The following is a 57,671-nucleotide window of genomic DNA, read 5'->3' as shown; positions in this document are numbered from 1 at the left end:
AGCATCAGATTCCAGCGGACCGCTCTGAACCAGTAGGCCAGAATACCGAAAACGGAAGCAAAGAGCACCCAAAGGTAGTTGGCTTTCGCCAGGGATTTCTGAATCACCTTAAAATCGAGTCCTCTTAAAGCCAGCCATAAAAAAAAGCCTGCAAAAGCAAGCGATATTACTATTGTGAGTATTGATTTTAATGGATTCGCTGATTTCTTCTCCATAGATTACGTCAACAGGTTTGTTTTTTCATCCGGGAAAACGATTTTCGGCTGGAATGTTTTAGCCTCTTCGGGAGTCATCTGTGCATAAGCGATGATAATGATGATGTCATCCTTCTGAACTTTTCTGGCAGCAGGCCCGTTAAGACATACTTCCCCAGATTTTCTCTTTCCTTTGATCACATAGGTATCAAAGCGCTCTCCGTTGTTTACGTTGACAATATAGACCCTTTCTCCCACTACCAGGCCGGCAGCTTCAATAAGATCTTCATCAATCGTTATACTTCCAATATAATTAAGGTCTGAGGCGGTAACTCTCACCCTATGGATCTTAGACTTGAAAACTTCTATTAACATACTGCAAATTTATTAATAAAAATTCATAAATCGGACTTTTGCAATCATTTTAAAAGTCCCACAAACACAGGGGTTTATTTTCAAATTACACAAGCTTTTTGAAAATTACTTATAAAATCATCAAACATATGATGAAAAAAATTAATAGTTTATACAAAATTTAGGATTTAATAAATGCACGAACTAATATTAAATTTTTGCTAAAGTCAATGCACATAAGCATTTGGCATGATTTTAGTAACCTGTAACGTAGATTTTTCGTGAAAAACCAAATTATCATATTTTGACTGTTTTCATCAAAAATTAAAAAAATTTTATAAGTTTTAAGAAAAAAATTGCACAAATAGAAAATAGTATTATATTTGCTATAATTACGAACTAACTTTAATATTAAAAATTATGAACAAGTCTGAATTAATCGACGCAATCGCAAAAGATGCAGGAATCACCAAAGTTGCAGCTAAAGCTGCTTTAGAATCTTTTATTTCTAATGTAACGACTACTCTGAAGAAAAAAGACGGAAAAGTTTCTTTAGTAGGATTCGGAACTTTCTCAGTAGCTGAGAGAGCGGCTAGACAAGGTATCAACCCTGCAACTAAGAAACCGATCAAAATTGCGGCTAAAAAAGTTGCTAAATTCAAAGCTGGAGCTGATCTTTCCAATGCAGTTTCCGGTGCTAAGAAAAAATAATCATTCAGATTACAAAATGTAAAGACCGCTTCCAGGAAGCGGTCTTTTTTTATCGTTTAAACAGAATAAAACACTCTTTATCATTAACAAAGCGCAAATAGCTGGAGAGATTTCCGTATTAACCGCTAAGGTAAACAGGAATGAATAACAGCTGAATGTTTTTAAGACCGGCAAGGCCGCTTCGCTTATCTTTGAAGTACAAGGCTCTATATTACTTTGTTAAAGTTTTATACCTTTAGCTTATACATGTTTATTCCTTCAATCTAAGGTTTCGTGATTAACTAATTTCTATAATTTATTTACGGGGCCAGTCTGGAAATCTTCCAGTCCAGATTTTCCAACTGATAGATGATCCGGTCGTGAAGACGGTTGGGTCTGCCCTGCCAGAATTCAATTTCATAAGGTTTTGCAAGGTATCCTCCCCAGTTTTCGGGCCTCGGAACTTCTCTGTTTTCGTATTCCTTTTCCAGTTGTTTTAATTTTTCTTCAAGGAATTCACGGTCCGGGATCACCTGGCTCTGTGGTGAAACGGCTGCTCCGAGCTGGCTTCCTTTCGGCCTGGAATGAAAATATCCGTCGCTAAGGTTCCCTGCTACTTTTTCAAGATCGGCTTTGATGATGATCTGTCTTTCAAGATTCGGCCAGAAAAAATGCAGGCAGGCTTTATGGGTCTTTTCTATGGCTTTTCCCTTTCTGCTGCTGTAATTGGTATAGAAAATAAATCCTTCATGGGTATAGGCTTTAAGCAACACCATCCTTGTTCTCGGGCAGCCGTCTTCTTCCAGGGTAGAAACGGCCATAGCATTGGCTTCAGAGATCCCGGGACTCTCACTTGCCTCTAAAAACCAGTCTCTGAACTGCTCAATAGGATTTTGTTTTATCTCACTTTCAATAAGTTGGGATTTCTCGTACACTTTTCTTTTATCGTGCAGGTTTTCCATAGATATTTTTTATTAAATTTGAGTATGAATTACTCATACAAAGGTAAAATATTAATCTCCACCCCTGACATTTCCGGCGATATTTTTTCCAGATCGGTGGTTCTTATCATTGAGCATAATGAAAGCGGTGCATTCGGTTTGATCCTGAATAAAAGAAACCGCCAGATGAGTAACAGATTCAACAATTTCTTTGATTTCAAAATAGAGGTATACGACGGCGGGCCGGTAGAGAACGACAAAGTATTTTTCATTGTAAAAGGCAAAAAGGTAACGGAATTCTATTCTGAGATCACTCCTGATTTTTATTTAACGGAAGATATTGAGAACATCATCAGTGCTGTCCTCAGCAAGGAACTGAGTATTGAGGATGTAAAAATCTTTTCCGGATATTCCGGCTGGGCCTCGGAACAGCTTGATCAGGAGGTTCAGAGAAAGATGTGGACCGTTGTGGATGTCTATAACCTGGACTACACGCTTCCCAATGATCAGACCTTATGGAAATCAATCATGCAGAACCTCGGCGGTGAATATCTGCTTTGGGCAAATTCCCCCGAAGACATTTCTCTTAACTAGCTGAAAACCTATTCAATAGGCTTTAAAAACATTAACAAATTTTAAGATTCCGTTAACCAATTTTAAAGAAAGAATTCCCGTTATTTGAAAAACCTAAAATCACTGAAAATGAGAGGAATCAAACTACTGGCTTTATCAGCATTTTCTACGGCATTTTTATCTTTCACACCTGTGAGTAAAAAGGTTATTGTTATTGATGCCGGTCATGGCGGAAATGATAACGGGGTTGTTCACGGAAACATTGCTGAGAAAGATATTACGATCAATATCGCGAAAGAAATCAAAAAGTTTAATGACAATCAGGGTCAGTATGAGGTAATTCTTACCAGGGATTCTGATACGTATCCTAGTCTTTCCGACAGAACAGCAATGATCAATAAGCTGAATCCGGAAATCGTCATTTCTCTGCACGTTAACGGAAGTCCTCAAAAGGAGTCTCCCAATCAGGGAACCGAGGTTTTTGTTCAAAGTACAGAAACTTCGAAACAGCTGGCTCAAAAAATATCTCAAAAGTTTGACGTCCGTAAAGTTGAAGAGCGTAATCTTCATATATTAAGGGAAACAAAAGCTCCCACCGTACTGGTAGAACTTGGCTTTATTAATAATACCAAAGACAGGGAATATATCACCAGCGAAAAAGGACAAAAAGAGATTGCTCAGAAATTCACTGAAATCATCAGCGAATACTAGATAAAATACAATTTCTGATTTATTCAGAATAAAACCCGGTAAAGGACTGTGGAACTTTTGTTGTTTACCGGGTTTGTCAATTTTTATAAACTTCCTTTCCAGCTTTCCACCATCTCCAGGAAACGGCTGCTTTCAAAAGTTTTATTTCTTATTTTTCCAATAGAGAATATTCCCTTTTCGTCTGAAATCATTAAAATTTCTTCTGCTTTCTGGGATTCAAAAGCAATAATCTCATGCTCCTGAATATCTGCGAGATTATTTTTGTGCAGGAAGGTTACAAAATTCTCCATCAAAGGAGAGATGTAGGCTCCTTCTGTCTGCTTTGGCACTTTAATGACACTACCTTCTAAAAACAACAGATTTCCGGAAGTGGTACGGGCAATTCTTTTATTGGGATTGAGCAGAATCACGTCATCAAGATCATTTTCCTGAGCATAAATTCCACCGTAGATATTTTCAGGGCAGTGTACTCTGATATTACTTAAGAGATTATTGTTTACATTGATTTCTTTAATCAGATCCAATTCCAGTGGTCTCTGCTGAACAGCAAGGACATCGGCCATTTCTGTCACTTCATAGAAATAAGAAACTGAAGATTTTGCCAGAGTGATTTCATCATTGTTCCTGAACACCTGAAAACTGATAATTCCGTTCTGTACTCCCTTTCCGGTAATAATATCTTTATGAAAAAGGGTCTGAAAAAATTCCAGGGTATACGTGAGAGGAATATTCATTCTCATCTTTCTCATGGAAGCCATCAGGAAAAAATAGCATTCTTCATCCATGATAAGTTCTCCGTTTCTCACAAAGAAAGCAACCTTTACCGCGTCTCCCATCAGGAACGCTCTGTTCTTTATCTTTAATTCGTCTGATGTAAAATATTGATTTTCCAATTTTTGATGTGATTTATTTACAAAAAAATAATGAACGATAAATCGTTCATCAGTTTTACCATTTACCAGCATCCGGCTTATGCCGCGCCCAGTTTTATTCTAAGGTTTTCTATCAGGTTTTCCCAGTACATTGCGTTTTCCTCTTCATCTCCTTCTTCGCAGAAATCGGTGATATTTAAAGAAAGATCTTCTGTAATATCATCTATCACGATAGTCATTTCAAAAAAGTTCTTTGTTCCTTCGTCTTCTTCCCATCTGAAACGGACGAAACCTTCAGGCTTATATCTGATCAAAGTGGCCTTTTCGGCAGGTCCTCCGCCCCAGCTGAAAAAGAAGTCATCGCCTTTCTCTGTTACTTCATCCGCAAACCATTCAGACAACCCCTCTGCAGTTGCCAGATATTCATACAAAATCTCTGATAAACAATGCATTGGAAATTCGTAATGGACTTTATGTTTCGCCATATAATCTTTGTTTTTATCGTCCCGCAATATATAAATTAATTTTTTTATTACACAAAAAAGCAATTACTTTTTTACATAATCTGTATGATATTTATCAGAGATCAGAAATCCGTATCAGCCTTCATTTTCAGGGGAAAAAATTACCATGTGAAGCATAAAAAAATCTCTCCGCATGGAGAGATAATCAGCATTTAATCTTCATTTAAAATATCGAGGATAATCCGGCAGCCTTCTCTGATCTCGTCTGCTGAAATGGTAAGCGGAGGTGAGATTCTGAGGTATTCGTTTCTGTAAAGCTGCCAGAAGACAATAAGTCCTTTTTCCATACATTTTTTAGCCACTTCAAGGGTGTATTCCGGGCTTCCCAGATTCACAGCCAGCATCAGGCCTTTTCCGTTGATATTTTTGATCTTCGGATGAACCAGAAGTTCTCTGAAGAGTTTTTCTTTTCCGTCTGTTTCTTCCATCAGGCCGCTTTCCAGAACCTCTTTTAAAGTAGCATGACTGGCTGCTGCAATCAGCGGATTGCCTCCGAAAGTGGTAATATGCCCCAGCTTTGGAGAGTGTGAAAGGGATCTCATAATTTTTTCAGAACTCATGAAAGCTCCTACGGGAACCCCTCCCCCCATTCCTTTTCCCATAACAAGGATATCCGGAACGATTCCAAAATGTTCAAAAGAGAAAAGTTTCCCGGTTCTTCCGAAGCCAGGCTGAATTTCATCTAAAATAAGAAGGGCCCCTACTTCTTCACATCTTTTCTTCAGTCTGACAAGATAATCATCTGCCGGAACCAGAAATCCTGCTGCCCCCTGGATGGTTTCCATAATTACACAGGCGGTTTTTTCTGTGATCTTATCAAATTCATTTTCATTATTGAATTCTATGAAGCTGATCATCGGCAGCAAAGGGCGGAACTCTCTTTTATGATACTCATTGCCGGATACGCTCAGTGCTCCATGTGTATTTCCATGATAGGAATTTTTAAAGGAAATTATTTCTTCTCTTCCCGTATATCTTTTGGCAAGTTTCAGGCTTCCGTCGATTGCTTCTGCACCGCTGTTAACCAGATAGGTAACTTCCAGCGGATCCGGTGTTGCTTCGGCAAGCAGTTTGCAAAGTTCCACAGGCTTTTCCTGAGCATATTCTCCATATACCATTACATGAAGGTATTTATCTGCCTGTTCTTTAATGGCATTTACTACTTTAGGATGTGAATGTCCCAGGGTATTGGCGGAAACTCCGGCTACAAAGTCCAGGTATCTTCTTCCGTCTGTTCCGTAGATGTAGCTTCCTTCTGCTTTTTCAACTTCAAAACCTGCTGCAAACTGAGTGGTTTGTGCCTGATATATAAAAAAATCTTTTTGCATTTCCATTGTCTCAAAAAATTTCAGCAAAGCTATAAAACATTCATCAGATGTTAAAATTAATGGGGTAAAAAGATCAGTGATCCTGATTTTTCCGACAAAAAGTTTTCATTTGGCCGGGTAATTTTGATGGGAGAATGGAAGAGGGATATTTTCAGTATCTCTAACTAAAAGCAACTTCCACCCTACTTCTATCTTTCAGCCTTTTTTATATTCAGCTCCTTAACCTGGATTCAGATTATTTATTTTAATTTCCGACAGATTCCGGAGATTTCACAGGATTTAATGTATAAGTTTTGGCTAAAGCCAGTGGATTTTTTTATTATTCAGGCGGACTAAATTCAGCTCTATTGATAAATTCTATCTATCATAAAAATGCTTATCCGTTTTCCTGCTTCGCTGATCGGACAGATTTTATGAATGTTTTCTTCAATACAAACGATCGGTTTAAAGGTAATGTTAGCTTTTAAAAATACTGAAAGTAAAATTAACGGGGATTGATTTGATGAAGCGGGCGCATAAAAAAGACCGGTCATACGCCGGTCCTTGTGTTATTTTCTGGTTCTTTTCGGTTTCTTGGCTTCTTCTTTTGCCCTTTCTTTTTCTATGGCTTCCTGAGCCTGGCTGTAAGGATCGTTTTCCGTAGTGTATTTTATTTCCTCATAGTTCGGGGAATCGACGAGGATGTCCTGCCATTTCCTGATCCGGTCTCTGGTATTCCAGTTGAAATCCGGGAATTTTCTTTTTTCAGGTTCTATCATACTCATCGGATAGGTATCTGAATTGGCCCCGATACTGCACGATATAATCTGCAGTCCTGTTTCCTCAAACAGGGCTCCGATAATTCCACACGTAGAAAGGGTGATCCCGATTCTCCGGGGCTTCTGGGTTTCCGGATCAACATCATCCGCATATGCAATGGCCTGGGCATTTCCCACTACACGGGCTTCTTTGATATCGTTATGTTCATAGTAAACGGTCATAAATTTCCCTTTTACCTGGTTGAATTCATCTTTCAGCGTCAGGGAATCGACTTTGCTGATGGCGAAAGCATTTCCTATTACTTTAAGAGAATCCAGATCTTCTGTTTTTGTATTGAAATACGCTTCGATCTTATCTCCGGTTACCTGCTTTTCACCACTCCAAAGAATAGGTTTGGTGTACATATGCAGGATTCCGTCTGTTTCATTAAAGGCGATAGAATCTGCCCTTCCCTGGGCATTGGATTTATAGATCCGTCCCTTTTTATAGGCTCTCAAGAAATTTTTCTTCACTTTTATATCCAGGGAATCCGGTCTCTGATAGGAGATGATTTTTTCAGCGGCAAAATAAATGGAGTCTTTTTCCATCACTTTTACAGCATAAGGACCTTTGGTCATCATGGCTGAATCTTTCTTTTCGAAAACCTCACCATAACCGCCTTTCATATACCTTTTTTCCAGAGGATCATCTAAGGTTACATTCCCTGTTGCCTTTCCGAACCCTGTAATCTGGTTATAATACATATCGTCCCCGGTAAGGATTTTATCATTATAAAAGATTCTGGAATTTTTATTAAGGAATGCTTCTTTGGTTTCCATTTTATAGGTTCCCCTTTCGGTGTAAATCCTGTTTTTGGGATTGGCACGGTTGGTAATGGTAGTAGGGCCGAAGAACTCTGCTACTTTTGTATTCTGGTTCTGTTTGATGTTCGCTCCTTCTATGACATACTGCGGGGTATCTATCTTTACATTCCCGGTAAGGTCTACCAGTTTTGTATTGAGAAAATAGGTAGCCGATTTGGTGTAGGTTACGTTTTTCCCGTCGGAAATGGTTCCGCCGGTATTGAAATAAGCCTGATTGGAAATCCTGTCGTAATAGAGAATTTCTGTTTTTATAGTCTGCTTGGGATCGGTAAGAACAACGTTTTTCCGGGCAACTCCTTTCTGGGTATTCCCGTCATATTCCATTTCTCCTGCCGTGATCACAGATCCGTCGGTATTCTGGAGCTTGGTATTTCCTATTGCTTTTACAAAATTTTCTTTCTCATAAATGACCAGTTCATCAGCCGTAAGAATGGACCCCTGATGCTCGATCTGTACATTGCCTATGAAATACTGATTTCCGTCGTATTTTTCGGGATTTTTTTTGATCTCATCTGCATTGATGATCTTTATTTTATCTTCCGGCTTCTGTGGCTGCTGGCGTTGCGCCCCGGCAGCAGGCTGAAGATAGGGATCTCTCTTCACAGGTTTTGTGTCCTGTGCGGAAGCGAGCGCAGAAATAAAAATAAACAGGAAAAGGAATATTCTCATTGATTAATCATTCTTAGTGCCATAGAAGTACAGCGAATGCGAATCAATTTTTACGCCAAATGCATCTTCAATTGCTTCTTTGATTCCCTGGATTCTCGGGTCGCAGAATTCTATAATTTCTTCAATTTCTTTATCGGAGTCTTTTTTGTAGATCACCAGGTGGTCATGCTGTTTATCAAAATAAGACTTCTCATAAGATGAAGAGGTCAAAGTCTTTTCTCCGAACTGATGCTTACGGATCAATCCTGCATCAAGGAAAATCTCAATAGTGTTGTAAATGGTTGCTTTGGAAACATGATATTTTTTCTGCATCATCAGGAGATAGAGATCATCCACATTGAAGTGATGATCCATATTATAAATCTCTTCCAATATCGTATATCGTTCAGGTGTGTTTCTAAACCCCTTTTCCAATAAGTAGTTTCTTAAAACATCCTTGATCAAAGCAATATTTTTTTCTTTTTGTACTGTATCCATCAAAAAAATTATCTACAAATTTATTGATTTTTATTTAAATAGACCGTATGGTTTGATATCTACGGATTAAGAGTTGTGACGGAAGAATCCCGACTGCTCGATTTTATTATCATAAACCGTAAGCTCTGTGATGGGAGCAGATTCCACTTCAACGTTGTGGGAAGATACTCCCCAGGCCTTAAAGTCGTCACTTCCGATGTACTTCACAAAGTTGTAAATATTCAGGGTAATCTTCTGCTTAACTGTTAAAAGGATATCGTTGATATATGTATTATCTATAATGACATATTTCAGATCCGGCGGAACATTATGCGCCCTGAGTGACGGATGGCTGCTTCTTGAAGGAATGGTACCATCGGCCATCAGATCTTTAAGGACCATATTAAAGTAATCATTGATTCTCCGGTCTACTTTGAACCCTAAAAGGAAATTTACTTTATACACTGTTCCCGGAAGAATTTCATCCACCGTATATTTGAAAGTATACGGATCTTCCTGGTTAACAATACTTAAAATAAAATAATGATCTGCTCTTTTCGGCTGTTTTTTGATGATGGAATAGATAATTTTTGATTCTACTTCGTCATTTCTTTTGGCTCTGCTCAGATACGCAAGGTTGGTGGCATATTTCGGAATGGATTCATCGAGTTTCATATCTTTCAGAATCGATACGTATTTATCAATCTTCACATACTGAATGAAGTTGGCCTTGATCAACCGACCGTTGTACCACGCATACATACAGACTGCAATGAATCCGCCCAGTACCATCGTCAGCCATCCTCCGTCTATAAATTTAATAACATTGGCGTAGAAGAACCCTGATTCAAGGAACAGGTATACAATGGCAAATCCAAAAATGAAAATCTTGCTGACTCTTGTACGGCTCAGCCAGAACAGAAGCAGGATGGTTGTCATCAACATGGTAATGGTGATCGTAAGACCGTAAGCCGCTTCCATACGTTCTGATTTCTGAAAGAAAATTACGACTACAAAACAGAAAGCCATCAGCCCCCAGTTGATTCGGGGAATATACATCTGCCCTTTAATCCCTGAAGGGTATTCAATATGCTGGTTGGGCCAGAAGGAAATAGACATTGCTTCCGAGAACATGGTAAATGAACCTGTGATTACGGCCTGGCTGGCAATAATTGCTGCTGCCGTTGCCAATATAACACTTGGAAGAACCGCCCATTCAGGCATGATTCCGAAGAATGGATTCACTCCGTTATGTACCTGATGGTAATTATCTAGCAGCCATGAGCCCTGTCCCAGATAGTTCAGGATAAGCATTAATTTAACAAAGATCCAGCTTATTCTGATGTTCTTTGCCCCGCAGTGTCCTAAATCTGAATATAAAGCTTCTGCTCCTGTTGTACAAAGAAAAACGGCACCCATAATTACAATCGCACTGGATGAGTGGGTAATCAGGTTATAGGCATACATCGGATTGAAAGCTCTTAAAATCTCGATATGATCGAAAATGTGAAGGGATCCGGAGATTCCCAGAACCAGGAACCAGGTCACCATGACCGGTCCGAAGAATTTTCCAATAGACGCTGTCCCGAACTGCTGTACGACAAAGACAATAAAAAGGATGACAAGCGTGATGAGCACTACCGGGGTTTCCGGGTTGTATATTTTAAGACCTTCAATGGCCGACATTACGGTAAGTGACGGTGTGATCACACTGTCTGCCACCAGTGTGGAGGCTCCGATAATGGCGACGACATAGAGCCATTTCTTTTTCAGTTTTTTGACTAATGAGTACAGGGCCAGAATTCCACCCTCTCCTTTATTGTCTGCCCTCAGAGCAATGATAACATATTTCAGGGTGGTCTGCAGGGTAAGGGTCCAGATGATACAGGACAGCGCTCCTTCAATATACTCATCGAACGGCATAGCGGCACCGTCTTTTCTTGCATTAACGATCGCCTTCATTACGTAAAGCGGCGAGGTACCAATATCTCCGAAAACAATCCCCAGAGAGACTATAACACCTACAAATGAGAGCTTTTTAAGGTCAAAATGATGACCACCCTCTGTAACTTCTGCCATATCAGCCAATTTTAATTTTTAAAAGCGCAAATTTATACTAATTTTATGACGCCAAGAATTTTTCTTCATGAATATAATAAATGAAAAAACTTCCTTTCGGAAGTTTTTCTCTATTATCTTTATTTTACGTACATCGCTTTTTTGATTTCCTCTTTTACTTTTTCAAGTTTAGGGAACCATTCTGCAAATAATGCTGCGGAATATGGTGCAGGAGCATCAGGTGTGGTGATTCTCTTCACAGGAGCATCTAAGTAGTCAAATGCTTTCTGCTGTACCATATAAGTAATTTCAGAGGATACAGAACCAAACGGCCATGCTTCTTCCAGGATCACCAATCTATTGGTTTTCTTTACAGATTCTAAAATGGTATCGAAGTCTAAAGGACGAACGGTTCTAAGGTCGATAACCTCTACTGAGATTCCTTCTTTAGCCATATCTTCAGCAGCCTGGATAGCAAGCTTCATAATCTTTCCGAAAGAAACCAATGTAACATCGGTACCTTCTCTCTTGATATCTGCTTTACCAATCGGCAGGTAATATTCTTCTTCAGGAATTTCCATTTTATCGCCATACATCTGCTCAGATTCCATGAAGATCACAGGGTCGTTATCCTGGATTGCTGTTTTCAGTAGTCCTTTCGCATCATAAGGGTTGGAAGGTACCACTACTTTCAGTCCCGGGCAGTTGGCATACCAGCTTTCGAAAGCCTGAGAGTGTGTTGCTCCAAGCTGTCCTGCCGAAGCAGTAGGGCCACGGAAAACGATCGGGCAGTTCCATTGTCCTCCACTCATCTGGCGGATTTTTGCCGCGTTGTTGATAATCTGATCAATTCCTACCAAAGAGAAATTGAATGTCATAAATTCTACGATTGGCCTGTTACCGTTCATTGCAGCTCCCACAGAAATTCCTGCAAAACCAAGCTCAGCAATTGGTGTATCGATTACTCTTTTAGGACCAAATTCATCCAGCATTCCTTTTGAAGCCTTGTATGCACCGTTGTATTCTGCAACTTCCTCTCCCATCAGGTAGATAGATTCGTCTTTACGCATTTCCTCGCTCATTGCCTGTGCAATTACCTCACGAAAAGTATATTCTGCCATATTTTCTTGAAAAATTTAGACTACAAAAATAGTGTTTTTTTATTATACACATAACAAAAAAGGCATCTCATTGGACAAGAGTATCCAATATGTATCATTCAAATCGGTTTTCTTCCTGCCGGCTAAGTTCTCCGTAGTTCTTCTTAAGGTCTGCGAGAATCTTTCCATACGTACTTTTGTAAATGAGAAACAATATATAGACAACAATAATCAGTACGACTCCGAAAGCGATATAGTTTCCTGTACTGGGAATCAGGGTTTCGGGACGGGATGGGATAAAATCCGGCGATCGTTCAGCCCTGCCGTTATTCCAGCCGGAGATCAGGTCCTTTGTGTAAAGATCATAATGAATGATATTATCCGAAACGATCATGAAAAAGGAAATAAAGGCATATCCGAAAACAATTTTCCTGAGATTCAGAATATTTTTCATCAGTGACAGGGAATTTCCGCCGGTTTTTATATTGCGGAACAGCATAATTACCGGGATAAGGAAAACGAAGAATAAGACCATTCTCATTACAGGAAACGCTGCATCAATATACCCGATCACTGACCATAAAACAATTTCTACCCCTACAATAATCAATAAAGTTTTGGTAACGGATACCGATTTCTGCCGGATCATGCCATAGATTTCCTTTTCCGAGTAATCTTTAAACTCACCTGTTTTATTCCAGTCGTTTTTTAAAAGTTCCAGTTCTTCCATAATTATATTGTGTTTATTTTGATTTTCAGATTATTTTTTGCCCTGTTCATTTTTACTCTTGCGTTTCCTTCCGTTATTCCCAGGATTTCTCCGATCTCCCTGTAAGATTTGTCTTCCAGGTACATCATGATCAGCGCTTTTTCCACATCAGACAGGGTATGGATGGCCTGATACATTTTTTTAAGTTTATATCCATCGTCTTCATATGTTTCATATTCTATTTTCAGGGAAGAAAGATCAGTTTCTGTGTGCTGCAATTCTTTTTTCTGAGGCTTCCTGAATAGGGTCATCGCGGTGTTGAGGGCCACCCTGTACATCCAGGTAGAAAATTTCGCTTCTCCTTTAAATCCCGGAAACGATTTCCAGAGCTGGATGGTAATTTCCTGGAAAAGATCTTCGTGGTCTTCCGTATTATCGGTATATATCCTGCATATTTTATGGATAAGCCTCTGATTGGGCTTAAAAAAATCTACAAAGTTTTTCTCCAGTTCTGTGCTCATACTCTATGAGTGGGAAGTTTTTATTTTCGTTACAGTTTTTTCAAAAAAAACGGCACTTCATTGCTGAAATGCCGTTTTAAAATTCTATTTAAACCTGATTAGTTTGCTTTTTCCCAGGTCTGGGTTCTTCCTAACAGGGATAATCCTATATATCCTCTTACATTAAGTTTATCGCCGCTTTTTGTAATGGTACATTTGTACGTTTTTCCTGTTTTGGGATCTGTGATTGTACCTCCTGTGAATTCATCACCGTCTTTTTTAAGTCCTCTGATAATTTCCAGTCCAAGTATTGGTTTTCCTTTTCTGTCGTCCTTACAGGCTGTACAGTTGGGATCCGCAGGTTTTATAAGCAGTTGGGAAACTTTTCCATAGTACTTTCCGTCCGATTTTTTAAAAATTTCCACAATAGATTTCGCCTGTTTGGTTTCATCATCTATCGTCTTCCATTTACCTTCTATCTGCGCAAAAGACATTACGCTGAATAAGGAAAGTACGAATGTTGCTAATAATTTTTTCATATTTCTATAGTTTTAATTCTGATATATTTGTTTTATTGCCTATCTACTGATAAAAATATAAATTAATTTCCAACCTGCAAAAAATTTTATTATACAGAGCATATTAAGGAAAGATGAACTGAAAAAGGATCATCTGTCTGATCTAGTTGAGCTTTCTGTTGATCACCCTGTCCATATAATCCTGATACCATGCCATTGCGGTCTTTTTCCCGGTTTCTATTTCCGGGCTGTTTATTTTTCCCATCAGGTTTTTCTCAAATCCCAGGTCTGCTTTGCCGTACACTCCTATAATTTCTTTTCCGTTGAAACGGTACATATAGTTCCCGATGATGAACTGTTCTGTGCTTCCGTCTGAGTTTACCACAAGTGAAGGATACTGTTTATCGCTCACCAGGCTTCTTCCCCAGCTTCTGATCCGTTTGTTGTATCCGATAAGATCGGCCAGCGTAGGATAAATATCAATTTGCTGTGCGGTTTCCATATTCACTCCTTTAAGATTGTATTTCGGATTGGGAGAATAGAAGATCAGCGGAACGGCGAAACGGTTCATGGCTTTTTCATATTCACCATAAGCAATCTGATTGGTATGGTCTCCTGTGAAAACAAAAATGGTATTCCGGAACCACGGCTGTTTTTTGGCGGTTTCAAAGTATTCTTTGATGGCATAATCCGTGTACTGTATCGGCTCATGCATTTCTATGGTTCCTTTTCTGAATTTCCCCTGGTATTTTTCAGGAATTTTGAACGGATGGTGTGATGAAGCGGTGAACACCGTACTCATGAAAGGCTGTTTTTTTCCTACATTTTTAGCAAAATACTGAAGGAACGGCTCATCCCAGATTGCCCACATTCCGTCGAAATCTTCATCATGGTTATATTCATTCTTTCCGAAATAGTGCTTAAATCCTAAGATATTTCCAAATCCGAGGAATCCCATAGAACCGTTCGGGGCACCGTGATAAAAAGAAGTGTCGTACCCAAGATCGTTACACACCGAAACAATAGACTGAATTTTCTGATTGGAATACGGTGAACTGGTAAAAGCATCGGTAAGGCTCGGAATTCCGGCCAGCACACTGCTCATCCCGTGGATAGACTGTCTTCCGTTGGCAAAAGTATTGGGGAAAATAAGGCTTTGCCCGGCCAGACTGTCAATAAACGGAGTATAAGAAACATAGCCGTTTATGTTTTTATCTTTATTGAAAGCTCCGGAATATTCCCTTCCAAAGGATTCTACTATAAAAATGACAATATTGGGGCGGCTTTCCACTTCCCTGCTGTATTCTTTATAAGGCTGAACATGGTCATCAATATATTTCGCGTCTACAAAATGAACTTCTTTGAAATTATTGGTTCCTAATGTCCTGAAAAACGAGAAAGTACTGTTCAGAACAATATTTCCCTGCAGCGGATTGACTACAAACCGGTTCGCGTCTACCAGGTTAATAGGTCTTGTACTGTGTTTGAAGTCTCCACGGATTCCGCCAACCACCAGAACAGCTGTTCCGCAGAGAACAAGAACGGACCAGATAAAGTAAGGAACGAGCTTTAAAGGCTTGTGTTCTGTAATCTTCACTTTTTTATAAAGGAACACCCAAAGTGCCATCAGTACGATAAACCATAGGAGAACAAACGGATGCTGTCCGATGGAAACCATAAATATTTTAAAGATATTGGATTCATGCTGGGCGACGTTCAGTGCGGTGGAAGTTAATCTTGCCTGCGAGAATTTATAGTAGACAAAGTCGCCGAAATTCATGGCATAGGCAATTCCGTTGGTGATGAAGTACAGCCAGAACAGAACAGCCTGATAGGCTTTCCTGGTATTGATCACTACCGGGAAAAGGCTCAGCAGGATGAACAGTGCATTCACGTACAAAATCGCTGTGGTATCAAAGGCGGTTCCGTGGAAGGCCAGGTTGAAATAATCTGAAACGGAATCCACTTTTATAAGTTCTTTATTGAAATACCAGAACAAAAGTCTGGCAATCTGATAAAAAACATATGCCAGGAAAATCCGGTACAGAAGGACCAGAATTTCCTGTTTTCTAAATTCTTTAAAAAATTTCATGCGGCAAATTTACATCAAAATCACATGAATGTATTTTTTCCCTGATAATATTTCAGGATAAAATTTGGAAAAACTGTATTTTTGCTGATATGAATTTCATAAAAAACAACCTTGCCAATTTACTGACCCTTGCCAATCTGATGGCCGGCTGTGTAGGGGCGATCCATCTTATTCTGGGAGATTATCAGACGACTGCCATCTGCCTGATCCTTTCCTCTATCTTTGATTTCTTTGATGGATTTGTAGCCAGAGCTGTAAAATCGAACTCCAATCTGGGTCTTCAGCTGGACTCTCTTGCAGATATGGTGAGCTTCGGTTTGATTCCCGGGCTTACTATGTATAAAATATTGGAACCTTATGGAAGTATTTTCTTAGGAATTCATTTACCTTTTGAAATAAAATATTTCGGTTTATTGATTACCCTTTTCTCTTGTTTAAGATTGGCAATCTTTAATCTCGATGAGGATCAGAAATATTATTTCAAAGGATTGAATACTCCTTCCAATACAGTATTGATATTTGGATTGTATTACAGTATGAATTTATTGAGAGAAGGAACCGAAAATCCTTTGGGAAGTCTTTCAATAAAAGTTAATTTAGGTCCTGAAATATGGGTTCTTTTCACCATATTATCAAGCTGGCTTCTAATTAGTCCAATAAAGATGATTGCTATGAAGTTTAAATCTAAGGCATTAAAAGACAACTATCCAAAAGTAGTATTACTGGTAGGTGGAATTGCTATTCTTGCTATCTTCCAGATCGTGGGAATTCCGATGCTGGTTATCTATTATATATTGGTATCCCTCATTTTCCAAAGACAATTAAAATAGAAAACAGAAGGTAAAATACTTTTGATTTCACATAAATATATTTCCAACTATTATTGATTAACATGAACTTAAAACTCCATAAACCGCTTTGTATTTTTGATCTTGAAACAACAGGAACCAACATCGGAAAGGACAGAATCGTGGAAATCTGCATCTTAAAAGTAAATCCTGATGCTTCCAGGGAAAGCAAAACCTGGCGTGTAAATCCGGAAATGCCTATTCCCAGAGAATCCAGCGAGATTCACGGAATTTATGATGAAGATGTAAAGGATGCCCCTACCTTCAGAGAAATCGCTCCTAAAATTATGGAGATGCTTTCAGGAACTGATTTAGGTGGCTTTAACTCCAACCGTTTTGATGTTCCTCTGCTGGCAGAAGAGCTTTTAAGGGTAGGCATCGACTTTGATCTGAGTAAATTCAGACTGGTAGACGCGCAAACCATTTTCCATAAAAAAGAACCGAGAAACCTGGGAGCTGCCTACCAGTTTTACTGTGGCAAGACGCTTGAAAACGCCCACTCGGCAGAAGCTGATGTGATGGCAACTTTTGAGGTACTGGATGCCCAGGTGGGAAAATATGATGATATTCCGAATGAAATTGCTCCGTTAAGTGAGTTTACATTCCATAATAAGAATGCGGACCTGGCAGGATTTATCGGGTACAATGAGAAAATGGTGGAGGTTTTCAATTTCGGAAAATATAAAGGACAGGGCGTGAAGGCGGTGTTCCAGAAGGACCTCGGATATTTCGGGTGGCTTCAGAACGCGGATTTCCCTCTGTATACCAAAAAGGTTTTTACCAAGATTCAGTTATCCGGTAAGTTTTAAAAGCCGGAAAGTATTATTTAAACCGTTAAGATCAGTTCAGTTGTTCAAAAATCAAAGATTTTATCAACTGAATGTTTTAAACTGAAGTATAAAATTTAAATAAGTTCATCCAATGTCAGATCTCGTCCGTTTTAAATTCTATGAAACCGCTCTGGAAGCCAACAGGGATCAACAGATCCTTGCTGAAAACGGGGTAAACAGCTTTATAGCCAATGAGCAGCTTATTCAGTCGGACTGGCTGTTATCCCAGGCTGTAGGAGGTATCCAGCTTCAGGTATTTGAAGAAGATCTTGAAAAAGCAGCGCAAATTCTGCAGGATTATAAAGATAACGAAGCATTTGCACTGGAAGCGGAACATACGATTGCTCACCCTGAGTTTGATTTTGTATGCCCCCAATGCGGTTCCAATCATATTTACAGGGACGACAGGGCAACCAGCTTCTTCGGCATCTCTATCCTGAAAAGCCAGAAGTTTGTCTGCTACCATTGCGGTAATGAGTTTATGCACTGATGAAGAGCTGAAAAAATTGTATGTGACCATTAAAATAAAAAATTATGAAAATTATCTGTATAGGAAGAAATTACAGCGAACATGCAAAGGAACTGGGAAATGAAATTCCTGAAAAACCGGTTATTTTCATGAAACCCGATACTGCTGTCCTGAAGGGAAATGATTTTTATATTCCCGAATTTTCAGAAGACGTTCATTATGAACTGGAGGTGGTCCTGAAAGTATCAAAAGGCGGCAAATATATCCAGAAAGAAACGGCTCATAAACATTATGAAGAGATCAGCCTCGGAATAGATTTTACGGCAAGAGATCTTCAGACCGAGCTCAAATCCAAAGGACTTCCGTGGGAACTGGCCAAAGGTTTTGACGGATCTGCCGTGGTGGGAAATTTTTTCAAAAAGGAAAATTTTGATCTCAACAACCTTGAATTTTCTTTATTACAGAACAAAAATAAAGTTCAGGACGGCAATACCAGAGACATGATGTTCGGTTTTGACGATATTATTGCTTTTGTATCACAGTATTTTACCTTAAGAGTGGGCGACCTTATCTTTACCGGAACCCCAAAAGGAGTTGGAAAAGTAAATGAAAATGATATTCTGGAAGCCTATCTGAAAGATGATAAAATTCTTGATATCCGAATATTATAAGTTATTTAACATAAATTCCGGCAATTTTTCCCTATCTTTAGGTAACAAAATGAAAGGTCATGATAAATATTGTATTACCCGTAGATTTTGGGGATAAAACAGAACAGCTTGTAGATGGTGCCGTAAAATTTGCAAAACAGCTGAACGGCAGAATTTTCCTTATTCACGTAGCACCTTCCGATATTGGTTTTGCCATTGGTGATATGGGCTATCAGTATTTTCCTGAGGTGGAACAGAACGAGATCCGGGAAGAGCTTGTACAGCTGAACAAAATAGAACAGCGCATCATTGCCCATGATATAGACTGCGAACATCTGCTGAAACAGGGGCTTGCCAAAGAAACCATTCTGGAATACGCAAAAGCAAAAAATGCAGATTATATTGTGATGGGATCACATGGCAGAAGCGGAATCTATGATGTATTTGTGGGAAGCCTTACCAAAGGACTTACTAAAGACTCTCCCGTTCCGGTACTGGTACTTCCTATCCATGACTAAAAAGAATCAATTTTAACCGTTAATAAAAAAACCGATCAGAACCATGTTCCAATCGGTTTTTTACTATATAACCAATTAATTAACCTTCTTTTTTGTAGATATTCGGATCGTAGTAAGGATGCTTACCTTCCGTTGGAGAATAGTAGTCTTTATCTTTATCGCCGCCCAGTTTTGCAACCAGAACATAGCACCAATAAGTGAACAGTACACAGCAAACGATAAATAGAATCCAGTTCAGAACATTTCCAAATGTATCATAAAAACCGAAAGACCATTTGAAAACTTTACTTAAGAATAACCAGAAAGACGTCATTATTTTCCTTTTTTAAATTAACTTTGTACAAATTTATAAAAAATGTTTAAATTACTTTCAAAAGAAAGCAATATTTTTTCAATTCCCGTTTATATTGGTTGTCTTCTTTTAGTAGTCTTAATATTTAACATACTGAATTTCAACACTTACGAAGCAATTATTGCCGGAATTACTTTTCTGGGAATTGCTTTAGGATATTTCTGTTTTCACAGTATTGCCCTGAATTACCAGACCCATCTGCCTTTGTTTTTATATACTTTTTTTATTTTCGGGCTGTATCCCGGGAATCTGGATATCGGTATTGCCGTTTCACTGCTTACCAACTCCTTTCTTCTTCTCCTTCTCACCAGTACAGATGAAGACATCAGAAAGAAATCCTATGTTCTGGTAGGAGCTATTGTAGCGCTGAATTTTATATTCCTTCCGACGACCTGGCCAATGGCTGTTTTTGTGATCATCCACGTGATTGCCACCTCCCAGAGAATTGCACTGAACCTTTTCAGGTTTCTCCTGGGAATTGTCCTGATCGCATTCAGCTATTTTTCCATCATGTTCTTCTTCCGCTTTACTTCATGGAATATTGATTATTTCCCGTTCGGGAAAATGAAACCCATGACCGATTATACCAAGCTGTTTCCGCTGATCCCTGTTGCTCTGATGCTGGTATATGCCGTATATGACCATTTTAACAACTATAACAAAAAAAGCCCGATAAGCCGGTACAAATATACTTTCCTGCTGGTTTTTTCCGTGGCACAGCTGGTCACTATTATTCTGTATATGAATAAAAGCTATGAATATCTTCTGCTGCTGGCATTCCCGTCCAGCATCATCCTGAGCAGAATGATGAGATTTTTACCTAAGTACTGGATGCAGGAAGTGAGCCTGTGGCTGATTATCATCAGTCTCATTACTTTCAAAGCAGGTACGTATTTTGATTTATTTTAAAGATTATGATTCAGATAGACGATAAATTGATTTCCGAGGATATTTTTTCCGAAGAATTTGTTTGCAACCTTACGAAATGTAAAGGTGCATGCTGTGTGGAAGGAGATGTAGGAGCTCCGCTGGACAAAGATGAGCTTGAAATTTTAGACAGCATCTTTGACAAGATCAAGCCTTATCTTACCCGGGAAGGCATCAAAGCCCTTGAAGAACAGGGCACATGGACTACTGATCCTATGGATGGAATGTATGTTACCCCAATGGTGGAAGACCGCGAATGTGCTTATGTAACTTTTGATGAAAAAGGAATCACGAAATGCGGGATTGAAAAAGCGTATGAAGACGGAGCCGTAGACTGGCAGAAGCCTATTTCCTGCCACCTCTACCCGATCCGCATCACAGAATATTCCACTTTTACGGCACTCAACTACCACGAATGGAATGTATGCAGCGATGCCTGTACGCTTGGAAAAGAACTTCAGGTTCCGGTTTATAAATTTCTGAAAACTCCGCTTACCCGGAAGTATGGTGAAGCGTTTTATGAAGTTTTAAGCGAAGCCGCCGATGAATGGAAAAAAGAATATGGCTCATAAAGCAAAAAACCGCAGACTGATCTGCGGTTTTTTTATGGTTTATAAAAGCTGTTAATTAGCAGCTCCTGCTTTTACAGTTGCTGTTTCCACTTTTTTAGCTTCTTCTTTTTTAGCATTTTCCCATCCGTCTTCCGGCATCAGGGTTGCTGTAATTCTTCCTTTGGTAAGATATTTTTTAGCTACATCCTGAAGGTCTTTTACGGTAAGGGCTTTTACTTTGTCCTGATAATTCAGGATATCATATCTGTCGCTTCCATCCAGCTGATTTCTGGACAGGGAATTCAGCCAGTACGAATTATCCTTCAGCTCGGTTTTGTTATCGTTATACTCTCCTTCTTTGTATTTGTCGAGATCTTTTTGCTCAGGGCCTTTGTCTATCAGTTTCTGAAGTTCTGCAATGGCACTTTTCGTTAGCTTTTCGGCATTTTCAGGTCCGCAAGGGAAGTTGATGCTGAAATTATAAGTACCGTATGGAATCTTATTCATTCCTCCTCTGGCACCTCCGCCGTAGATACCGCTTTCATCTTCTCTTAGTTTCTCGATCACTTTGATGGTTGCCACTTCTCCAAGAGCAGACAGTGCCAGAGCTTCTTTTTCATTATAAGGCGCTTCTCCACTGTAAGAGATGGTTACCATACTCTTAGGATCTTTTCCTTTTTTGTATACTTTGGTAAAATCCCCGGTCATCTGTCTGTAACCTGTATCTTTGAACGACACTGTTTTTCCGGTAGACGGAAGGCTTGCAATATACTGAAGGACTTCATTTTTGAATTTAGCTTCATCAATATTTCCTACGAAATAGAACTGGAAATTTCCGGCATTGGCAAATTTTTCCTTGTAGATATCGTATGCTTTTTTATAGTCTGTATTGGCCCAGTCTTTTTCCATCGGAACCACTCCTATGAATCTAGGGTTTTTCTGGTTCATGAATTTAGCATGCTCGCTGGAGAAATAGAATTGTGGATTAGACAGAAGGTTATTCAGCATAGCAGACTGTTTTTCCTTATAGGCGTTGAATGCAGCCGGATTGAAATTCAGATCTGTAAAATACGCATACATCAGCTCCATTGCTGTTCCCAGATCTTTTTGTGAAGATCTTCCTGAGATTCCTTCAAAAAGAGGAGTGATCATAGGGTTTACGCTGGCCTGTTTTCCTGCAAGATAATTGGTAAGATCTGCTTTGGAAAGCCCTCCTACTCCCGCTTCGGATAATGCTGAGAAAGCAAACTGCGTCTTATTGAAATCGGCATCAGGGATCAAAGAACTTCCTCCTAAACTTCTTGCAGAGAATACAATTTCATCATCCTTGAAGTCTGTTTTCTTGAAGGTCACTTTAGCCCCGTTGCTTAACGTCCAGGTAGTTGTTCCCAGTTTTGCATCGGTTTCCGTTTTAGCGATCTTCCCTTCAGATTTGAATGGTTTTACCAGGTTTTTGATCGCTGCTTTTTCTTCGTAAGGCTTCAGATCAGCCATCTTTACGGCTTCAAAAGTATTCAGGACCATAGCTTCGGTAGGCATGGTTACATTATCTTTTTTAGGACCTGTCATTACGATTACCCTGCTGTCGTCCTTTACCATTTTCTTGATCACGTCGTTGGTTTGCGCAAGAGTAACTGAAGGAAGGAATGATTTGGTATCTTCATATTCCCAGGCAATTCCCGGCATAGGCTCCTGCTCCAGGAAGTTTCTTACATATTCGTCTACCAGCATATCGCTTTCCGTTTTGTCACGGTTGTTGTAAGATCTTTCAAGATTGGATAAAACCTGTGCTTTGGCACGGTCAAGCTCTGTTTGTGTAAACCCGAACCTTTTTGCTCTTTCCACTTCTTCCAGCAATACTTTCAGTGCGTTAAGCTGGTTTCCTTCTTTCACCATAGCGAATCCCTGGAAAGCTTCTTTAGTTCTCGCATAAGTTCCTCCATGATATACGGAACCGAATGTGAACGGCGGGTTATTGGAGTTGATAAGCTCTCTTAACCTGTTGTTCAGCATGGTAGTGGAAAGATTTTCTATGATGCTTTGGTTGTATTGCTGAATGGTAACATCCGGCTTATAGGCTTCAGCATCTTTCATGATGAACTGTACCATAGAGCTGGTTGCATCAGGATCTGTTTCAATGGCTACCAGAGTTTCTTTGTGGTTAGGAAGGTCAAATACCTTTCTTTCTCTCGGTTTGGAAGGATTTTTATATTTGCTAAAATTCTCTTTTACTTTCTTTTCCACCTCATCTACATTGATGTCTCCCACTACTACAATCGCCATAAGATCCGGTCTGTACCAATCCTGGTGGAATTTTCTGATCACGTCCGGTTTAAAGTTCTCCAGGACTTCTTTTTTACCGATCGGCAGCCGGTCTGCATACTGGGATTTGTATAAAAGCTTGGGAAGGTATTTGTCTGACATTCTTTTGTCAGCACCTAATCCCAATCTCAGTTCTTCCAATACCACTCCTCTTTCTTTGTTGATCTGCTCATCGGAAAGTGTGGCATTAAATGCCCAGTCTTCCATTACTTTCAGACCTGCATCCAGATTTCCGGGTTTATCCAAAGGAACAGGAAGCATGTATACGGTTTCGTCAAAACTGGTGTAAGCATTAAGGTGCTGCCCGAATTTCACCCCGATAGACTGCAGAAAGTCTACCAGTTTATTATCCGGAAAATTTTTGGTTCCGTTGAAGTTCATGTGCTCCATAAAGTGAGCCAGACCTCTCTGATTTTCATCTTCCAGAATAGATCCTGCATTGATGGCCAGACGGAAATCTACTTTCTTTTCAGGTAATGTGTTTTTTTTGATGTAGTACTTCATTCCGTTGGAAAGGGTACCGATTCTTACAGAAGGATCCACAGGGATATTCTGTGCGAAAACATTTGAGGACATCAGAACGACTACCGCAAATGACGATAAAATTCTCTTCATATAATTTGATTTTATTTTCGCACTAAAAGTATCAATTATTCACCACGTGAAGAAACGTTAAAATCAGGATTATAGTTAAATTTGAGTTAAAATTAAAAATACAGCAAAAAAGCCGGAAAACATCCGGCTTTATCGTTATAAAAATTCATTTTTTATTTGAATTCGCTATCACTGATTACTGGATTAATCGTGATTTTAGTCGTTTTAATGGTTACTTTCTGCCCGTTTCCTTCAAACTCTACATCGGAAGGGAATTTCATTCCTTCAACAGTCATATAGTTTTTCACAGTCATGCCTGCCTGCTCGGACCCTGCTTTATACAGAAGCCCCGTAGCCGCATCAAAATAAGATTTTCCTTTATCGGAAGTCAGAACGTTATAATCTTTCCCATCCAGTTTTTCTGTTGAAGCAGATTTAAAATCGGCTTCTTCAAATGCCAGTGCTTCAACAGGAACCTGTTTTTTTAAATCGGCAATCTGATCGGCAGGGATATCTATTTTCTGTCCCATCTGATCCATATAGCCTTTCTCACCGTCGAAAACCTGGGTAATGGTCTGACCCATTACAGACTGTACAGACTTGAATTTATTTCCGGATTTCTGAGTGGTCATCGTAATATCCATTCCCTGGGTATTCATTGTATTTTCGACGATCATAGATTTTACGGATTCCAGTTTATTTTTTCCGCCTAAAGCGTTGAAATATTTATCCAGAACGTCTTTAGTGGTTAACTGTGATTTGGCAGCTTCTTTCTTGGCTGGAGCTGCACCTTTCTTCTGAGCCGCTGCCGGAACCGAAAAAAGGACGGCACAGAAAAACGGAATGATAATTTTTTTCATAATAATGATAATAAGTTTAAAGTGTAAATATATGAATATTGGGGAAAATAAAATCAAGAAAAGAAATTGCCGGAAAAGCTGAATATTAGTACATTCTTTATGGATCGGAGTTGGTGGAGGTTATGATGCTGTATAAGTATCTTAATAAATATGGAATTTGATTAACTGACTTTAACAGAGATTTACCTTATTCAAATAAAAAAACCGCCATAAAGGCGGTTTTGAAATATTTATATCAGGAAATATTATTTCTTAAGTTCTTCAAGAAATTCATCGTGAGAGATTACAGTTTCTTTTTTACCTGCTTTCTCAAGGATAACGTCTTTCAGTTTAGCCATAGCTACTTCAGAAGAAAGCTGTCTTACCTGCTCCTGGTCTTTCAGCATTTCAACAGCGTATTTCTGGATCTCTTCATCACCTAAGTGATGGATTCCGTAGATCGCCAACTGGTTTTTCACCATCTGCTCAGCCTGTGCCAATACATCAGCATATTCTAACTGGATCTCGTTATCAGTCATCAGTTTACCTTCAATGATCTGATATTTCAACTGGTTTTTCTCTGCTTCAAGAATTTCTTTCGCCTGCTCTTCAGACTGGATGTTCTGGTTAGAGAACTGTAACCATTTTACAAGGAAAGTTTCAGGAAGTTTCACTTCTTCTTTCTCTGTAACCTGCTCCAATACTTTGTTCACAAAATGAACATCTGCATTCTGCTGGAAGTATTCATCCAATTCAGATTTTACTTTTTCTTTAAGTTCTTCTTCAGACTTGATGTTTCCTTCTCCGTATACTTTATCGAAAAGATCCTGGTTAAGTTCAGCAAGGTTCAATGAATAGAAATCTTTTACCGTTACTTCCACTTCAGCGTGGTGTAAGTGTTCTACCTCTTCTTTGCTGAATCCTAATTCTTTAGCTAATTCTTCGTCACCTGCAAGCGTTTCTTTCGTTACTTTTACAGATCCGTCCATTTTCAATCCTTTTACCAGTTTGAAAGCTTCTTTGTTTTCAGCAGTAATGGTAACGTTTTTCGGATGGTGGTGGTGCTCTCCTTCAGCATCTTCCTCCACTACCTGAGCAACTTCTAAAGCAATATAAGAATCTTTAGTGATCTTATCCTGAGGAACCTGCTCTGCAAAACGCTTCTGCATGTTCTCGATGCTCTTGTTGATTTCTTTTTCAGAAGCCTCTACTTTGTAGTGAGGAGCTTCGTATGACGCTAAATCTATAGTGAATTCAGGCTCATATCCAACTTCAAAAGCAACTTCCAGCTGATCAGCATTGTAATCGAATTCGTTTACTGGCTGAGGAACAGGCTGGCCAACTAGTCTCAATTTATTTTCGTTAACGTAGTTGTTCAAAGCATCAGAAACCTGTTTGTTGATTTCTTCAAATGCAACACCTGCTTCATATTGTTTTCTAACCATACTTAAAGGCACTTTCCCTTTTCTGAAACCAGGAACTTGCGCATTTTTAGCATAATTAATCAATTGCTTTTCTACTCTTTCTTTGTAGTCAGATTTTTCCAATGTTACGGTAAGTAAAGCACTTACGTCATCATGGTTTTGTGCGGTAACCTTCATTATTGATTAAAATTTTAGGTTGCAAAAATATGAAATTTTTATGAAAATAACTCATTAATAATAAATTCTTAACGGTCAAATATTTATAAATAAAAAACCGCTGAAAAATTCAGCGGTAATCACTTTGATATGAAGTTGTTTATATTAATGAATATCAATTAAGGCATCAACATCACTTTCCCCTCCTACCACGCTTCCGAGCTGGTTATCGGATGAAGGGGAGTTTTCGTTCACAGAAGTAGGGGCATGGATGAGCTTGATGTTGGCTTTTCCGTTTGTTGTAGTACTTACCACTGTCCATTCGGTCTTAAGGCCCAATCTCTTGCCATCGGTTCTTACGATATCGTCTGCTGCTCTTTTCACTCTAACGTCGGCTCCTGCAAAATTAAAAATGATAAAATGCTCGTCTTTTTCTTCCAGGATCTCGTCGTTGGCACTGTGATAATGATCGTCATGTTTCACCTGGAAATCAAGCTCCACCGTATATACATCTCCAGCATGGGCATGAATATGGGCATCTGCCACTCCTCCGATATAATTGATGGTCTGGATATCTGCGGCATCATTTTTATTCGTCAGTTTTACCACCAGTTTTTCGATCTCTTCATGTTCATGGATATCCTCCGGAATATTGTCATTATCATCATTTCTACATGAAAACAGAAGAACTGCGGCGAAAAGTATAAGTGTTATATTGAATATTTTTTTCATTTTGATTTAAATTTTAAGTATTAATACATTTAGAAATTGTATTTCAGAGTAACCACGAAGTTTCTTCCGGGTTCATACATTACTAATCTTAACCTGTTAAGATATTCTTTGTAAAGTGCATTCGTAATGTTGTTTATTCTGAAATTCAGGTTAAAGTTTTTGAAAATATCTGCCCCTACCGATGCATTGAATGCAACATATCCCGGAGGTGGAGTACTCATATCGATGGTCTTTGTTATCAGTTCTCCGTTTTCTATAAAGGTGATATCAGGATTTCTTACCGGAAAACGTTTCTGACGGGCTACGATATCATTTTCCAGGGTGATATAAAAGTTGGAAGGTTTGCTGAGTTTAAACGCTACACTGTTCCTTACTTTAGTCGGCATCATCAGGATAAGAGGCTCATCATTCGTCAGATCATTACCTCTTAATGTGCTGAATGCGGATTTCAGGCTCAGATTATCAAGAATACCAAGTTCCGCTTCTGCATCCAGACCGTACATTCTGGCTTTAATCTGCTGATACGTCCATATCGGGAAAACCCCTCTGTTGGTAGACTGTATCCCGGTAGGTACCTGATTGATGAAACTGTCGGAATACATAAAATAAGGGCTGGCCTCAATATGCAGGCCTTTCAGTACATCGAACCGGGCAGCCAGAGAAAGATTCACGTTATAAGCTGTTTCTTTTTTTATAGACAGATCTCCTTTTTCCATTACCGCTGCAGAGTGATGAAGCCCGTCTGCAAATAATTCCGCAGGGTTTGGCGTTCTTTCTGCTCTGGAAGCATTCAGTTTCACTTCAACATTATGGACCGGGGTATAGTTTAATCCGATATTGGCTGAAAAATTATGATAATCCAGGATTGGGCGGGTCAGAATTCTGCTGTCATTTTTCTGCACAAAAAACTGTGGAAAAAGAGCTGCATATTTGCTTTCCCATTCGGAAGCATCATAATATTTATAGGCATCATATCTGCTGAAATCATAGCGTACAGCAGCTTCTGCATTCAGTTTCCCGTTGAATCTGTATTTGAATACGGAAAAAGCTCCTGCATCATAGCGGTAATAGTCAGGAATCAGACGTCTCGCTTTGGTAGCCGGATTTGGATAATTATCCTGGTAACCGGCAGAAATTCCGCTTTCCAGGCTCCATGCGGAACGTTCAAGAAGGTGGGTTAAAGCCGCCGTATGGGTAATCAGCCTCAGATCCATTGAAGGAAGAGCATTCAGCTCCCCTCTCCTGATATCAAATTCCTTCCTTCTGTTCAGCTGAAAACTGTACTGGAAAGTCAGTTTCCCGAAATCTGCAAAACGTTTGTAGGCCATTACTTTTCCTATATGATGCTCAACTTCCTGTTTCGGGCTGTTGATATCATAGCTGAAATCATTATAAAAATAGGACTGCCCCAGGTTTACAGCATTATAATAATCAATAGGGCCTCCAAGGTGGGCACCTTTATAAATTCCGAATTCCTGGTTGATTCCGCTGTAAGCGACTTCAAATCCCTGCATGAAACTCTGCTTTCCGAAAGAGAAGTTAAAAGAATTAATTTCCATTCCGGTATTCTGCAGGGTATGATGCGGAATATACTGATCACCCAGCTTTTTGTAGCTTCCTCCGGTTTTTACAAACCAGTCGTTTTTCCATGATTTCAATGCATTTACGGCCAGTTCTCCGCCTCTTCCGTTGGAAATTCCCGACAGTTTTATATTTCCCATCAGAGTATCTTTCTTCGGCAGCGGTGCGGGTTCCAGAATGATGGTTCCCCCGATTCCTTCGCTTCCGTATTTCAGAGCCGATGCTCCTTTAACGACATCGATGTGCTCAAAATCATTGACATCTACATTGGGAGCATGCTCCACGCCCCACTCCTGTTCCGCCATTTTCACCCCACCGTTCAGGATAGAAATACGGCTTCCGTAAAGTCCGCGGATCACAGGTTTTGAAATATTGTTTCCTGTTTTCAATGCGGTAACCCCTGACAGCCTTGAAAGTAAATTCCCTAAGTTTTCGGTTGAATTTCTTTCAATTTCAGTTTTATCCAACGTTTTCATAATCACAGAGGCCTTCTTTTTATGGCTTCCGTGCAGGGTGATGGTTTCGATATCACCGGAATGGTGTTCTAAAGTAACCGTCAGGCTAAGATCCCGGTCAACTCCTATATTTTCAGTATAATCATTGCAATCGGGATGTTTAGCAATGAGTGTATACTTTCCCGCAGGAATCTTATGGAGAATAAACTTACCTTCCGCATTGGTTTTCGCTGTGAATTCCCCGATTTTCACCACGGCATTTTCCAGCATGGTTTTATCGTGAAAATCCTGAACGGTTCCTTCTACGGTGTAAGTTTTTTGTGCACTTGTAAGCGCCAGTCCGCAAAAGACCAGCAGCAGGCTATATATCAATTTCATTGTAATAGACAGATTGCGTACCTTTTCAGGTACATTTTTTCGTAAAAATTAAATGAATGGGTTTATTTGCCGGGATGTATAGTGTACAATGCATAATGCACCCTGAAAATCTAAGATAAAACACAGAATAACAAACTATTATATTGTTTTGAGACAACAGAATAGGTTTCACTCCAATCCAAAAATTTACCTCTTACATGTCAGATTATGAACATTAAGCACTGAACGTTAAAACATGACGTTTTAAACCCAAAAAAGAATCTATGAATTATGAAATTGCGGGAGGACCCCGAAGCTGAAAAGTGAACTTGGTCTGGGACCATATTTTTTCCTGAACATCAATTATCAGCTCTACCTGCTGTGTATAGTGCTCAAAGGTAAAACTGAATTCTTCAGGAACCAAAGTATGCCCTGTTGCCAGGAAATGACAGGCAAGACAGTCGCCTGCCTTTTCTTTTTCAGAAGATTTCGCCATCGTATTTTCCGTTTTTTTAAGATTGAACCCCTTAAAATAGTCTACGGAATCATGATGGTGAAAACTTTGGGACAACAGCGCAATGAAGTATATCCCAAACAATAGCTTGGCGATAAAACTTTTCATATTTCTGCTTTCCTTAAAAACCATCCGTCAAAATTATAAAAATAATTTAATTTTTAAATTAAACTTGCATTAAAAATAGATTAAACTGCTCTTATCAATCAGTATAGAAAATATATTTTTTGTTACACCATAGCAGGATTAAATAATTCATCCCGGGTTAATACACTGATTGAAAAGCCTTTGAAAAGGTAAAGATTTTATTTATCACCATAAGGCATGGAGAATAAGATAAGCAAAGGCATATACAAAAGATAAATGAGAGCGTAAACTCAGCAAAGTCATACAGGTTCTGTAAAACTCTGATGCGTGTACACCCTCATTTTTTATTTTGAAAAGTTTTCCGGCTCTTCCTGATTATAAAATCAATCCAGCTGAGAACCCAAATATTCCCATTCCTGTAAAGCCAGTTCCAGCTCTTCTTTTGTTTTATTATATTTTTCCAGTGTTTCGTCCGAAGGATTTTCCTGGGCAAAAGAAGCTTCCATTTTTTCAATTTCGGTTTCCAGTTCTGAAATTTTTTCTTCTACTTTTTTCAGCTTGTTCTGGATATTCTTCTGCTCTTTGCTTACGATAACTGCTGACTGACTGTTGGAAACAACCGGTTTTTCTTCTGCTTTTTTAGCTTCCGGCTTTACTTCTTCACTGTGAAGTTTTGCCTTCTCTGCAGAAATCTCCCTGATGCTCTCCTTCTGTCTGTATTCAAGGTATTCGTCGATATTTCCTAAGAATTCTTTCATTTTCCCGTCACGGAATTCGAAGATCTTGTCACACAGCCCCTGCAGGAATTCCCTGTCGTGCGAGATCACGATCAGTGTTCCTTCAAATTTCTGAAGTGCCAGTTTAATGATCTCTTTAGACTGAATATCAAGGTGGTTGGTAGGTTCGTCCATAATCAAGGTATTGAAAGGACGTAAAAGCAGTTTACAAAGGGCCAGACGGTTTCTTTCCCCTCCGGAAAGCACTTTGGTCTTTTTCGTTACGGCTTCTCCCTGGAAAAGGAAAGATCCTAAAAGGTCTCTTACTCTCGGTCTGGTCTCTTCTGTTGCCGCATCTTCCGCCTCTTCTAAAACGGTTTTATTCGGGGTAAGAACTTCTTCCTGATTCTGCGCAAAGTAACCGATGTTTACATTATGTCCTAAATTCCAGGTTCCTGAATAATCTTTGATATCTCCGGCCAGAATTTTGGCCAGGGTTGTTTTTCCCTGTCCGTTCTGTCCCAAAAGAGCGATTCTGTCTCCTCTCTGCACGAAAAAGTCTACATCATCAAAAACAGTTTTGTTTCCGTAGGATTTTCCGAGATTTTCGGCTTCGAATATAACTTTCCCCGGAACTACCGACTGTACGAAACGGATATTGAATTTGGAAACGTCTTCATTATCCACTTCAATACGCTCTATTTTGTCCAGCTTTTTGATAAGGGACTGGGCAAATGATGCTTTGGTAGCACTTGCGCGGAACTTGTTGATGTTATCTTCCATCTGCTTGATCTCCGCATCCTGGTTCTTTTTAGCCTGAATCAGTTTTTCGCGGCGTTCTTCACGCATCACAAGATATTTGGAATAGTTGGCTTTATAATCGTCAACTTTTTTATTATTGATATCGAATGTCCTGTTGCACACGGCAGTCATAAACTGTTTATCGTGGCTAACGAGAACGATTGCTCCCGGATAGTCTTTCAGGAAGTTCTCCAGCCAGATGATGGATTCCATATCCAGGTGGTTGGTAGGCTCATCGAGAAGCATGATGTCATTTTTCTGAAGCAGCAGTTTGGCCAGTTCAATTCTCATTCTCCACCCTCCTGAAAACTCATCGGTAATTTTCTGAAAATCATCTGCTTTGAATCCTAAACCGAACAATACTTTTTCCATATCTCCTTCCAGATTGTAGGCATCATGATTCATCAGCAGGTCGTTCAGCTCGGTCATTTTATTGATCAGATCCGTGTAAGAATCACTTTCATAATCAGTTCTCACCGTCATCTGATGATTGACCTCTTCAAGCTCCTCTTTCCAGGCATTGATCTGCTCGAAAGCCTGCATGGTTTCGTTCCATACTGTTCTTCCTTTCACAAAATCCAGATCCTGTTTCAGGAAGCCTATGGTAACATTTCCTTCCGGAACTACATTTCCTTCGTAAAAATTGATTTCTCCGGAAAGCATTTTAAGCAGCGTGGATTTTCCCGCTCCGTTCTTTCCAACCAATCCCACTTTATCATCTTTTTTGATGGTAAAATTGACATTTTGAAACAGATAATTTCCTGAATGATGTAATCCTAAACCTTGAACCGAAAGCATTTCTTTTAATTAATAATTAGTAATGAATAATGAATTTTCGGGTGCAAAAGTACGGAAAAAGAAATGAATAGGCCAGAAATAAAAATGCAGGAAGACAGAGGGAGACGGAAGAAGGAGGCAGAAAGTTCCTTTCAGTGACAGATACTGAAAGCCCATGCAGGATCAGGAATCCTGCGGAGCTGCATCTGTTCATCATAAAATTCCTTTTTAATAACTGTCCTCTTCCAGTCTTCTGTTTTCTCTCTCTGTATGATCGGTCTTCAGCGTAATGGTACGGCTCCAGATATCGTTGTTGGGAATATTGGCTCCGTAGAGAAAATCGGGGATAAAGCTGTCTTCGGGAAGGTGAAGCTCGGTAATAATCTTTGTATCTTTTTCATAATCCAGAGAACTGCTGCCGGGTACGTTGAGCCCGTTATTAATGAGTTCTGCACGAATATCTTCCGCGGATCTTTGTAACACTTCACCGCTGTACAGTCCGAAATTGGCTGAAATATGGGTATATTCCGCAAAACGGCTATAATCATATACAGGTTTAAGCTCCGGCTGCATATTTTTTATATAGGCTGTCATTCGGTTATAAAAACCGGCAAGAAAGGGGTGTTTTTCTTCATCGGTTTCCCAATCATATTTTTTAAGATCTGAACTGAAGATCTCCGGTACTGCCCTGTTGGTTTCTTCCAGCATTAATTTTCCATATATTTTCGAAAGGCCGTTATAGACTTTCTCTCGGGAAACGTAAGCCTGTGCGAGAACGGCTCCTTTTTCGATCCGGAATCCTGAAAGCAGCGAATCCCATATTTTATTTCCTTCTCCGTCCGTTTTTGCATTCCGAATATCTGATACGTAATTTTCCAGATCGCCGGTATTGAGAAAGTCCGTAGAAATATAGACGGACTCAGGACCTTCCAGATATCCTCCTCCCACATCTGCGTGAGCACCGGGAACAAATATTTCTTTCCATACGGAGTTCCATGTTTCAGTTTTTGTATCCTGCATTCTTCCGGAAGTCTCAAAAAAACCGGTAAGCGGAAAAAAGTACCTGCATTCATTCACGGCACACAGGTGAAGAGCGTTCTCTGTTTCTTCGGGTAAACGGGTGTTGTATGTATTGAAAGGTTTGGATTCTACGGTATCAAAAACACCCAGGAATTTTATTTTCACAGATCCAGAAGGATACTGCTGCAGAATCCGGTGAGTGAAATGTCTGGCCAGCATACTTCCTCTGCTGAAACCGTAGATATAAAAATGATATATTTTATTGGTATTGATGCTCTGTTCTGCAAAATCAAAGGCTTTCTGAAGTTTGTCATCTGAAGAGTATCCGCTCTCTCCGGGAGGATTGCTGCAGGTAGCCATTGCAAAATTACGGTCTTCCCCGCCGTTTAATGTTCCTATTCCTTCAATGTATAATTTGCAGTTTCCGTTAAATAAGCTGAAAAGTCTGTAAATATTGGTTACTTCTCCCTGGTAGCTTTCATTATTCTTCTCCGGCATATGTACCGAAGTGGCATTGAATCCGTTGTTTCCTGTTCCGTCAAAAAAAATTCCGACTGATATTATTCCATCGTTGTTCATCATTGTGTTTCTCTGTTGTAATTGATTTTTACCGGTGTATCTTAATGGAGACTAACCATTTACATCCGGCACTAAACTAACAGCACCAAATTAACGAAAGACAGCAGAATCATACAAGCGTGAAAACACCAAATAAAAAATTCCGTATTTCTACGGAATCATATTTTTTCAAGGGTATAAATATTATTGACGATGGCATAGATGACGATACCCACTGTATTTTTGGCCCCGATCTTCTCGAGGATCCTCTGTCTGTGGCTTTCTACCGTTCTGGGACTGATAAACAGTTTTTCGCCGATCTCATTATTGGTATATTCCTGGCAGATGAGTTTTACCACATCTTTTTCTCTTTCGGAGAGTTCATCCTCCATTTCGAAAAGAGATTTTTTCTTTGCAGAGCTGTTCATATAGGCAAACAGCATCTGATGATCTTCAGCAGTAAAGAAAACTCCGTTTTTATATACCATTGTAATGGCATCGATAAATGTTTTCCGGTCTGAATTTTTAGGAAGGAATGCGGAAACCCCCAGCTTCACCATATATCCTAAAATAGAGGTTTTATAATGAGAGGAAAGGATGATGATCTTCAGCTCGGGGTATTTTTCCTTTAAAATTTCTACCAGCTCAAAGCCGTTCATCGGCTGCATCTGCACGTCTACAAGGGCAATATCGGGGAAGTTTTCACTGGAAATATCTTCCAGTTTTTCAATAAATTCCGGGCCGTTATTGGAAGTCAGTGATACGGAGATGTTTTTTTCATTCGACAGCAGCATTTTTACTCCTTCCAGGATCAGCTGTTCGTCATCAATCAGTGCTATTTTGATTTGCGGGTTCATGGTTTGTGGGAATTTTAATAATTAAACGGCTTCCTTTTTTCGGGGTACTTTTCCATTTATGGACAGCATTCATTGATTTTACGCGGGATTCTATATTTTTGATTCCCATTCCTTTTTTTACCAGGTCATAATCAAACCCCTGCCCGTTATCTGATATAACGACTGCCATATGCAGAGGATAGTCTTTGATATAAATCCAGAGGTCTGTTGCCTGGGAGTGCCTGATTACATTGGTTGTAAATTCCTGGATAATCCTGTACAGCTGCACTTCTGTAAAGATATCTTTCTTCCTGTATCCGGGCATTACCTGCAGGGAAATATTCACTTTATGAGAAAGGTTGGCAATCAGCTCTTCCACATATAAAACCAATCCCACCGATTCAAGGTTTACCGGATATAATGAGTGTGAGATACTCCTTGCCGCATCAATCAGTGATGACATCTGGCCGTAAATATTTTTTTTGATCACTTCATCACCTTTGGTATCCAGGTTATTCAGCCATAATGATAAGATATTAAGTCTGTTTCCGATGTCATCATGAATCATTACAGCTATTCTTTTTCTTTCTTCTTCCTGGGCTTTAATGTTTTCGAGCACCAGACTTTTCTGGTGAAGAACCTCTGCTTCATGCTGGGCATTTTTTTCTTTGATAATCCGGCTGATGAAAGAGCGGTATGCCAGGAGTATAAAGGATACTATAACTGTTATGGTAACAATTATAAGAACCAAAAGACTGATATTTAAAGTTACTTCTTTAATTTGACAAATGTGTATATAAATGAACAATATAGGATACTCAGCAGAATATTATTAATGCTCAGCATAAAATAAAAATCATCATCAGAAAGATGGGCAAGCTGATGCTGAATAATAAAAAAAAATACCGAAACGGAATAATAGAAGAAAATGCTGGCATCTACCAAAAGAAAGCGGTTCTGCAAAGAAACTCCTCTGATCTCCCGGATCAGAATAAAACCTGAAAGACAGACAATGATGATATTAGAAACCACTTTTCCAATATCGCTGTTGGAAGGATAATCAAAAATATATTTTGCAGCCATAAAACCAATGGCCATTAATCCTGATAATCCGACAAAATACCTGGATACATCCAGTTTCCTGATGAAGAGGGTGCTCAGCAGAAAGAATTCTCCCGCAATATAAAACGGATAAATGAATGACGTATCATTCATTTTAAACACATAAGGCAGGATCAGGTTCAGCAGTTCAATAGAAAAAAGAAAAGCAATACAATGAAAATACTGCTTTTCTTTATGACTGAGTATACGGTATCTGGCTGCTCCCAAAATGATCACACAAAGAAGCAGGCCATAATTCAGGAATAAAATTGCTTTAAAAAAATCTGTCATTCCTTTTCCGTCCAGATATTTAAGATCCTATCTCCGGAATACGACATACCGGCGGACATGGTTTTGCCCAGTCGTATGTATTGGAGATTACTGTTGTTGTTCCTCCGTTCTGCAGGAGCTCATGGAAAGAAATAAAAATCAGTGTTACCAGCATTCTCTGGTAAACATCATTATACTTGAGTCCGAATGAACATACCATTTTGGTAACTTCAGGGATTGGATGGCAAAGATCTTCCATAGGAACGTAGAATCTTCTGAAGATTCTTGAACCTCCGAATTCCGAGCACTCGCGGTAAAACCATTCCATTCCTTCGTTTCTCCAGAGCTGAATAGCTTCCACGGCTTTATCCTGCTCAAAAACAGGAGCCTCCGATACCGGAAAATACATATCCGAATTGCTTCCTATCTGCTGCAGATCATTGGAAAGCACTGCATTTTTTACGATTTTAAATTCTCTGGTTTCCTGCAGAACAAGATCATATTTCTGAGGTTCAAGAGTCGCATACTGATACTCTTCCACCTCTTTGTTCATTTGTCCCTTTTCATTTAAAGGAACAAAGATCAGGACCAGGTTTCCTTCCACTACCCCCACTTCTGCACAGACATCTGTGTAGGTGTTGTAGTCTCTGATCTTATCGATCTGATTTTTAGTAAGTTTAAAAGTGTAATTGGTGTGGATCCACTCGGCGATGGAGTGATAATCAGAAATCCCGTTGCCCCATTGGGCAATTGCCAGGGCACATTCTTCTCTGTTCATAGTTGTGGCTTGTTTAGTTTGTATAAAAATATACAAACTAAACGTGCTGTGCAAATTATCACCTAAATTTGAATTTTAATTAATAATTCCGGACTGTAATATGATAGCAGCTCTGCTGTTTTTCCTTGATATAATAGATCCTGCCGGCATTTGCATAGTATTTCAGGACTTTTTCCAAAGCGGCTTCCATTTTAGGATTATACTTGAGTACGTTATTGAAACGGATGTAAGAAATGTCGAAAGAATTCCCGTAATTGTGCGAACTGATCCCTAGAGAGGCATTTGAATTCACTTTTCTCAGCCTGCACTGGTCTTCAAGGGTCCTTGTCATGGAAGAAACGGTAAAGGTATGTCCTTTGGTTTCCTTACTGAATCTGGAGGCAATTTTTTCCAGGGTTGTTTTGGCTTTGGGCAGCATAAATGCCCTGCTGTAATCCAGCTTCTGAATACGGTATCCTTTCCCTGTTTTTTTTACCGCATGGAATTTTCCGCTGCTGATGTACTTCTGTACGGTTTTAGAGTCTTGAAGCAGTTTAACCCCAAAACTTTTTGAGGCATCCAGGTGAGGTTTATAAAGAGGAGTGGGTTCCACTTTTAAAACCTGTGAAAAATCATAACAGGGTAGATTCTTTTTGGCGCCCTGAGAATAATAAAGGCTGTACATGAAAGGCACGAAGACCACACAAAAAAACTTTCTCATTAACCATGCTTTAAAATTACTAACGAAAGATAAACATTTATGTTATATCAATCAACCTGAAGCGGTATGCTCCTTCAGCAGAATCCCCAACAAACATTAAACCAAATTATTAAATCACTAATTTTTCGTTCTCCAATATTTGAAATATTTTTAAGAATTATCTTTTTATTTTGAGATTTAAATTCTACATTTGAGATGCATTTAAAAATAAACAACATGATAAAAAAACTTTTTGCTGAATTTTTCGGCACATTTTGGCTTGTTTTCGGAGGCTGTGGAAGTGCAGTTTTTGCAGCCGGGGTTCCCGATATCGGAATCGGTCTTTTAGGGGTTTCTCTGGCCTTTGGTCTTACGGTACTTACGATGGCTTATGCCGTGGGTCACATCTCGGGAGGTCATTTTAATCCGGCTGTTACTTTCGGGCTTATGGCAGGAGGGAGATTTTCTGCAAAAGACCTTATCCCTTATATCGTGGCGCAGTGTCTTGGAGCGCTTGTTGCTGCGGGATGTCTGTACGTTATCCTTAGTGGTTCCGGAGCAGTAGATTTTTCCAAACCCGGGGCTTTTGCTACCAATTTCTATGGAGAAGCGGTGTATAATGATAAGGCATTCAGTATGGGTGCAGCATTTCTTGCAGAATTTTTACTGACTGCATTTTTCCTGATCGTTATTATGGGAGCAACGGATAAATGGGCTAACGGTAAATTTGCCGGGATTGCCATTGGTCTTGCATTAACCCTGATTCATTTGATTTCAATTCCTATTACCAATACTTCTGTAAACCCTGCGAGATCTCTTTCACAGGCTGTTTTTGCAGGAGGGCTTGCCATGTCTCAGCTTTGGCTGTTCTGGGCAGCTCCTATTCTGGGAGGAATTGTAGGGGGACTGATCTATAAGTTCCTGCTTCAGAAAGATTCATCAGAAGTTAAAGCTTAACGGCATCCAACATTCATATTATACTATAAATCCTGTCATCTGACAGGATTTATTATTTTTTCTTCTTTATATCAAAGGGATTTTTAAAGATCAGCTCTTCATGTTTTCCTTTGATCTCCATTTTACGCTGCAACAGATTAAGGGCCATTTTACGGATAAAAAGATCCTTATCATTCAGTTTCCAGTACGAATCCCGGTGAACTTTTCCGGGCTTACGTATCAGGTAGAATTCTGTTTCCCAGGAGTCTTCGTTATGGTAAAATTCGATGATCCCGCAATGTTCCGGAATATCTTCATGCCTGATCATCCCCATCGGAAGCAGAAAACTGAATGCATTACAGATATAATCCCCACAGGAAACCTTGTCATGTTTCAGAAATTTCTCCCCGGTATCTCTGTTGAGATATGATTTTTTGAAATCATTTTTAAAATCGCTTTTTGACAGCTTGATCTCAATTTCATGGCTGAATCCTCCGGCATCAATGATCAGTATGTCCGCTTCCCAATCTGCCTGAAAATGGTTCGTCAGTACAATTTCCTTTTCAAAATCGCAGTGGGTATGAATGTAGGCATGAACCAGTTCGTCTATTTTGATCATTTTTTATGGTATGATGTGTTGTATAAAAGGTATTTGATACCTGGTTGGGTTACCGGAATAATTTCAAACTCAAATTTATCACTATTAACTGACCAGCAGGCTGCAGCCACGGATGTCGGAATGATCTATTCTTCCCAATACCTGAAATTTTTCGCCGGTTATTTTTCCCAGATCCTGAGTGGCAATAAATGAACAGGAATGAATATTGGCCAGATCTATGATGTTGACGGCTCCGGTTCTCCCCTCTTTTTCGTAGGCGAACGGATCTTCTGCGTTCCTGATCATCACTTTCATCCAATTGGGGCAGGTGTATTCGTTTTTTCCAAGAGAATAGGCCTGTGACAGCAGTTCTGTCATTGAATATTCGGAATAGATTTTTTCGGTTTTAAACCCGTTCTGCAAAATCACAAGAAGTTCATCTTTGGTCATTTCTTCTTTTCTGCCTTTCATTCCTCCTGTTTCAATAACGGTAAGATTCAGAGATTGGGAAACTGAGAGGTTAAGGGATTTCAGGGTATCCAAAAAGTCAAGAAGAGCAAAAGAAACCCCGAAAAGAATCACTTTCTGACCGTTCAATGTATTCAACAGATCGAAAAGCTCGGTGTGGTTGTAAAGGAAATACCCGTTTTCCGGCTTGCCTGATTTTTTCATCAGATAGTCTACCATGTAGATGAGGGAAGAGTGCTGTTTTTCCAGATAGCTCGGGAGCAGTCCCAGGAAAATAAAATCTTCCGGTTTTCCGATAAACTGTTCAAAACTTCTGTAAATACTTTCTTCATATTTTTCAGGATCTGCAATATGATGTTTTGAAAGGTTCATCCGTGTGGTTCCTGAACTCTGAAAGAAAAGATCTGCTTTGGCATTTTTATCCAGAATCTGATGATTTTTAAACATTTCTATGGGCAGGAAAGGGATTTCCTCCAGGCGGTCTATTTTTTCAACGTCTTTCTTCAGAAAGTCTACAAACTTTCTGTATATATCAACATTTTCATACTGATAACGAAAAGTTTTCAATGCTGCTTTCAGGAAATCCTGTTCTGTCTGAATGTTGAATATATTTTCCAATTTCAATAAAGCTATTTTAAACTCCCTGTTTATACTGAAGTGATGACAGGGAAAAATATATTTTTAAATATTTTTTTCAGAAGATTTACACTTTGGTAAACTTCTTGCAATTACCTAACCGGAATATGGATTAAAAACAAGAGTGGGCTTCGGCTCATTCGGAAATTACCTCTTTTAGGGGTAATTTTTTTTTGTTCCGTCTTTATAGGTTTTCAATTCAAACTCTTTTTCAAAAACCCCGTAAGTATAGTAGGAAATCCAGTCTCCGAGATTGATGTATTCTGAGTTTTCAGCCAGGTTCAGAACCATTGGCAGATGGCGGTGTCCGTAAATAAAATAATCTATTTTCCGGGTCTTCAGTTTCTCTTTGGAATAGATGATCAGAAATTCCTTATCTTCTCCCAGGAATGCTTTGTCTTCTTCGCCGGAGATCATTTTATTTTTCTGGGAAAGATATAAAGCTATTTTCATGGCAATATCCGGATGAATCCATTTGAAAAACCATTGGGCAACAGGATTGGTAAAGAGCTTTTTCATTCTTTTGTATCCTTTATCACCAGGACCTAATCCGTCACCGTGAGCGAGCAGGAACTGTTTTCCGCCCATTTCAAAATACTGTTTCTGATAGAATACGGTACAGCCGATCTCTTCTTCAAGATAATCTTTCATCCACAGATCATGGTTTCCCACAAAGAAATAGATATGAATTCCCCGGTCTTTCAGTTCTGCTATTTTCCCGAGAACGCGTACATAACCTTTGGGAATTACATGTTTCCATTCGTGCCAGAAGTCGAAAAGGTCGCCCATCAGGAACAGGACCTGGGCATCTTCCTTGATCTCATCCATCCAGCGTATGAATTTTTCTTCACGCTCCTTGCTTTCTTTAGGACTGGGTGCTCCGAAATGCTGATCTGAAGCGAAATATACTTTTTTTCCGGGCTCGAGATTAATGATCGTTTTTAACACCGTTTTTGAGTTTTATCTGTCAGATTACTTATTATCTTCTGCGAACCATTCTCCGTAAGAATTTTCGGTTTCATGAAGCTTAAGGTAGGCCAAAGAAACCTCAGCCGGAAGTTTTGATTTTATTTTTGCAGCGATGGCATACAGCATATTTTCGCAGGTCGGCTGAAAGCTGCAGTAGATCACTTTATGACCTTTATGCTCCAGATCCTCGCCCAATTCCTTATGCGGAGACAGGGCATTGACCAAAACAGCATGGTCCCAGACATCTACAATTTCAGATTTTACGATACTTTTGATATCCCCAAAATCTACCACCATCCCGTTTTTGGGATCTTCCAAGTCATTAATGGGCCTTCCTTTCACCGTTACAAACAGCTTATAGGAATGTCCGTGCATATTTTTACATTTCCCGTCATAGTTGTACAGCACATGAGCGGTTTCGAATGTAAAAATTTTCGTAATACGTATCATAATAAGTCTTTCAATTTTAATTTACTGATTTTCATATTTTTTATTCTGTAAAAACACAGCAGGACGGAATACCGTTCATCAAACGAAAATCTGTAAAATGAATCTACAAATTTAAGATAAAAAGCCTAACAAATAAAATGCGTGAAAAAACCTGTCGCCTTTAATTAAAAACAGGCTGCTTTGATGAGAAAATCTGTTTTTAAGCATATTCGTAGAAAAAATACTCTATCGGCACGAGTGAGACGTTCGCGCCAGCGGAGGGGGGGAATATTACCATCTTACAAACCATTACCTTTCGTGACATTCCTTTTCATTTTATATTTGAAATCCTCAAAGTTAGAATCCCAAAAAAATGGCGGATTGTAAGTGTATAAAATAGCTAATTCATCCATAAAAAATCTTACTCTTTCGCCGCAATTATCATCATAACCATCATCTTCATAATTATATACAAAGTCATTTGCAAATTCCCTAAAATCTAAGGATGTTAAAAGATATTTATCCTTGTATAAATTTATATACTCAAACATTGAAACAATAAAATCTTTATATTCATCCAAAGCCATCTTGGAAATATTTTCCGGTCTTAGTTCAATTTCTAATTTTTCTTCAATTTGTTTTATTATTATTTCTCTTTCCATATAATTTTATTTTACAGGTTGCCAAGCTGGGGAAGTACTTTGAATTAATGCTCTAAATGTTCCTACATTCATAGGAATAGCAGGGGAACTCTAATCATAAAGTCTTAATATTTTTTTTCTTAATCCTTAATGGTAATTCAAGAAAAATAATATATAAGAAAACATAAAAATAAATTCCTTTAAAAAACCAGAATAAATAATTTAAAATTACATACTCATTAATTATTTCTCTATCAATAATTAAATCTAAAAGTATATTAAACCTTAATGAGAAATATACACTATCTATAAACCTACTATTTAAATTCAGCCAATAAAATGTTAATAAGAATAATAATATATATGCTATTAAAAAAAATAATGAAGTTCTATTCTTTTTTATTAATGACCCCATTAAAATAATTATTACTGTAATTTCAAAAAGGGCCATTTGATTTTTATAATAAATACTAGTAGTTATATTATAGAAAAGGCAAAGAATTAAACAACCTAAAGTAAGGGATTTTAAATAATATGCTGTTTGATAGAGTACTTTCATAATTTTTAATTTGAAGATTTATTCTGTAATCTTCCCCTTCCGTTGTACTTATACTGATAAGCATTCTGAGTAGTAACCGTATAATTATGCAGCAATCCAAATGTAAAAATTATTCTTTTTGCATTTAGCAGGAATAGCATTTTTATAAGAAAGAAGCCGCCTTACAACTGAGACGGCTTTTGTTTACTCACAAGTTGCAAATCCTAAATATTAGATAATTTCCTGGTTTTATAAAGTCGATAAGGTAATTCAAATAATAACAAAAAGAGGCCGACAATAAGGTTTAAATTTTTGAAATACCAAGAAAGTAGGGTGATCATAAAATTATTATTACCTGAAAACAATTGATTTATATCAAATTTCATATTTAACACATAATATAATCTCTCCATTACTTTATTATCTAAAACATTAGGAGTAATGTTTAGAAATAGTAATAATAATATATAGAAAGTTAAATATCCTGTTGTCTGTTTATTTACGGTCCAAATTGATATGATCAGTAAAATGATAACTAACAATCCCCAATACGAAGGTCTGATATCATAATTACTAAAAATGTAAACTGAATTTATCATGTAAAGTATTATACTCGTGACTACAAAAATTTTAAGGATTATATTAATATTATTTATTAGCATATTATTATTTTTTGCGATAATTCCAATAACCAACTTTATGACCAAATTCTTTTTTAAGATCACCTGTTGTTTCAATTGTAGGCTTTCCATAAAAACCGTTTTTTGAAAAATTATATTCAGTACCATTTCTGGATTTTCCTAAAAAAATTGAAGCATGTGTAATCTTCCAAATATCACTCATATACATCCTCGCTCCATAATCATTCCAGCCTGTTTCTTCCTGCAATTCTTTACTGTTGTAGGTACACTGGTAAGAAGAGTTTACTGCTTTATTACCCCCTAATCTGTTTTGTTAAATGGAATAAGCTTTTTTTGTATTGTCTGTATGGAATTTCTAATAAAATGATAAATCCCGCTAAAAAAAATGAAAGATTCATTATAGGATTTACAATCCAATACAGATTAGTTATATTATTACGAATATATGATGATAGTTGTGGTCCTAAAAGCACTATATGGTATATTTTTTCTACGTTTTTTTCTAACATAAACATTGGTGAAAAATTCAGTATTACAATGATAAAAGCATATACTAAAAGTATTACTGAAAAAAGATGTCTTTCAATTAACAACGATACAATTAAAAGAACAGTCAATATCCAAGTATAATCAACAAAATTTTTCCCAATATCAATATTTACATAGCAATGAACAACTAATTCTAAAAAAAGCAGTACAATAAATATAAACTTTACAATCTTCATACATTTTATTTATTAGTTTTATTCCAATATCCTACCCTATGCCCGTATTCTTTACATAACTTTCAAAAATTTCTCTATCTAATTCCCAAGAAAAGCTATCTGCTTCCGCTATCATCAACTTCACTTTCTAAGTATCCAATAACCTTATTCCAATCTTCGCTTAGATAAAATGTTCCTATATAATTTTTATTTTCAATAGTTACACCCTTTAACAGAATTCCAGGATAACTTTCAAAGTCAATAATTAACTGATGTAGCTGATTTGCAAGTTTATGATTTTCATTATCAAAAGCAATTCTTTCTCTGATTTTATATACTCTAATCATATTTTCTCTTTCAAATCTTCCATTGCTTAATTTAATTTGATAATCATTAATATATCCGGATAGATTAACAGTTTGCTTAATTAAATCAAAAATATTTTCTATTTTCACAATACTTATGGTTTTACATATTGAACATTAGCTCTAATTACTGGACCAAAAATCAGCCACTCGCTTTCCTGCAATATACCGTTCCTATTAACATCACCACTTGAAATATCACCGCTTATCGGAATATCTAAAGATCCATCAAACTGTCTTGTCCAGTTAAATTCCGGTTCTTTAATCATTGTAGGCATCAATAAGGCTCCTAGTGTCATACCTACTACTGAGATCACTCCTGTACCCAAGCCTTCTAATGAAGCTCCTATACGGGTTGATTCTTCTACTTCCAAAGTCCAAGCTCTAGAAACCGTAGCACGTGCTAGAAAATTTGAAATCTTTGCACTTTTATGTTTTCCACCAAAAAGCCCACTAAAGAAATTACCAATTTTTTGTATAAAATTAGGACCTGTGTTTTTAGGGGTAGGATCAGTAGGTGAACTTTCCCCACCGTCACTGTTATATTATCTAATTATTTTCTTTGGAAAAAGATCTTTTAAATCTATATCATAAATAATTGGATTACAATCTTTTCTTATTTCATTACTATTAACCTTTGTAATATTACTTAAAATATCGTCTATATTTTCATTTATAATATTTCCTTTAATGTCAGTTTTCATTGTATTACAATAATTTTTAATATCCTGTATTGTTATGCAGGAAGTATATATATCACCTTTGGGTGGCGGTAATGGCATATAATAATACTTCATCAGATATTCGTAGTTAAAATTATTATCTACTATAATCATTGAGGGAATAAACATATACTTATCATGAGAACCTGTATGTAAACTAATTTTATAAATATTTTTTTTAACATGATAAATCATCTGTTCAAAATTAACCAAGATCCCTTTACTATACTTCTTTGAAAAGAAAATGATATTCGCTATTCCATTGGTTTCTAATCCTTTTTTTAAATCAAAATCTTTTTTATCCAATATGTAATAAACGGTATAATTGCTATTCTCAAGTATTTTTATAAGATTTTTCTTCTCTGTTTTTGAATTAGCTGAAAATTCTTGTCCGTCAATATCTGCCATTTTCATTTGCGAAAAGACACTAATACTAATAGCAAAAGCTATCAACATTATTATTTTATTTAATTGTTTTGACACCCTATTTTGTCATTATAATATTAAAATTTGTTTGAATAACTATGCCATTTCTATATTGAACCCATCCATCAATATTAAACCATGTTTGAATTATTTGAGATTTTTCCATCTCTGTACTTACTCTTTTATGATATATTCACCACAGACCTTTAGGCAATTCCAATAGATCCCTTCAATATGATTCAATCCAAAAGGATAATAATTGTTGACATCCGTTATTTCAATTGCCCTTCGCTGTTTCTGGCATAGCTTACCCTGGCATTGCCCAGGTGGTCTCTGTACTGATAAATATAGCGGTTTTCCTCGAAACTGTAAAAACCTTCTGAGTCGGTACAAAATCCAGTTTCCATTCCGGAGTTCCGGTTCCGGGAAGCACCATTGTTTTATAGGCCTGTTCTTCATAAGCAGACTCCGTACGGCAGGTCAGGCATATCCTTCTTCATAATAAGAATACTGGAATCCATCCGGATAATCTGTAACATCAGTTACCGTATCCTAGTGATATTCTTATCCGGCATCTGCCACATACTTCTATTGAGGTTATACTGAATAGTGCTATGAACTGTTTTAATACACACAAAACCCTCGCAATTTTGCGAAGGTTTTTATTTTTAAAGGAACGAGCGAGACGTTCGTACCAGCGGGGGGATTATTGCTTTCAAGCTTGTAATGTTGAGAAATCGAATCATTGTCCTTATTCTTTTAACTCAATTTTATTACTTTCAATCTTCCCAGTAAATAATTTATATTCACTAAGCTTTTCCTTTTGAGAGGGTGTTAAATATTTATAAATACAATCTTCTATGCTAAAAGAAAGAGAAACATTGTATTGCTTATCATCTTCTATATGATAGTAATAATACATATATTTTCCATTAGTGATATTATGTAAATCAAAATAAAATGTTCTTTCAATCTTCTCTCTTGGCTTTAAGTAAACAAGATTATTAAAAACATAATAATTAATTTTTGCTTCTTCAAACGACTTTATATTATTCTTTTTCTGCCATAATCTTATCTTTCTTTCATGTTTTTTCGTCTCTTTAGCAATTGTATTTACCACCCTTAAATCATCCATTTTTCCGGCTCCTCCTAAAAAATCGCTAATGGTATCTTCATTTTTTAATTTGATATTTAATCCCAAATAAGGAGAACCATGTATATAATTTTTGATTTCTAAGCAAATATCATCAAAGTATGGAGACAATGCCAAGGTATCTAAAGGAATAATAAGATTAGTATTAGTTTCATTTGATAAAACAACTTTGGCTTTTTTATTTTTATAGTCTATGTTCAACTCCATTTTCATTTGCGCATGAAATTGATTGAGTACTAATAAATTTAATATAAGAAAAATTCTTTCGATTATATCCATATTAGATTATTTTGAATTATACATTTTGTGCCATTCCCTTAATAACTGATTTAAATAGGGATTGTAATCTTTCCCAAATTTAAAACTATATTTATATTCGTTTCGGTTTTTGGGGAAGATTACAGTATCTGCCCCATACTTCTATTGAGGTTATACTGAATAGTGCTATACTGTTTTAATAAACACAAAACCTTCGCAAAATTGCGAAGGTTTTTATTTTCAAAGGAACGAGCGAAACGTTCGTACCAGCGAGGGGTATTTATTATTGCTCACGGATTAAAAAGCCGCGAGAGCGGGTTGCTGACTATTATAAATTTACAATTTCGTAACCTCTTTTTGTAAATTCTTGGTAAAAGTCATCAAACAAAATGTTATCCGAAAAATACTTTTCAAAGTTTTTATATCCTTTTATTTGTAAAACAGGCATTTTATCCCTTTTTTTAATTGACATACTAATATTAATTAAACAATCTATAAATGAATTGATTTCCGTTCCAAAATAACCATATGAATTAAAAAAAGCGTTTCCAATTTCATAATAAAAATCTAAATCAGTTTTAACTTTTGACATATCAATTATTATAACAGGATTGATATTATCTATACTTTCTCTAATTCCATTAAGTAAGTAACATCCTCTCAAATAATAATATTTTTGTTTATCGTTTAATTCATACCACTTTATTTTTTCTTTCTTATCTGTAAGAAGCTTGAAATTATCAATATATCCCTGATTATATATCCATAAGGGATCATCAAGAAAGCCTGTTAAAATAATTTCTCTGTTTTTAATTAAAACATCTGTGATATTAAAAGAATAGTTATTTTTAAAAGATTTAAAAGATACTCTAAAGATTATACTCCTCTTAGAAAGTTCTCCCAATTGCAGGTTGATAAGTTTAATATCTCCTTTTTTGATAATGATTTTATCAAAATCTTTTCTTCGAATAAGTTTTATATATTTTGTTGATAGTAGTATTTTTTCTCCTAATAAAAATTCTATTTTCATTTTATTGCTGAACTTGTCGGTATTTTTATAATTTTTGTGTAATTATGATTAATCACTACTCCCCAACTTCCGTGAAATCTTTAAATAAATTTCTAGCAAAATCATAGAAATACATTTTTATCAATCCTTACTTAGAATAAAATTTTGATTAATTTTACCTCCTTTAATATTTTCACAGTCAGTAAAATATTGAAATTTCGTTCCTGTTTTCCATATTAAGATATTATCTTCATAAATTGATTCTTTCAAATTATTAAAATTCATACTGCCAGCATACAATTGTTTATGCAATATTAATGTATACTTTTTATGAAGTTTGATATGTTTAAAATTAGGGTTATCAAAGTTTTGACCTATAGATTTTGTAAAGATTCCTTCTATCGAATCAGATTTAAAATAATAAGTATAAAAGTTTTTTAAGGTATCTATTTTAAAAAAATACCCTTTTAAAACTAATGTCCCTTCAGTAGTTCTATATTTTACTTTTTGTGAGCGACATCCTTGATAAATAAACATCAGTAATATTATAAATGTCAATTTTTTCATAATTTAATATTTAAATGTTCCATAATTATATATAATTGATCCGGTATTAACATTATAAATAGATACACGATCTTCTATAATTCTACCTGTCGCACCGTCCTTTTTAGAACTTCTATCGAAGCCCATATTACTAGGAAAGTCTTTAAATCTGGGATCAATACATACTGCTTTATCATGTGAAAACTTATATGCATCATTCGTAGCATCAGCAGGACTTATTCCAACAGCAGCATCTGCTCCGGGAAAATATATAGCCCCTATATAAGCTTCCAAGGCATCATGTAATATTGATGTTCCTTTTGGTATATTAAGAACCCTATCATTACCTTCCATAACATCAGGGCTTACAATATTTGTAGCGGTTATTTTTCCATTGTATTCAAAACTTCCTCTAAAAGCTCCGCCAGGAAAGAAAATATCTTGTTTTAAGTTTGTATCGTAAAACCTAAATCCTCCTACTGTTTCTAGCCTAACTTTAATATCCGGATTATTAATAGCTTCCAATAACCAAATAGCCGCATCTGATAACGTAGAACCTTTTACTGCTGAACCAATAATTTTTCCGTTTTTAAATGTTAAATTCAATTGTCCTTTTACCGATTCTTGTAATAAATTAAATGCAGCTTGTGCGAATTTTCCAAAGATGCCTATTTCAGTAGGTAAACTTCCTTCACCACTACCATCTTCCGAAAAAAAAGAAATTTCATCTGTTTTGTCTGCACCTGCAGCATTTTGTGCTTTTGCCTGTCCGATAAGAAAAGCTCCAAATGAAACAGCTGCATCACCACTGAAAGTTACATCCCTGCCATCGGGATCAGTAAACATAATAGGATTGTTAACAGCATAGTTGTAAGGTGACCATCTTCTGTACTTGTCAGCCATTGGATCTATAACACCCCATCTCCCAATATCCTGCATATAAATACCTACTCTCGTTTTTTAATGTTTGTCTTTAATTAGTATTGAATTTCAATGATTTATATTTTGCAAAAGCTTCATCACGGACTCTGATACATCACCATGGTCTATGCTGTAATCAATACCAGAGAACCTTTCGATTTGGCATTGATTATAAGAGCTCCAAGATTAATTGAAAATTTATGATTTTTTATTTGCGGATAACAGAGTAAACATTACCCTAAAATTTTATCTCATAAATTTGATTACCACAAATATTAAGACAATCATCAAAAAAAATTGACTTCATATCACTATCCCAGACAAATTCTCCGTTTAAGGTTTCTATTACCCTTCCACTTCTTAAATTTGCACTTAAAGGTCTATGCAATATTAAGCTATAGGTGTGATTTAAATTAATTTTTTTCCATGATTTCGTACCAGTTAAACACGATTTTTCTGTAGCAAATATGCCATTCATCTCAGGATTCTTAAAATGATATACATAAATATTATTTTTTTCTTCTATTTTGAAAATTTTCACTCGTATTATTTTATATCTTTTATCAAAATATTCATTTTCTTTTTGTAATGTACATTGCGAAAACGTTATACATAATATTATTACTAAAATTAAGTTTTTCATTCTATTTCGAATATTTAAATTTTGGAAATGTGTATATTATTTCTCCTGTTAGGCTGTTAATAATTTTTGGAGCGTTACTATCTAATACATTATTAACTTTTATTGTACCTTTATCTATCGTATAGTGTCTAGGTAGATCTTTATAATTTGTATCAATGCACTTAGCCCAATCATGGGATACTAAATATGCAGTAGTATCAGCTTCTCCAGATTTAATCTTGGTATTTGGAAAATACTTTCCTCCTATGTACGCTTCCAATACTGAATGTAATGCTGTTGTTCCTATTGGGGCCGTGGAAGCAATATCGTAACCAACAGAAACCTCAGGACTTAAAATGTTACTTGCTATGAGTTTTCCATTATGAGTAAAACTTCCCCTAAAGGCATCGCCTTCAAAAAAAACATTTGTTCTAATATCTGGATCATAGAAATAAAATCCAGCAACAGTATCAATATGTGCTTTAATTTTTGGATCATTAATAACTTCAAGCAACATTGCAGCAGCAGGCGTTAGCTCTACTCCATTTCTAGCTGATCCTTTAACAATCCCTTTTTCAAATTTTAAATCTAACAGATTACCTACTGCTCGTTTTAATAAATCAAATGCATCTTCAGCATATGTCCCATAAATTCCTAACTCAGGATTATCATCACCTCCTTCCGAAAAAAAAGAAATTTCATCTGTTTTGCTTGCACCTGCAGCATTTTGTGCTTTAGCTTGTGCGATAAGAAAAGCTCCAAATGAAACAGCTGCATCACCACTGAAAGTTACATCCCTGCCATCGGGATCAATAAACATAATAGGGTTGTTAACGGCATAGTTGTAAGGTGACCATCTTCTGTATTTTTCAGCCATTGGATCTATAACACCCCATCTGCCAATATCCGGCATATACATTCTTGCTCCATAGTCATACATCCCCGTCTCTTGCAGCTCCTTGCCATTGTACTTATAATTAAAATAACTGCCCAACTGTCCTCTGGAGATCCCTTCAATATGATTCAATCCAAAAGGATAATAATTGTTGACATCCGTTATTTCAATTGCGCCTTCGCTGTTTCTGGCATAGCTTACCCTGGCATTGCCCAGGTGATCTCTGTACTGGTAAATATAGCGGTTTTCCTCGAAACTGTAAAAACCTTCTGAGGTCGGTAGAAAATCCAGTTTCCATTCCGGGGTTCCGGTTCCGGGAAACACCATTGTTTTATAGGCCTGTTCTTCATACGCAGACTCTGTACGGCAGGTCAGGCATGTCCCTCCTTCATAATAAGAATACTGGAAACCGTCCAGGTAATCAGTCTTTCTGATCTCTTTGAACGAACCGTTTCCTCCGTTTCTGTTATAAATCTTTCGTAGCTTGGTTCCGTCTGCACGGTACAGGTATTTGATTCCAAAACCGGAAGTGCCTGCAAGGCCGGCCTGGGTGATGAACATTTCATCCGGAAGATTAAGATCGTTATACACAATAGACTGGATCCCTTTATCTTTCATATCAGTCATATTCCCGTTGAGATCATAGCTGATGGTATTATTCCCGCCTTCATAGCCAGTATCATTCAAGGAATGTTCTGTTATCCGGTCAAGGCGGTTTCCGGTATAATTATAATCCAAGTCGTCTACCAGGGTAGAGGTAGTGCCCATTAACGGGAAGGCTTTTCTTTTCAGGGTTTTGATATTCCCGTTCAGGTCATAGGTCAGGAATTCATCATAATTACCGTTATGAGGATTGGTGGCTGCCGGTTCTGCATAGAAGGCATCTTTCAGCCGGTTGAGACCGTCATATACATAATTATACCTTTTCAGGACATTCTCTGAAGAGTTTTTCCAGTCTACTTCAGCGATATTACCGTTGAATCTGCCGGAGGATTTGGATGAATACACCGGATTCTGATATTTAATTTCATATCCGAAAAGTTTTCCGCCCAGATTCCCCGGATCATTGATTTTGGTCATCCATCCCCTGATATTATACTGATAATTAACCGTCTGTAAAGGTGATGTTGGACTCGTTCCGCCCACCTTTTTGGTTTCCAGCTGGGAGAGCTCATTATAGCTGTTCTGGGCCAGGATCTCTTCAGCATTACCGTCTACCTTGTGTTTGTGAACCAGCAGCCTGTTCTGATGGTCATAAGTGAAATTCTCGGTAATTACTTTTTCAGTATCACTATTCAGTCTTTTGTGTCTGGTAATTACCATTTTTGGAGTTCCTGAAAAATCAAGCTCAGATTCTGTTTTGGTATAGCCTCCCAAATGGTTAATGGAATGGGAACCGATCGCTCTTCCTTTGGTATCGTACCAAATGTAATTTTTTGTCCAGCTGTCGTCTTCAATATTCTTCACATAAGAAGCAGTAGGAAGACTTTTGGTGCTGATATTTGAGCTTTGAGCATCATGCTGCAATACACTCTGACCTAAAATCTGTGTCGGGATAGCAGGAGTTCCCTGGGGATAGGTATCATAATAATTGACACTCAGCACTTTTTCAAGCGCATAAAAATGATTATTGGTATACAGGATCTGCATTCCATCCTTTGTAAAGCCTGCGGAATGCCTGTTTTCCACGATCAGGTTAGAGCCGGCCTGGGCCTGCATATTAACCCTGTTCATCCCGAAGATAACAGCCGTATAGGCTACCCGGCCAAAAGAATCGTATTTGGTGAGGATCCACTGTCCTTTCTGCTCCAGGTTAGCATCCTGGGTAAGCACCAACCGGTCGGCATTGTCGTATACCATATATTCCCAGCCTTTCCCCGGTATTTTCTTTTCTATCAGTTTATTTCTTTCATCGTATTTATACTGATAACAAAGGTTATCCAGATCGGATGATGAAATGGTGGGTAAAACAGATGCCAAAGGCGGAATTACATAGGCTAACTGATTGTACTCGTTATAAACATAATAGGTATCTGTATTCTCAGACGTATTCAGCACTTTCCTTACCAGGATTGTTTTTCCTTGTCCGTCTTTAAATTCTATTGTAGAATTTCCGTCTTCATCCGTAACTGTAGTTTTGTAGAGTTGGTTTTCTCCGTAGTTTCCCGCTATTGAAAGGGATGAAACTGATGTTGAATAATTAAAGGAAGCTGTATACTTTTTTACTTCTCCGTTTGCATTCAGGTCATAGTCAAAATTTACAGGTTTATTTGCCCAGTCATTTCCAACATTGAATTTCTGTTTAATCCTATCTACAGGTGTATTTTCCAAAATACTTTCACTATATATTTTTTCATTGCCGTACACGGAAGACTGGTTTATGGCAGGATTTGTATAGATTCCGCCCCCCTGTGTTCCGGATTGAGGAATAGGAAGGTAATTTTTCACCTGCCTTCCAAAAGAATCATATTCGTTAAGAATAACAACATCTTTTCCGTTGGGCGTGGCTTTAATGGAAACAAATTGTTTGGATCTTCCGAGTCCGTCCATATATTTTACCTCTTCAACGGTTTTTGGGCTAGCCAGAGCAGGGTCGCTAAGGTAGGTTTTTGTGTAAATATAGTTTTCCGTAGGAGTAAGCTGCGACTTATGCATGGATGCTACAAACAACATGCACATTAAAATGAATTTGCTTTTCATAATCTGGTTTTTATTATTGTTTGTAGTTGTATTTGTATTCTTTTATTGTTTTCCCCTCAGCATTGAATACTTTTTCAAGTCTTCCGGCAGCATCGTACTGATAGGTTTCACGAATTCCCGAAGGCGGGGTCGTACTCGTGGTACCAACAAGCGGGTCGAAGGTATAAGTGGTGATATTAAAAGCCGATAAATTGGGGTTTCTTCTGAATTCATCGAGCTTTGAAATAAGCTGTGACTCCGTAGTATTGGCAGTCATTCCATAGTTCAGAGGTGCATTATCTTTATCGGAAGCTGCAAGGATGTCGGCAATATAACCGGAAACCTGGGCATAAGTGGCTCCTTCAATTTTAGCAATGAGTTTTGATTGGTTATAGCCCCATATTAAAGTTACAGGATATCCGGAAGAACCGGATGAGCCCGGATTTATAGTATATTGTGTAAGGTTTCCTTTGCTGTTGTAGCTGTCGAATCTTATGGATGTTTTTTCATTTAATCCGTTAATTCCTCTGGTAACTACGCTGCTCGGATAAAGACTGTTGCTGCCTTCAAACTTAATTTCCTCCTGAGAGATAATTTTCCCGTTATTTTTTATTGTTGTCCTGATGGGAACAGATATTATATTAGCCGCCAGAAGCTGTGAAGCACCTACATTATCCGTGGCATATTCATATATTTTTTCTGAAATACTTCCGTCGGAAGAAACAACTTTAGAATAGGCAATGCCTAAGTTTAAAGGGTTAACCGTATTTTCTGATGTACTTACAGAGAATTTCCCGTTTTTTTCGTAGTGTTTGGTAGTCGCTTTGGATTTTGTAACAAATGCAGGAATATAATCCAGACCAAAAAGTACCATGGGAGCGTAATTATTTAGTATTTCAAAAGTATATTCATATTCAACAGACGACAATAATTTTCCGGTTTTATCATATACTTCTTTTTTGCTTAACAGGCCTTGTTTAGTAATTTCGGCAACCGGCTTTATTTCCCTGGTAGTATTTTCATAGGTGATCATTTGAGGTGAAAGCCCTTTTGTTTCCGTATAAAAATAATGGGTATAGCCGTTTGTGGAAGAATCTGTTTCTTTCACATTGCTGTATATTGTTCCGTTACCGCTGCTGGTAGGGATTCCATTTTCAAAAATATCATGACTATAAGAAACCGTTTTTACCGGAGTTCCATTTTCTTTATCATAATAAACGGAAGAACCCAGGCTAAATCCCGTAGCAGGTCCGTAATTGTTATAAGGAGGAGGGTTGGTTATAAGCTCATTTATGATTATGGTGCCTAATCCGTTTCCTATTATGTTTACCGTATATGTTCCGGGAACAAGCTTATAGAGATTTTCTGATGAAGAACTGCCATCAGCATTTATCTGTGCGCCCGAATTGCTGGTAACATTCATAATTTTATAATCCACCAATTCAACCGGATTTCCTCCTTCTGTCGGAATCGGAGGGGGGAAGCCTGAACCGCTGTAAGTGAATTTAAAGGTCTTCTCTACGTTGGCAGCTCCTGCAACCGTGAAAGTATACTGCGTTGTATTATGAGTATTGAAATCTATATTATTGAATTCAACATAATGCTGATCATCCGTAGAACCTAAACCATCTGCGAGCAGCTGGAGGTAGGCCGGGCTATTGTGATCTTCATATTGGTTGTTTTTTCCAAACTGATAGACACTTACCCCACCACCCGGATTGGTGAGTTTTAATTTTAATTTCGTCATATCAGCAAATTCTATCTTTGTCGATTCTATTTGTACACCATTTTTATCAAGTTTATTAACCCTTGAAAGCAGTCTTCCCATAAAAAACTGTTCATATTTTTTATAGTAAATATTCTCTGATGAATACACAAACTGATATTGTGATACTATATCACCGTCAGATCGTTTTAATATGATCTTTTTTACACTGTAAGGATCAGTGGGGGTATCCCTTAATGAGGAATCATTATCATATTCAATACTAATGAATCCTAATCCCGGAGAGGTTATTTTACTGAGTTTGGAGATTGCATTCATAGGAAGGTTTTCTTTTTGGTATTCATACAGCAGTAAATCAACATTGTCAGCATTGGTAATCTTTGTGATGTAAAATGCCGATTTGTATCTGTATCCTACACCATTGCCGATATATTGCTCTGCTCTGCTTTCGGAATAGTCATTGAAATAATATTTATACCCAAAGCTGTCGGTTATAATAAACGAATTTACAATAAGAGTAGCCGTATTGCCTGACCTTACATATTCAATTTTGAGCTTATTGGGACTCATATTGACCGCTTCAAAAGTATTGGCATCCCTATCCCTTATAAAACGGAATTTACCGGAGATACCTGTGGGAAGATTATAATAATATACGTCATCAAAAATATTCTTGTAATAATCATAGGATGCTTGATTATCCTTATCTTCATCAACACTTCCGTTTATCTCTCTTGAGATAACACCACCTTTTATAAATGACCAGCCCAAACCAACCTCACTTATTAATTCATCTTCTGTTGCCGAAGTATTTGGATGATACTGCAATAATAAGTTAGCAGACACTTTTTCATCATAACTGGATAAATTAAATAAGGGAAGAGAAATATCCGGAACTCCGGTAGCATTAGAAACCGGGGCGTTGTAAAACGTGGAAAGGGAAGATTCTGAAGGAACAGGTTTAGGTAAATCTCCCAGATTAATTTGTGCAAAAATAATAAGTGGGGAAAAACCCATTATTATTAATAATATTCTTTTTCTCATGTGTTTATTTTTTAATCATTTTAGCATTAGCCGTTTTATCGGTATCGGTTTTGATCACCACCAGGTAAGCCCCCTGAACCAAAGGCTGGGTGTTGATCTTAGTCACCTTATTTTTTGTCTTCACACTCTGAAGCTGCCTTCCGCCCATATCATACACCACAATATCCGCTTCCCTGAAATCCATACCTATTTCTACATAGGCATAATCGGTGACAGGGTTCGGATAAATTTTGATGTCCTGCTTCTGGATCAGCTTATCGATCTGGCTGTCTCCAAGCTTCACGATTTTCCAGTTTTCTTTCCCGAGTTCTTCGGCACTGGTTCCGGCAAGGATAATGGAGCCGTCCCTGTTCAGCTTAATATCCGAAAGCCTTTCTTCCTTCTTACGGTTTTCTCCCGCTACATGCTTTCTCCACTGTTCATTGCCGTCCTGGTCCAGATACAGCATCCAAAACGTTTCATCATCTTTTTCTATCCGTCCTTCGGCCTGGGTGTAACCGCCCAGTAAAATGCCTCTGGAGGTTTTATCATCCGCGGAATGGATCACACTCATCCCCATCAGAATATCACGGTTCCCGAAATTGTAGGATTTCTGCCACTGTTCTTCCCCTCTTTCGTTTAAAGCGACGAGCCACAGATCAGTTCCTTCTTCTATGCCCTCCGTTTTGTTGCCTGATCTTTCGGACCGGGATTCTCCACCGATAAGGTAACCTGTGGAGGTTAAAGCCAGTGTTCTCAGATGGTCATCACCTTTTCCTCCGTAGTTCTTTTCCCATTCCACTTTGCCGTTTTTATCCAGTTTTACGATCCAGTAATCGCCTTCACCGAAATTTTCGGTCTGCTTTGAAACAGTTGATAATGGGTTATTTGTAACAGACATACCAGCCGGGATATCATTACTCATTACCGATTGCTGATTACCCATATTAGTTTTATGACTTCTGGAATATATCCCTAGCAATACGCCGCCATCCTTCGTAGGAATCATTTTCTCCACTTCATCCAGGCCTTTGCCGCCTAAAATCAACTGCGAAAGTTCTTTTCCGTTTTTATCCAGCCGGATGATCCAGGCATCTTTGGAGCCATAGCCTT

59 protein-coding genes (1 of these 59 running past the window's edge) are annotated in these 57,671 nt (G+C 37.8%); 11 read left to right on the top strand and 48 right to left on the bottom strand.

Annotated features, from left to right (window positions below; translation table 11 throughout):
* Positions 1 to 215 carry the 5' end (the start) of a lysylphosphatidylglycerol synthase transmembrane domain-containing protein gene (locus AC106S_RS23730; RefSeq protein ID WP_482442440.1) on the bottom strand. Its footprint begins 868 nt before the window's first position, so 215 of the gene's 1,083 nt are visible here — the first part of the coding sequence; its start codon is at positions 213 to 215; its stop codon lies beyond the left edge, outside the window.
* Positions 216 to 218: 3 nt separating this feature from the next.
* The gene (panD, locus tag AC106S_RS23725; RefSeq protein WP_027379879.1) at positions 219 to 569 is read right to left on the bottom strand and encodes an aspartate 1-decarboxylase; all 351 of its coding nucleotides are present in this window, start codon (positions 567 to 569) and stop codon (positions 219 to 221) included.
* Between the two features lie 399 nt (positions 570 to 968).
* On the opposite strand from panD, the gene AC106S_RS23720 reads away from it, so the two are divergent.
* Complete coding sequence (locus tag AC106S_RS23720) at positions 969 to 1,259, top strand: HU family DNA-binding protein (RefSeq protein WP_062702846.1); 291 nt, start codon at positions 969 to 971, stop codon at positions 1,257 to 1,259.
* A gap of 299 nt (positions 1,260 to 1,558) precedes the next feature.
* On the opposite strand, the gene pdxH is transcribed toward AC106S_RS23720, so the two are convergent.
* Positions 1,559 to 2,200 carry a pyridoxamine 5'-phosphate oxidase gene (gene pdxH, locus AC106S_RS23715; protein WP_482442438.1) on the bottom strand — a complete coding sequence of 214 codons (642 nt, stop codon included), beginning with the start codon at positions 2,198 to 2,200 and terminating at the stop codon, positions 1,559 to 1,561.
* 24 nt (positions 2,201 to 2,224) lie between these two features.
* Between pdxH and AC106S_RS23710 the strand changes: the two genes are divergently transcribed.
* Positions 2,225 to 2,773 (top strand): YqgE/AlgH family protein, encoded by a 549-nt coding sequence (locus tag AC106S_RS23710; RefSeq protein WP_482442436.1) that lies wholly within the window; start codon positions 2,225 to 2,227, stop codon positions 2,771 to 2,773.
* 108 nt (positions 2,774 to 2,881) lie between these two features.
* Positions 2,882 to 3,463 (top strand): N-acetylmuramoyl-L-alanine amidase family protein, encoded by a 582-nt coding sequence (locus AC106S_RS23705; RefSeq protein ID WP_482442434.1) that lies wholly within the window; start codon positions 2,882 to 2,884, stop codon positions 3,461 to 3,463.
* An 83-nt stretch (positions 3,464 to 3,546) separates the two neighbouring features.
* Here the strand turns inward: AC106S_RS23705 and AC106S_RS23700 are convergent, their stop codons facing one another.
* The 11 genes from AC106S_RS23700 to AC106S_RS23650 all read right to left on the bottom strand — a co-directional run bounded on the left by AC106S_RS23700 (position 3,547) and on the right by AC106S_RS23650 (position 15,911).
* On the bottom strand, positions 3,547 to 4,356 hold the full coding sequence (locus AC106S_RS23700) for an aminotransferase class IV (RefSeq protein WP_482442433.1): 810 nt from the start codon (positions 4,354 to 4,356) through the stop codon (positions 3,547 to 3,549).
* A gap of 77 nt (positions 4,357 to 4,433) precedes the next feature.
* On the bottom strand, positions 4,434 to 4,820 hold the full coding sequence (locus AC106S_RS23695; RefSeq protein ID WP_101239698.1) for an START-like domain-containing protein: 387 nt from the start codon (positions 4,818 to 4,820) through the stop codon (positions 4,434 to 4,436).
* Between the two features lie 191 nt (positions 4,821 to 5,011).
* Positions 5,012 to 6,187: an aspartate aminotransferase family protein gene (locus tag AC106S_RS23690; RefSeq protein WP_482442495.1), complete on the bottom strand. Its 1,176-nt coding sequence runs from the start codon at positions 6,185 to 6,187 to the stop codon at positions 5,012 to 5,014.
* A gap of 548 nt (positions 6,188 to 6,735) precedes the next feature.
* Complete coding sequence (locus AC106S_RS23685; RefSeq protein WP_482442431.1) at positions 6,736 to 8,478, bottom strand: OstA-like protein; 1,743 nt, start codon at positions 8,476 to 8,478, stop codon at positions 6,736 to 6,738.
* A 3-nt stretch (positions 8,479 to 8,481) separates the two neighbouring features.
* The gene (locus AC106S_RS23680) at positions 8,482 to 8,955 is read right to left on the bottom strand and encodes a Fur family transcriptional regulator (RefSeq protein ID WP_055984478.1); all 474 of its coding nucleotides are present in this window, start codon (positions 8,953 to 8,955) and stop codon (positions 8,482 to 8,484) included.
* Positions 8,956 to 9,021: 66 nt separating this feature from the next.
* Positions 9,022 to 11,013: a KUP/HAK/KT family potassium transporter gene (locus AC106S_RS23675; protein ID WP_482442429.1), complete on the bottom strand. Its 1,992-nt coding sequence runs from the start codon at positions 11,011 to 11,013 to the stop codon at positions 9,022 to 9,024.
* A gap of 119 nt (positions 11,014 to 11,132) precedes the next feature.
* A complete protein-coding gene (locus AC106S_RS23670; RefSeq protein ID WP_482442428.1) occupies positions 11,133 to 12,113 on the bottom strand; it encodes a pyruvate dehydrogenase complex E1 component subunit beta in 981 nt (326 codons plus the stop codon).
* A gap of 94 nt (positions 12,114 to 12,207) precedes the next feature.
* On the bottom strand, positions 12,208 to 12,822 hold the full coding sequence (locus AC106S_RS23665) for a hypothetical protein (RefSeq protein ID WP_482442426.1): 615 nt from the start codon (positions 12,820 to 12,822) through the stop codon (positions 12,208 to 12,210).
* Positions 12,823 to 12,824: 2 nt separating this feature from the next.
* Complete coding sequence (locus tag AC106S_RS23660; RefSeq protein WP_482442425.1) at positions 12,825 to 13,322, bottom strand: RNA polymerase sigma factor; 498 nt, start codon at positions 13,320 to 13,322, stop codon at positions 12,825 to 12,827.
* A 98-nt stretch (positions 13,323 to 13,420) separates the two neighbouring features.
* A complete protein-coding gene (locus AC106S_RS23655; RefSeq protein ID WP_482442424.1) occupies positions 13,421 to 13,840 on the bottom strand; it encodes a DUF2147 domain-containing protein in 420 nt (139 codons plus the stop codon).
* A gap of 142 nt (positions 13,841 to 13,982) precedes the next feature.
* Positions 13,983 to 15,911 (bottom strand): LTA synthase family protein, encoded by a 1,929-nt coding sequence (locus tag AC106S_RS23650; RefSeq protein ID WP_482442423.1) that lies wholly within the window; start codon positions 15,909 to 15,911, stop codon positions 13,983 to 13,985.
* 89 nt (positions 15,912 to 16,000) lie between these two features.
* Here AC106S_RS23650 and AC106S_RS23645 point away from each other — a divergent pair, with 89 nt between their 5' ends.
* The 5 genes from AC106S_RS23645 to AC106S_RS23625 all read left to right on the top strand — a co-directional run bounded on the left by AC106S_RS23645 (position 16,001) and on the right by AC106S_RS23625 (position 19,226).
* On the top strand, positions 16,001 to 16,741 hold the full coding sequence (locus AC106S_RS23645) for a CDP-alcohol phosphatidyltransferase family protein (protein WP_482442421.1): 741 nt from the start codon (positions 16,001 to 16,003) through the stop codon (positions 16,739 to 16,741).
* Positions 16,742 to 16,803: 62 nt separating this feature from the next.
* The gene (locus tag AC106S_RS23640; RefSeq protein WP_482442419.1) at positions 16,804 to 17,568 is read left to right on the top strand and encodes an exonuclease domain-containing protein; all 765 of its coding nucleotides are present in this window, start codon (positions 16,804 to 16,806) and stop codon (positions 17,566 to 17,568) included.
* A 112-nt stretch (positions 17,569 to 17,680) separates the two neighbouring features.
* Positions 17,681 to 18,079: a putative signal transducing protein gene (locus AC106S_RS23635; RefSeq protein WP_482442418.1), complete on the top strand. Its 399-nt coding sequence runs from the start codon at positions 17,681 to 17,683 to the stop codon at positions 18,077 to 18,079.
* Positions 18,080 to 18,123: 44 nt separating this feature from the next.
* On the top strand, positions 18,124 to 18,729 hold the full coding sequence (locus tag AC106S_RS23630) for a fumarylacetoacetate hydrolase family protein (protein ID WP_482442416.1): 606 nt from the start codon (positions 18,124 to 18,126) through the stop codon (positions 18,727 to 18,729).
* A gap of 59 nt (positions 18,730 to 18,788) precedes the next feature.
* Positions 18,789 to 19,226 carry a universal stress protein gene (locus tag AC106S_RS23625; protein ID WP_482442414.1) on the top strand — a complete coding sequence of 146 codons (438 nt, stop codon included), beginning with the start codon at positions 18,789 to 18,791 and terminating at the stop codon, positions 19,224 to 19,226.
* Between the two features lie 79 nt (positions 19,227 to 19,305).
* Here the strand turns inward: AC106S_RS23625 and AC106S_RS23620 are convergent, their stop codons facing one another.
* Positions 19,306 to 19,539 carry a DUF6341 family protein gene (locus AC106S_RS23620; RefSeq protein ID WP_482442413.1) on the bottom strand — a complete coding sequence of 78 codons (234 nt, stop codon included), beginning with the start codon at positions 19,537 to 19,539 and terminating at the stop codon, positions 19,306 to 19,308.
* A 42-nt stretch (positions 19,540 to 19,581) separates the two neighbouring features.
* Between AC106S_RS23620 and AC106S_RS23615 the strand changes: the two genes are divergently transcribed.
* Positions 19,582 to 20,487: a DUF6427 family protein gene (locus tag AC106S_RS23615; protein ID WP_482442412.1), complete on the top strand. Its 906-nt coding sequence runs from the start codon at positions 19,582 to 19,584 to the stop codon at positions 20,485 to 20,487.
* A gap of 5 nt (positions 20,488 to 20,492) precedes the next feature.
* On the top strand, positions 20,493 to 21,077 hold the full coding sequence (locus tag AC106S_RS23610) for a DUF3109 family protein (protein WP_482442411.1): 585 nt from the start codon (positions 20,493 to 20,495) through the stop codon (positions 21,075 to 21,077).
* Between the two features lie 51 nt (positions 21,078 to 21,128).
* On the opposite strand, the gene AC106S_RS23605 is transcribed toward AC106S_RS23610, so the two are convergent.
* The 13 genes from AC106S_RS23605 to AC106S_RS23545 form a co-directional block, all read right to left on the bottom strand.
* The gene (locus AC106S_RS23605) at positions 21,129 to 23,993 is read right to left on the bottom strand and encodes a M16 family metallopeptidase (protein WP_482442409.1); all 2,865 of its coding nucleotides are present in this window, start codon (positions 23,991 to 23,993) and stop codon (positions 21,129 to 21,131) included.
* 152 nt (positions 23,994 to 24,145) lie between these two features.
* A complete protein-coding gene (locus AC106S_RS23600) occupies positions 24,146 to 24,832 on the bottom strand; it encodes a hypothetical protein (RefSeq protein ID WP_482442408.1) in 687 nt (228 codons plus the stop codon).
* A gap of 245 nt (positions 24,833 to 25,077) precedes the next feature.
* Entirely contained in the window at positions 25,078 to 26,412 is a 1,335-nt protein-coding gene (locus AC106S_RS23595) for a trigger factor (RefSeq protein ID WP_482442406.1), read from the bottom strand.
* A gap of 144 nt (positions 26,413 to 26,556) precedes the next feature.
* A complete protein-coding gene (locus AC106S_RS23590) occupies positions 26,557 to 27,123 on the bottom strand; it encodes a hypothetical protein (RefSeq protein ID WP_482442405.1) in 567 nt (188 codons plus the stop codon).
* Positions 27,124 to 27,152: 29 nt separating this feature from the next.
* A complete protein-coding gene (locus AC106S_RS23585) occupies positions 27,153 to 29,537 on the bottom strand; it encodes a TonB-dependent receptor (protein ID WP_482442403.1) in 2,385 nt (794 codons plus the stop codon).
* Positions 29,538 to 29,805: 268 nt separating this feature from the next.
* Positions 29,806 to 30,138: a hypothetical protein gene (locus AC106S_RS23580; RefSeq protein ID WP_482442402.1), complete on the bottom strand. Its 333-nt coding sequence runs from the start codon at positions 30,136 to 30,138 to the stop codon at positions 29,806 to 29,808.
* Between the two features lie 362 nt (positions 30,139 to 30,500).
* Positions 30,501 to 32,432, bottom strand: coding sequence for an ABC-F family ATP-binding cassette domain-containing protein (locus AC106S_RS23575; protein WP_482442400.1), 1,932 nt, complete (start codon positions 32,430 to 32,432; stop codon positions 30,501 to 30,503).
* Positions 32,433 to 32,639: 207 nt separating this feature from the next.
* Positions 32,640 to 34,013 carry a T6SS phospholipase effector Tle1-like catalytic domain-containing protein gene (locus tag AC106S_RS23570; RefSeq protein WP_482442398.1) on the bottom strand — a complete coding sequence of 458 codons (1,374 nt, stop codon included), beginning with the start codon at positions 34,011 to 34,013 and terminating at the stop codon, positions 32,640 to 32,642.
* A gap of 155 nt (positions 34,014 to 34,168) precedes the next feature.
* Positions 34,169 to 34,846 carry a response regulator transcription factor gene (locus AC106S_RS23565; RefSeq protein WP_482442396.1) on the bottom strand — a complete coding sequence of 226 codons (678 nt, stop codon included), beginning with the start codon at positions 34,844 to 34,846 and terminating at the stop codon, positions 34,169 to 34,171.
* Positions 34,815 to 35,576 carry a sensor histidine kinase gene (locus AC106S_RS23560; protein WP_482442395.1) on the bottom strand — a complete coding sequence of 254 codons (762 nt, stop codon included), beginning with the start codon at positions 35,574 to 35,576 and terminating at the stop codon, positions 34,815 to 34,817. Before AC106S_RS23560 ends, AC106S_RS23565 begins: the two co-directional genes overlap by 32 nt.
* A 17-nt stretch (positions 35,577 to 35,593) precedes the next feature.
* Positions 35,594 to 36,217: a hypothetical protein gene (locus tag AC106S_RS23555; RefSeq protein WP_482442393.1), complete on the bottom strand. Its 624-nt coding sequence runs from the start codon at positions 36,215 to 36,217 to the stop codon at positions 35,594 to 35,596.
* 19 nt (positions 36,218 to 36,236) lie between these two features.
* Positions 36,237 to 36,974 (bottom strand): hypothetical protein, encoded by a 738-nt coding sequence (locus AC106S_RS23550; protein WP_482442391.1) that lies wholly within the window; start codon positions 36,972 to 36,974, stop codon positions 36,237 to 36,239.
* A gap of 79 nt (positions 36,975 to 37,053) precedes the next feature.
* The gene (locus AC106S_RS23545) at positions 37,054 to 37,674 is read right to left on the bottom strand and encodes a DUF5715 family protein (protein ID WP_482442389.1); all 621 of its coding nucleotides are present in this window, start codon (positions 37,672 to 37,674) and stop codon (positions 37,054 to 37,056) included.
* 219 nt (positions 37,675 to 37,893) lie between these two features.
* Between AC106S_RS23545 and aqpZ the strand changes: the two genes are divergently transcribed.
* Positions 37,894 to 38,610, top strand: a complete 717-nt coding sequence (gene aqpZ, locus AC106S_RS23540; RefSeq protein ID WP_482442493.1) for an aquaporin Z — start codon at positions 37,894 to 37,896, stop codon at positions 38,608 to 38,610.
* A gap of 52 nt (positions 38,611 to 38,662) precedes the next feature.
* Here aqpZ and AC106S_RS23535 read toward each other — a convergent pair whose 3' ends face one another.
* From AC106S_RS23535 to AC106S_RS23440, 20 genes are all read right to left on the bottom strand, one after another.
* The gene (locus tag AC106S_RS23535) at positions 38,663 to 39,208 is read right to left on the bottom strand and encodes a hypothetical protein (RefSeq protein ID WP_482442388.1); all 546 of its coding nucleotides are present in this window, start codon (positions 39,206 to 39,208) and stop codon (positions 38,663 to 38,665) included.
* Positions 39,209 to 39,292: 84 nt separating this feature from the next.
* Complete coding sequence (locus tag AC106S_RS23530) at positions 39,293 to 40,273, bottom strand: LuxE/PaaK family acyltransferase (RefSeq protein WP_482442386.1); 981 nt, start codon at positions 40,271 to 40,273, stop codon at positions 39,293 to 39,295.
* Positions 40,274 to 40,447: 174 nt separating this feature from the next.
* A complete protein-coding gene (locus tag AC106S_RS23525; RefSeq protein ID WP_482442384.1) occupies positions 40,448 to 41,239 on the bottom strand; it encodes a UDP-2,3-diacylglucosamine diphosphatase in 792 nt (263 codons plus the stop codon).
* Between the two features lie 24 nt (positions 41,240 to 41,263).
* Positions 41,264 to 41,710: a 6-pyruvoyl trahydropterin synthase family protein gene (locus tag AC106S_RS23520; RefSeq protein ID WP_482442383.1), complete on the bottom strand. Its 447-nt coding sequence runs from the start codon at positions 41,708 to 41,710 to the stop codon at positions 41,264 to 41,266.
* Between the two features lie 278 nt (positions 41,711 to 41,988).
* Positions 41,989 to 42,351 (bottom strand): hypothetical protein, encoded by a 363-nt coding sequence (locus AC106S_RS23515; protein ID WP_482442381.1) that lies wholly within the window; start codon positions 42,349 to 42,351, stop codon positions 41,989 to 41,991.
* Positions 42,352 to 42,445: 94 nt separating this feature from the next.
* On the bottom strand, positions 42,446 to 42,889 hold the full coding sequence (locus AC106S_RS23510) for a hypothetical protein (protein WP_482442380.1): 444 nt from the start codon (positions 42,887 to 42,889) through the stop codon (positions 42,446 to 42,448).
* Positions 42,890 to 43,534: 645 nt separating this feature from the next.
* Positions 43,535 to 43,756 carry a hypothetical protein gene (locus tag AC106S_RS23505; protein WP_482442379.1) on the bottom strand — a complete coding sequence of 74 codons (222 nt, stop codon included), beginning with the start codon at positions 43,754 to 43,756 and terminating at the stop codon, positions 43,535 to 43,537.
* A gap of 46 nt (positions 43,757 to 43,802) precedes the next feature.
* Complete coding sequence (locus AC106S_RS23500; protein WP_482442378.1) at positions 43,803 to 44,234, bottom strand: hypothetical protein; 432 nt, start codon at positions 44,232 to 44,234, stop codon at positions 43,803 to 43,805.
* Positions 44,235 to 44,329: 95 nt separating this feature from the next.
* Complete coding sequence (locus AC106S_RS23495) at positions 44,330 to 44,668, bottom strand: enoyl-CoA hydratase (protein WP_482442376.1); 339 nt, start codon at positions 44,666 to 44,668, stop codon at positions 44,330 to 44,332.
* 5 nt (positions 44,669 to 44,673) lie between these two features.
* Positions 44,674 to 44,952 (bottom strand): hypothetical protein, encoded by a 279-nt coding sequence (locus AC106S_RS23490; protein ID WP_482442375.1) that lies wholly within the window; start codon positions 44,950 to 44,952, stop codon positions 44,674 to 44,676.
* A 171-nt stretch (positions 44,953 to 45,123) separates the two neighbouring features.
* Positions 45,124 to 45,783 (bottom strand): hypothetical protein, encoded by a 660-nt coding sequence (locus tag AC106S_RS23485; protein ID WP_482442373.1) that lies wholly within the window; start codon positions 45,781 to 45,783, stop codon positions 45,124 to 45,126.
* Between the two features lie 215 nt (positions 45,784 to 45,998).
* Complete coding sequence (locus tag AC106S_RS23480; protein ID WP_482442371.1) at positions 45,999 to 46,133, bottom strand: hypothetical protein; 135 nt, start codon at positions 46,131 to 46,133, stop codon at positions 45,999 to 46,001.
* A gap of 344 nt (positions 46,134 to 46,477) precedes the next feature.
* Entirely contained in the window at positions 46,478 to 47,158 is a 681-nt protein-coding gene (locus tag AC106S_RS23475) for a hypothetical protein (RefSeq protein WP_482442370.1), read from the bottom strand.
* Positions 47,159 to 47,465: 307 nt separating this feature from the next.
* The gene (locus AC106S_RS23470; RefSeq protein ID WP_482442369.1) at positions 47,466 to 48,167 is read right to left on the bottom strand and encodes a barstar family protein; all 702 of its coding nucleotides are present in this window, start codon (positions 48,165 to 48,167) and stop codon (positions 47,466 to 47,468) included.
* A 120-nt stretch (positions 48,168 to 48,287) separates the two neighbouring features.
* Entirely contained in the window at positions 48,288 to 48,713 is a 426-nt protein-coding gene (locus AC106S_RS23465) for a hypothetical protein (RefSeq protein ID WP_482442367.1), read from the bottom strand.
* A gap of 3 nt (positions 48,714 to 48,716) precedes the next feature.
* Positions 48,717 to 49,631 (bottom strand): RHS repeat-associated core domain-containing protein, encoded by a 915-nt coding sequence (locus AC106S_RS23460; RefSeq protein WP_482442365.1) that lies wholly within the window; start codon positions 49,629 to 49,631, stop codon positions 48,717 to 48,719.
* A 220-nt stretch (positions 49,632 to 49,851) separates the two neighbouring features.
* Positions 49,852 to 50,256, bottom strand: a complete 405-nt coding sequence (locus AC106S_RS23455; RefSeq protein WP_482442364.1) for a hypothetical protein — start codon at positions 50,254 to 50,256, stop codon at positions 49,852 to 49,854.
* 1 nt (position 50,257) lies between these two features.
* Entirely contained in the window at positions 50,258 to 53,830 is a 3,573-nt protein-coding gene (locus tag AC106S_RS23450) for a DUF6443 domain-containing protein (RefSeq protein ID WP_482442362.1), read from the bottom strand.
* Positions 53,831 to 53,843: 13 nt separating this feature from the next.
* Positions 53,844 to 56,579, bottom strand: coding sequence for an RHS repeat domain-containing protein (locus AC106S_RS23445; RefSeq protein WP_482442360.1), 2,736 nt, complete (start codon positions 56,577 to 56,579; stop codon positions 53,844 to 53,846).
* A gap of 4 nt (positions 56,580 to 56,583) precedes the next feature.
* Positions 56,584 to 57,671: T9SS type A sorting domain-containing protein (locus AC106S_RS23440; protein WP_482442359.1), on the bottom strand; the 1,088-nt coding region annotated here is incomplete at its 5' end.

The sequence above is a fragment of the Chryseobacterium sp. FR054 genome (assembly GCF_056844565.1).
Note: the sequence above shows the minus strand (reverse complement) of the source record. Positions and strands in the feature narration are given on the sequence as shown.

Excerpts from the sequence above, each read along its gene's own strand:
- AC106S_RS23680 (WP_055984478.1), bottom strand. The coding sequence starts at position 8,955 with ATGGATACAGTACAAAAAGAAAAAAATATTGCTTTGATCAAGGATGTT.
- AC106S_RS23685 (WP_482442431.1), bottom strand. The coding sequence starts at position 8,478 with ATGAGAATATTCCTTTTCCTGTTTATTTTTATTTCTGCGCTCGCTTCC.
- AC106S_RS23570 (WP_482442398.1), bottom strand. The coding sequence starts at position 34,013 with ATGATGAACAACGATGGAATAATATCAGTCGGAATTTTTTTTGACGGA.
- AC106S_RS23480 (WP_482442371.1), bottom strand. The coding sequence starts at position 46,133 with ATGGAAACTGGATTTTGTACCGACTCAGAAGGTTTTTACAGTTTCGAG.
- AC106S_RS23545 (WP_482442389.1), bottom strand. The coding sequence starts at position 37,674 with ATGAGAAAGTTTTTTTGTGTGGTCTTCGTGCCTTTCATGTACAGCCTT.
- AC106S_RS23720 (WP_062702846.1), top strand. The coding sequence starts at position 969 with ATGAACAAGTCTGAATTAATCGACGCAATCGCAAAAGATGCAGGAATC.
- AC106S_RS23510 (WP_482442380.1), bottom strand. The coding sequence starts at position 42,889 with ATGAAAGTACTCTATCAAACAGCATATTATTTAAAATCCCTTACTTTA.
- AC106S_RS23605 (WP_482442409.1), bottom strand. The coding sequence starts at position 23,993 with ATGAAGAGAATTTTATCGTCATTTGCGGTAGTCGTTCTGATGTCCTCA.
- AC106S_RS23550 (WP_482442391.1), bottom strand. The coding sequence starts at position 36,974 with ATGAACAGAGAAGAATGTGCCCTGGCAATTGCCCAATGGGGCAACGGG.
- AC106S_RS23620 (WP_482442413.1), bottom strand. The coding sequence starts at position 19,539 with ATGACGTCTTTCTGGTTATTCTTAAGTAAAGTTTTCAAATGGTCTTTC.
- AC106S_RS23590 (WP_482442405.1), bottom strand. The coding sequence starts at position 27,123 with ATGAAAAAAATATTCAATATAACACTTATACTTTTCGCCGCAGTTCTT.
- AC106S_RS23565 (WP_482442396.1), bottom strand. The coding sequence starts at position 34,846 with ATGAACCCGCAAATCAAAATAGCACTGATTGATGACGAACAGCTGATC.
- AC106S_RS23465 (WP_482442367.1), bottom strand. The coding sequence starts at position 48,713 with ATGAAAAAATTGACATTTATAATATTACTGATGTTTATTTATCAAGGA.
- AC106S_RS23470 (WP_482442369.1), bottom strand. The coding sequence starts at position 48,167 with ATGAAAATAGAATTTTTATTAGGAGAAAAAATACTACTATCAACAAAA.
- AC106S_RS23705 (WP_482442434.1), top strand. The coding sequence starts at position 2,882 with ATGAGAGGAATCAAACTACTGGCTTTATCAGCATTTTCTACGGCATTT.
- AC106S_RS23475 (WP_482442370.1), bottom strand. The coding sequence starts at position 47,158 with ATGGATATAATCGAAAGAATTTTTCTTATATTAAATTTATTAGTACTC.
- AC106S_RS23580 (WP_482442402.1), bottom strand. The coding sequence starts at position 30,138 with ATGAAAAGTTTTATCGCCAAGCTATTGTTTGGGATATACTTCATTGCG.
- AC106S_RS23455 (WP_482442364.1), bottom strand. The coding sequence starts at position 50,256 with ATGAAAAACTTAATTTTAGTAATAATATTATGTATAACGTTTTCGCAA.
- AC106S_RS23500 (WP_482442378.1), bottom strand. The coding sequence starts at position 44,234 with ATGAAGATTGTAAAGTTTATATTTATTGTACTGCTTTTTTTAGAATTA.
- AC106S_RS23695 (WP_101239698.1), bottom strand. The coding sequence starts at position 4,820 with ATGGCGAAACATAAAGTCCATTACGAATTTCCAATGCATTGTTTATCA.
- AC106S_RS23445 (WP_482442360.1), bottom strand. The coding sequence starts at position 56,579 with ATGAGAAAAAGAATATTATTAATAATAATGGGTTTTTCCCCACTTATT.
- AC106S_RS23655 (WP_482442424.1), bottom strand. The coding sequence starts at position 13,840 with ATGAAAAAATTATTAGCAACATTCGTACTTTCCTTATTCAGCGTAATG.
- AC106S_RS23690 (WP_482442495.1), bottom strand. The coding sequence starts at position 6,187 with ATGCAAAAAGATTTTTTTATATATCAGGCACAAACCACTCAGTTTGCA.
- AC106S_RS23640 (WP_482442419.1), top strand. The coding sequence starts at position 16,804 with ATGAACTTAAAACTCCATAAACCGCTTTGTATTTTTGATCTTGAAACA.
- AC106S_RS23710 (WP_482442436.1), top strand. The coding sequence starts at position 2,225 with ATGAATTACTCATACAAAGGTAAAATATTAATCTCCACCCCTGACATT.
- AC106S_RS23625 (WP_482442414.1), top strand. The coding sequence starts at position 18,789 with ATGATAAATATTGTATTACCCGTAGATTTTGGGGATAAAACAGAACAG.
- panD (WP_027379879.1), bottom strand. The coding sequence starts at position 569 with ATGTTAATAGAAGTTTTCAAGTCTAAGATCCATAGGGTGAGAGTTACC.
- AC106S_RS23515 (WP_482442381.1), bottom strand. The coding sequence starts at position 42,351 with ATGGAAAGAGAAATAATAATAAAACAAATTGAAGAAAAATTAGAAATT.
- AC106S_RS23660 (WP_482442425.1), bottom strand. The coding sequence starts at position 13,322 with ATGAGCACAGAACTGGAGAAAAACTTTGTAGATTTTTTTAAGCCCAAT.
- AC106S_RS23635 (WP_482442418.1), top strand. The coding sequence starts at position 17,681 with ATGTCAGATCTCGTCCGTTTTAAATTCTATGAAACCGCTCTGGAAGCC.
- AC106S_RS23610 (WP_482442411.1), top strand. The coding sequence starts at position 20,493 with ATGATTCAGATAGACGATAAATTGATTTCCGAGGATATTTTTTCCGAA.
- AC106S_RS23675 (WP_482442429.1), bottom strand. The coding sequence starts at position 11,013 with ATGGCAGAAGTTACAGAGGGTGGTCATCATTTTGACCTTAAAAAGCTC.
- AC106S_RS23645 (WP_482442421.1), top strand. The coding sequence starts at position 16,001 with ATGAATTTCATAAAAAACAACCTTGCCAATTTACTGACCCTTGCCAAT.
- AC106S_RS23670 (WP_482442428.1), bottom strand. The coding sequence starts at position 12,113 with ATGGCAGAATATACTTTTCGTGAGGTAATTGCACAGGCAATGAGCGAG.
- AC106S_RS23535 (WP_482442388.1), bottom strand. The coding sequence starts at position 39,208 with ATGATCAAAATAGACGAACTGGTTCATGCCTACATTCATACCCACTGC.
- AC106S_RS23615 (WP_482442412.1), top strand. The coding sequence starts at position 19,582 with ATGTTTAAATTACTTTCAAAAGAAAGCAATATTTTTTCAATTCCCGTT.
- AC106S_RS23555 (WP_482442393.1), bottom strand. The coding sequence starts at position 36,217 with ATGACAGATTTTTTTAAAGCAATTTTATTCCTGAATTATGGCCTGCTT.
- AC106S_RS23650 (WP_482442423.1), bottom strand. The coding sequence starts at position 15,911 with ATGAAATTTTTTAAAGAATTTAGAAAACAGGAAATTCTGGTCCTTCTG.
- AC106S_RS23460 (WP_482442365.1), bottom strand. The coding sequence starts at position 49,631 with ATGCAGGATATTGGGAGATGGGGTGTTATAGATCCAATGGCTGACAAG.
- AC106S_RS23595 (WP_482442406.1), bottom strand. The coding sequence starts at position 26,412 with ATGAAGGTTACCGCACAAAACCATGATGACGTAAGTGCTTTACTTACC.
- AC106S_RS23450 (WP_482442362.1), bottom strand. The coding sequence starts at position 53,830 with ATGAAAAGCAAATTCATTTTAATGTGCATGTTGTTTGTAGCATCCATG.
- AC106S_RS23630 (WP_482442416.1), top strand. The coding sequence starts at position 18,124 with ATGAAAATTATCTGTATAGGAAGAAATTACAGCGAACATGCAAAGGAA.
- pdxH (WP_482442438.1), bottom strand. The coding sequence starts at position 2,200 with ATGGAAAACCTGCACGATAAAAGAAAAGTGTACGAGAAATCCCAACTT.
- AC106S_RS23600 (WP_482442408.1), bottom strand. The coding sequence starts at position 24,832 with ATGAAAAAAATTATCATTCCGTTTTTCTGTGCCGTCCTTTTTTCGGTT.
- AC106S_RS23520 (WP_482442383.1), bottom strand. The coding sequence starts at position 41,710 with ATGATACGTATTACGAAAATTTTTACATTCGAAACCGCTCATGTGCTG.
- AC106S_RS23665 (WP_482442426.1), bottom strand. The coding sequence starts at position 12,822 with ATGGAAGAACTGGAACTTTTAAAAAACGACTGGAATAAAACAGGTGAG.
- AC106S_RS23585 (WP_482442403.1), bottom strand. The coding sequence starts at position 29,537 with ATGAAATTGATATATAGCCTGCTGCTGGTCTTTTGCGGACTGGCGCTT.
- AC106S_RS23575 (WP_482442400.1), bottom strand. The coding sequence starts at position 32,432 with ATGCTTTCGGTTCAAGGTTTAGGATTACATCATTCAGGAAATTATCTG.